This is a genomic window from Ottowia massiliensis, from assembly GCF_900240305.1.
Classification (GTDB): domain Bacteria; phylum Pseudomonadota; class Gammaproteobacteria; order Burkholderiales; family Burkholderiaceae_C; genus Ottowia; species Ottowia massiliensis.
Window position 1 is genome coordinate 1497688 of the sequence record NZ_LT964854.1, and the last position, 56120, is coordinate 1553807.

53 protein-coding genes and 2 tRNA genes are annotated in these 56120 nt (G+C 65.7%); 25 read left to right on the forward strand and 30 right to left on the reverse strand.

What is annotated here, in order from left to right; genetic code table 11:
* The first annotated feature begins 259 nt into the window (after positions 1-259).
* Both C1720_RS06810 and gspD read left to right on the forward strand, forming a co-directional pair.
* Positions 260-670 (forward strand): hypothetical protein, encoded by a 411-nt coding sequence (locus C1720_RS06810; protein ID WP_102283688.1) that lies wholly within the window; start codon positions 260-262, stop codon positions 668-670.
* 43 nt (positions 671-713) lie between these two features.
* The gene (gene gspD / locus C1720_RS06815) at positions 714-3185 is read left to right on the forward strand and encodes a type II secretion system secretin GspD (protein ID WP_102283689.1); all 2472 of its coding nucleotides are present in this window, start codon (positions 714-716) and stop codon (positions 3183-3185) included.
* A gap of 472 nt (positions 3186-3657) precedes the next feature.
* Here the strand turns inward: gspD and C1720_RS12915 are convergent, their stop codons facing one another.
* Positions 3658-3930, reverse strand: coding sequence for a hypothetical protein (locus C1720_RS12915; protein WP_146006900.1), 273 nt, complete (start codon positions 3928-3930; stop codon positions 3658-3660).
* Here C1720_RS12915 and C1720_RS06820 point away from each other — a divergent pair.
* The 7 genes from C1720_RS06820 (at position 3929) to C1720_RS06850 (ending at position 11747) form a co-directional block, all read left to right on the forward strand.
* Complete coding sequence (locus tag C1720_RS06820) at positions 3929-4342, forward strand: hypothetical protein (RefSeq protein ID WP_146006901.1); 414 nt, start codon at positions 3929-3931, stop codon at positions 4340-4342. The two genes, C1720_RS12915 and C1720_RS06820, sit on opposite strands and share 2 nt — an antisense overlap.
* Before the next feature lie 272 nt (positions 4343-4614).
* Positions 4615-6411, forward strand: coding sequence for a hypothetical protein (locus tag C1720_RS06825; protein WP_146006902.1), 1797 nt, complete (start codon positions 4615-4617; stop codon positions 6409-6411).
* Positions 6412-6571: 160 nt separating this feature from the next.
* Entirely contained in the window at positions 6572-7591 is a 1020-nt protein-coding gene (locus tag C1720_RS06830; protein WP_102283692.1) for a peptidylprolyl isomerase, read from the forward strand.
* A gap of 149 nt (positions 7592-7740) precedes the next feature.
* Positions 7741-8553, forward strand: a complete 813-nt coding sequence (locus C1720_RS06835) for an ABC transporter permease (protein ID WP_050715017.1) — start codon at positions 7741-7743, stop codon at positions 8551-8553.
* A gap of 11 nt (positions 8554-8564) precedes the next feature.
* Positions 8565-9842, forward strand: a complete 1278-nt coding sequence (locus C1720_RS06840; protein ID WP_102283693.1) for an ABC transporter ATP-binding protein — start codon at positions 8565-8567, stop codon at positions 9840-9842.
* Between the two features lie 229 nt (positions 9843-10071).
* Positions 10072-10950 carry a class I SAM-dependent methyltransferase gene (locus C1720_RS06845; RefSeq protein WP_102283694.1) on the forward strand — a complete coding sequence of 293 codons (879 nt, stop codon included), beginning with the start codon at positions 10072-10074 and terminating at the stop codon, positions 10948-10950.
* 224 nt (positions 10951-11174) lie between these two features.
* Positions 11175-11747 (forward strand): redoxin domain-containing protein, encoded by a 573-nt coding sequence (locus C1720_RS06850; RefSeq protein WP_102283695.1) that lies wholly within the window; start codon positions 11175-11177, stop codon positions 11745-11747.
* A 230-nt stretch (positions 11748-11977) separates the two neighbouring features.
* On the opposite strand, the gene lptC is transcribed toward C1720_RS06850, so the two are convergent.
* The 4 genes from lptC to C1720_RS06870 all read right to left on the reverse strand — a co-directional run bounded on the left by lptC (position 11978) and on the right by C1720_RS06870 (position 16060).
* A complete protein-coding gene (gene lptC, locus C1720_RS06855; protein WP_102283696.1) occupies positions 11978-12592 on the reverse strand; it encodes an LPS export ABC transporter periplasmic protein LptC in 615 nt (204 codons plus the stop codon).
* Positions 12589-13212: a KdsC family phosphatase gene (locus C1720_RS06860; protein WP_102283697.1), complete on the reverse strand. Its 624-nt coding sequence runs from the start codon at positions 13210-13212 to the stop codon at positions 12589-12591. The genes lptC and C1720_RS06860 overlap by 4 nt, the downstream gene beginning before the upstream one ends.
* A gap of 19 nt (positions 13213-13231) precedes the next feature.
* A complete protein-coding gene (locus C1720_RS06865; protein WP_102284551.1) occupies positions 13232-14212 on the reverse strand; it encodes a KpsF/GutQ family sugar-phosphate isomerase in 981 nt (326 codons plus the stop codon).
* Between the two features lie 144 nt (positions 14213-14356).
* On the reverse strand, positions 14357-16060 hold the full coding sequence (locus tag C1720_RS06870) for an AmpG family muropeptide MFS transporter (protein WP_439650745.1): 1704 nt from the start codon (positions 16058-16060) through the stop codon (positions 14357-14359).
* Positions 16061-16485: 425 nt separating this feature from the next.
* Between C1720_RS06870 and C1720_RS06875 the strand changes: the two genes are divergently transcribed.
* From C1720_RS06875 to C1720_RS06930, 11 genes are all read left to right on the forward strand, one after another.
* Positions 16486-17424, forward strand: coding sequence for a branched-chain amino acid transaminase (locus C1720_RS06875; RefSeq protein WP_102284553.1), 939 nt, complete (start codon positions 16486-16488; stop codon positions 17422-17424).
* A 24-nt stretch (positions 17425-17448) separates the two neighbouring features.
* Positions 17449-17667, forward strand: coding sequence for a zinc-finger domain-containing protein (locus C1720_RS06880; protein ID WP_050715012.1), 219 nt, complete (start codon positions 17449-17451; stop codon positions 17665-17667).
* A gap of 235 nt (positions 17668-17902) precedes the next feature.
* Positions 17903-19771, forward strand: coding sequence for a glycosyltransferase (locus tag C1720_RS14580; protein WP_369406063.1), 1869 nt, complete (start codon positions 17903-17905; stop codon positions 19769-19771).
* On the forward strand, positions 19771-21078 hold the full coding sequence (locus C1720_RS06895) for an O-antigen ligase family protein (protein ID WP_102284555.1): 1308 nt from the start codon (positions 19771-19773) through the stop codon (positions 21076-21078). Before C1720_RS14580 ends, C1720_RS06895 begins: the two co-directional genes overlap by 1 nt.
* Positions 21079-21641: 563 nt before the next feature.
* A complete protein-coding gene (locus C1720_RS06900; RefSeq protein ID WP_233199842.1) occupies positions 21642-22412 on the forward strand; it encodes an energy transducer TonB in 771 nt (256 codons plus the stop codon).
* 34 nt (positions 22413-22446) lie between these two features.
* The gene (locus tag C1720_RS06905) at positions 22447-23163 is read left to right on the forward strand and encodes a MotA/TolQ/ExbB proton channel family protein (protein WP_102283699.1); all 717 of its coding nucleotides are present in this window, start codon (positions 22447-22449) and stop codon (positions 23161-23163) included.
* Between the two features lie 11 nt (positions 23164-23174).
* A complete protein-coding gene (locus tag C1720_RS06910; protein WP_371256920.1) occupies positions 23175-23591 on the forward strand; it encodes an ExbD/TolR family protein in 417 nt (138 codons plus the stop codon).
* A 42-nt stretch (positions 23592-23633) separates the two neighbouring features.
* Positions 23634-23828 carry a hemin uptake protein HemP gene (hemP, locus tag C1720_RS06915; protein WP_050715009.1) on the forward strand — a complete coding sequence of 65 codons (195 nt, stop codon included), beginning with the start codon at positions 23634-23636 and terminating at the stop codon, positions 23826-23828.
* Positions 23829-24149: 321 nt separating this feature from the next.
* Positions 24150-24620 carry a MarR family winged helix-turn-helix transcriptional regulator gene (locus tag C1720_RS06920; protein ID WP_102283700.1) on the forward strand — a complete coding sequence of 157 codons (471 nt, stop codon included), beginning with the start codon at positions 24150-24152 and terminating at the stop codon, positions 24618-24620.
* Positions 24617-25033 (forward strand): organic hydroperoxide resistance protein, encoded by a 417-nt coding sequence (locus tag C1720_RS06925; RefSeq protein ID WP_102283701.1) that lies wholly within the window; start codon positions 24617-24619, stop codon positions 25031-25033. Before C1720_RS06920 ends, C1720_RS06925 begins: the two co-directional genes overlap by 4 nt.
* A 197-nt stretch (positions 25034-25230) precedes the next feature.
* Positions 25231-25321, forward strand: a tRNA-Ser gene (locus C1720_RS06930).
* 42 nt (positions 25322-25363) lie between these two features.
* Here the strand turns inward: C1720_RS06930 and C1720_RS06935 are convergent.
* The 10 genes from C1720_RS06935 to hisS all read right to left on the reverse strand — a co-directional run bounded on the left by C1720_RS06935 (position 25364) and on the right by hisS (position 35455).
* Positions 25364-25621: a hypothetical protein gene (locus tag C1720_RS06935; protein ID WP_050715006.1), complete on the reverse strand. Its 258-nt coding sequence runs from the start codon at positions 25619-25621 to the stop codon at positions 25364-25366.
* A gap of 266 nt (positions 25622-25887) precedes the next feature.
* Positions 25888-26316 (reverse strand): universal stress protein, encoded by a 429-nt coding sequence (locus C1720_RS06940; protein ID WP_102283702.1) that lies wholly within the window; start codon positions 26314-26316, stop codon positions 25888-25890.
* 137 nt (positions 26317-26453) lie between these two features.
* Positions 26454-27344 (reverse strand): protease modulator HflC, encoded by an 891-nt coding sequence (gene hflC, locus C1720_RS06945; protein WP_102283703.1) that lies wholly within the window; start codon positions 27342-27344, stop codon positions 26454-26456.
* Positions 27345-27365: 21 nt separating this feature from the next.
* Positions 27366-28790 carry an FtsH protease activity modulator HflK gene (gene hflK / locus C1720_RS06950; protein ID WP_102283704.1) on the reverse strand — a complete coding sequence of 475 codons (1425 nt, stop codon included), beginning with the start codon at positions 28788-28790 and terminating at the stop codon, positions 27366-27368.
* Positions 28787-30106 carry a GTPase HflX gene (gene hflX, locus C1720_RS06955; RefSeq protein WP_439650746.1) on the reverse strand — a complete coding sequence of 440 codons (1320 nt, stop codon included), beginning with the start codon at positions 30104-30106 and terminating at the stop codon, positions 28787-28789. Before hflX ends, hflK begins: the two co-directional genes overlap by 4 nt.
* 274 nt (positions 30107-30380) lie before the next feature.
* Entirely contained in the window at positions 30381-30632 is a 252-nt protein-coding gene (gene hfq, locus C1720_RS06960) for an RNA chaperone Hfq (protein ID WP_439650748.1), read from the reverse strand.
* 150 nt (positions 30633-30782) lie between these two features.
* Positions 30783-32129, reverse strand: coding sequence for a ribosome biogenesis GTPase Der (der, locus tag C1720_RS06965; RefSeq protein WP_050716410.1), 1347 nt, complete (start codon positions 32127-32129; stop codon positions 30783-30785).
* A gap of 26 nt (positions 32130-32155) precedes the next feature.
* Positions 32156-33283: an outer membrane protein assembly factor BamB gene (gene bamB / locus C1720_RS06970; protein ID WP_102283706.1), complete on the reverse strand. Its 1128-nt coding sequence runs from the start codon at positions 33281-33283 to the stop codon at positions 32156-32158.
* Entirely contained in the window at positions 33280-33960 is a 681-nt protein-coding gene (locus C1720_RS06975; protein ID WP_050715002.1) for a YfgM family protein, read from the reverse strand. The genes bamB and C1720_RS06975 overlap by 4 nt, the downstream gene beginning before the upstream one ends.
* Before the next feature lie 199 nt (positions 33961-34159).
* A complete protein-coding gene (gene hisS, locus C1720_RS06980; RefSeq protein WP_102283707.1) occupies positions 34160-35455 on the reverse strand; it encodes a histidine--tRNA ligase in 1296 nt (431 codons plus the stop codon).
* Positions 35456-35628: 173 nt separating this feature from the next.
* On the opposite strand from hisS, the gene C1720_RS06985 reads away from it, so the two are divergent.
* Positions 35629-40128, forward strand: coding sequence for an SdrD B-like domain-containing protein (locus C1720_RS06985; protein WP_102283708.1), 4500 nt, complete (start codon positions 35629-35631; stop codon positions 40126-40128).
* Positions 40129-40519: 391 nt separating this feature from the next.
* Here C1720_RS06985 and C1720_RS06990 read toward each other — a convergent pair whose 3' ends face one another.
* The 9 genes from C1720_RS06990 to C1720_RS07030 all read right to left on the reverse strand — a co-directional run bounded on the left by C1720_RS06990 (position 40520) and on the right by C1720_RS07030 (position 49208).
* The gene (locus tag C1720_RS06990; RefSeq protein ID WP_146006904.1) at positions 40520-41158 is read right to left on the reverse strand and encodes a class I SAM-dependent methyltransferase; all 639 of its coding nucleotides are present in this window, start codon (positions 41156-41158) and stop codon (positions 40520-40522) included.
* A gap of 159 nt (positions 41159-41317) precedes the next feature.
* Positions 41318-41908, reverse strand: coding sequence for a LemA family protein (locus C1720_RS06995; protein ID WP_102283710.1), 591 nt, complete (start codon positions 41906-41908; stop codon positions 41318-41320).
* 352 nt (positions 41909-42260) lie between these two features.
* Positions 42261-42336 (reverse strand) — tRNA-Phe (locus C1720_RS07000).
* 28 nt (positions 42337-42364) lie between these two features.
* A complete protein-coding gene (locus tag C1720_RS07005; RefSeq protein ID WP_050714997.1) occupies positions 42365-43069 on the reverse strand; it encodes a response regulator in 705 nt (234 codons plus the stop codon).
* A 23-nt stretch (positions 43070-43092) separates the two neighbouring features.
* Positions 43093-45366: a sensor histidine kinase gene (locus C1720_RS07010; protein WP_102283711.1), complete on the reverse strand. Its 2274-nt coding sequence runs from the start codon at positions 45364-45366 to the stop codon at positions 43093-43095.
* The gene (locus C1720_RS07015; RefSeq protein WP_199170969.1) at positions 45363-46238 is read right to left on the reverse strand and encodes a DUF4390 domain-containing protein; all 876 of its coding nucleotides are present in this window, start codon (positions 46236-46238) and stop codon (positions 45363-45365) included. The genes C1720_RS07010 and C1720_RS07015 overlap by 4 nt, the downstream gene beginning before the upstream one ends.
* Positions 46219-47577, reverse strand: a complete 1359-nt coding sequence (rsmB, locus tag C1720_RS07020; RefSeq protein ID WP_102283713.1) for a 16S rRNA (cytosine(967)-C(5))-methyltransferase RsmB — start codon at positions 47575-47577, stop codon at positions 46219-46221. The genes C1720_RS07015 and rsmB overlap by 20 nt, the downstream gene beginning before the upstream one ends.
* Positions 47578-47710: 133 nt before the next feature.
* The gene (locus tag C1720_RS07025) at positions 47711-48355 is read right to left on the reverse strand and encodes an MBL fold metallo-hydrolase (RefSeq protein WP_102283714.1); all 645 of its coding nucleotides are present in this window, start codon (positions 48353-48355) and stop codon (positions 47711-47713) included.
* Between the two features lie 58 nt (positions 48356-48413).
* Positions 48414-49208 (reverse strand): exodeoxyribonuclease III, encoded by a 795-nt coding sequence (locus C1720_RS07030; RefSeq protein ID WP_102283715.1) that lies wholly within the window; start codon positions 49206-49208, stop codon positions 48414-48416.
* A gap of 13 nt (positions 49209-49221) precedes the next feature.
* On the opposite strand from C1720_RS07030, the gene pyrE reads away from it, so the two are divergent.
* On the forward strand, positions 49222-49911 hold the full coding sequence (gene pyrE / locus C1720_RS07035; RefSeq protein ID WP_102283716.1) for an orotate phosphoribosyltransferase: 690 nt from the start codon (positions 49222-49224) through the stop codon (positions 49909-49911).
* A gap of 124 nt (positions 49912-50035) precedes the next feature.
* Positions 50036-50749, forward strand: a complete 714-nt coding sequence (locus C1720_RS07040) for a DUF4124 domain-containing protein (protein WP_102283717.1) — start codon at positions 50036-50038, stop codon at positions 50747-50749.
* 55 nt (positions 50750-50804) lie between these two features.
* Here C1720_RS07040 and C1720_RS13675 read toward each other — a convergent pair whose 3' ends face one another.
* Positions 50805-50945 carry a hypothetical protein gene (locus C1720_RS13675; RefSeq protein WP_158241658.1) on the reverse strand — a complete coding sequence of 47 codons (141 nt, stop codon included), beginning with the start codon at positions 50943-50945 and terminating at the stop codon, positions 50805-50807.
* Positions 50946-51065: 120 nt separating this feature from the next.
* Between C1720_RS13675 and C1720_RS07045 the strand changes: the two genes are divergently transcribed.
* On the forward strand, positions 51066-51368 hold the full coding sequence (locus C1720_RS07045) for a sulfurtransferase TusA family protein (protein ID WP_199170970.1): 303 nt from the start codon (positions 51066-51068) through the stop codon (positions 51366-51368).
* Positions 51369-51501: 133 nt separating this feature from the next.
* Entirely contained in the window at positions 51502-51903 is a 402-nt protein-coding gene (locus C1720_RS07050) for a pyrimidine dimer DNA glycosylase/endonuclease V (RefSeq protein WP_102283719.1), read from the forward strand.
* Positions 51904-51930: 27 nt separating this feature from the next.
* Here the strand turns inward: C1720_RS07050 and C1720_RS07055 are convergent, their stop codons facing one another.
* The 5 genes from C1720_RS07055 to holA all read right to left on the reverse strand — a co-directional run bounded on the left by C1720_RS07055 (position 51931) and on the right by holA (position 56022).
* Positions 51931-52242 (reverse strand): hypothetical protein, encoded by a 312-nt coding sequence (locus C1720_RS07055; protein WP_102283720.1) that lies wholly within the window; start codon positions 52240-52242, stop codon positions 51931-51933.
* Entirely contained in the window at positions 52223-53185 is a 963-nt protein-coding gene (locus tag C1720_RS07060; RefSeq protein WP_102283721.1) for an ABC transporter substrate-binding protein, read from the reverse strand. Before C1720_RS07060 ends, C1720_RS07055 begins: the two co-directional genes overlap by 20 nt.
* A 24-nt stretch (positions 53186-53209) precedes the next feature.
* A complete protein-coding gene (locus C1720_RS07065; RefSeq protein WP_199170971.1) occupies positions 53210-53986 on the reverse strand; it encodes an ABC transporter ATP-binding protein in 777 nt (258 codons plus the stop codon).
* On the reverse strand, positions 53983-54378 hold the full coding sequence (locus C1720_RS07070) for an ABC transporter permease (RefSeq protein ID WP_102283722.1): 396 nt from the start codon (positions 54376-54378) through the stop codon (positions 53983-53985). The genes C1720_RS07065 and C1720_RS07070 overlap by 4 nt, the downstream gene beginning before the upstream one ends.
* Before the next feature lie 552 nt (positions 54379-54930).
* Positions 54931-56022, reverse strand: a complete 1092-nt coding sequence (gene holA, locus C1720_RS07080) for a DNA polymerase III subunit delta (protein WP_102283724.1) — start codon at positions 56020-56022, stop codon at positions 54931-54933.
* Positions 56023-56120: the final 98 nt, after the last annotated feature.

Here is a 56120-nt window from a genome sequence, read left to right on the forward strand (position 1 = left end):
TTTTGTGTCGTGTCGGAGTCTGGTAGATGTTTGGTACTTACAGTCTACCATTGTTGAAGTCAGTGTAGATTTGTCGGAGCGAGGGAGACAGCACCTGCACGCGCCGCCAAAGGCGGTCGGCGGCGTCGGATGAGTACAAGAGACAGGGCTGGGCGCTGGCGCGCGCGCCTGGCAGCCGCCCCCGGCGCAGCCCCCGCAGTTCGACGGCCTGCTGGCCGCCGCGCCGCCGCTGGAGGCGCCTGCCCGCGCCGCGCCTGCCGTGCTGCTGGAGCGTCCCCCCTTTCACAGCAGCCGCCGCCCGCCGCCCGTGGCCGCCGCGCCAAGCCAGGCCAAGCCCGCCGTGGCGCTGGACAAGGTGCGCTTTTACGGCATCGTCACCAGCCCGGCGCTTACCACCGTGATGGCCGAGGTGGAGGAGCAGCCCCGCGCCCTGCGCGTGGGCGACCGCATCGGCGAATGGGAGCTGGCGGCAGTCAAAGGCCGCAGCATCACTTTCAGCAAAGGCGGCGAGCGCCATGTGATTGAACTTCCATACGTTCACACTGCGCCAGCTTCGCCCGCCGGAGCCGCTGACGCGCCGCCTCTGCCCGCTGGCATGCCCGCCCGCCCGCCGCAGGGCCGTCCGGCCCAGGGCATGCCGCCGCCTTCTTCTTTTAGACCGCAGTTTTGAGTTGCGACCGCGATTTCAATCCGCGCCACGAACCGTGTTTCCTATGCCGCATCACCTCACGCCCCGCACCGCTCTTTCCCTGATCGCCCTGGGGCTGCTTGCCGCAGGCTGCAACAACCATGCGCCCATCGCGCCGCAGGCTCCTGCCGCCCTGGAAACCGTGGAAGAGCAAGCCGCCGCCGCGCCCAAGCCCGCCAGCGCGCCCGCCGCGCAGGCCGCCTCCAGCGATGAAGCCAGCGAGGAGCGCAAGCCCGTCATCATGCGCGGCACCGACGAAGTCGTCCGTCCGCCGAAGCACGCCGCCCGCGTTTCCGGCCCTGTGAGCGCCTTCAAGTTTGAAGATGCGCCCGTGGGCGAAGTCGTGCACGTCATGCTGCGCGACCTGCTCAAGGTGGATTACGTCATTCACCCCCCGCTCAATGGCCGCGTCACCCTCGTCACGCGCGGCGAAGTCAGCGCCGACAGGGCCATGAACCTGCTCGAAAGCGCCTTGCAGCTCAACGGCATCGTCATGGCGCGCGACTCCAGCGGCACCTACCACGTGGGCGCGCCTGCCGCCCTGAAAGACATCGTGGCCGCTCCCCGCATTGCCGACGACGGCCCCATGCCTCCCGGCTACGGCGCCATCATCATCCCGCTGCAATACTTGGGCGCGGGCGAAATGGCCAACATCCTGCGCGCCATGGTGCCGCCCGAAGCCATCGTGCGGGTGGACACGCTGCGCAACATCATCATCATGCGCGGCACCCGCACCGAAGCGGAAGGCTGGATGGATGTCGTTAAAACCTTTGACGTGAACCTGCTGCGCGGCATGTCAGTAGGCGTCTTCCCCCTGCAATACACCTCGCCTGCGGAGGTGCAAAACGCCTTGGCCGTGCTCTCCGGCGCGACAGGCGCGGCCAGCGCTGGCGCAGCCCTGCCTGCCGCCGCGCCAGCCGCCGGAAAAGCCGCCGCGCCAGCCGCAGCCGGGGCCGGAGCCAGCGCCCTGGGCGAAAGCAACCCGCTCTTTGGCGCGTTGCGCATCCTGCCGCTGGAAAGCATCAACGCCGTGCTTGTCATCACCCCCCGCGCCGCGTACCTGGACGAAGTCCAGCACTGGATCAGCAAGTTCGACCGCCCCAACGCGGGCAGCGCCGAACCGCAACTCTTCGTCTACAAGGTCAGAAACGGCTCCGCTGACCACCTGGCCGAACTGCTCAACGGCATCTACGGCGGCAGCGCCGCCACCGTGCAAGGCGCCACGGGCGCCACCGGCGTGGCCCCCGGCCTGGGCAGCGTCTCCGGCAGCAGCGCCCGCAGCACATTCGGCGGCGCATTCGGCAACACGTTCGGCAACGCGTCAGGCGGCAGCGCCGTGGGCGGCTCGCTGGGCGGCGGCGCGTCTGGCAGCTCCTTGGGCGGCAATGCTTTCAGCGGCAATGCCTTCGGCAATTCAGCCAGCACGCTTCGCAACGCCTCCGGCGCCGCAGGAAGCGCCTTCGGCAGCAACCGCATGAGCGGCCAGCAAGGCGGCGGCGACCAGGGTGCCGCCAGCGTTACTGTCAATCTGGGGCCAGACGTGCGTGTCATGGCCGACCGCATCAACAACACTTTGCTCATCTACGCGCCGCCCGCTGAATTCACGCGCATTGAAACTACTCTCAAGCGGCTGGACATTCAGCGTGCGCAAGTTCTCATCGAAGCCAGCATCATCGAAGTCACCCTGCGCGACGGCCTGCAATACGGCCTGCAATGGGCCTTCAAGAACAGTGGCGACTTCGGCACGGGCCGCACCGGCCTGGGCGTGCTCAACAACAACCGCAGCAACTCAACAACCACCATCGCAGGCGCAAGCCGTGGCGGCACGATCACCAACGCAGCCCAGGGCTTCAGCTACACGCTCACCAGCTCCATCGGCAACCTCACCGCCGTGCTCAACACTCTGGCTTCCAAATCGCTCCTGAAGGTCATCTCCAGCCCCTCTCTCATGGTGCTTGACAACCACACCGCCGCCATCTCCGTAGGCGACCAGCAGCCCATCAACACCGGCACCACCATCAGCAGCAGCGGCACCATCGCCACCACCAACAACATCCAGTACAAAGACACGGGCGTCATGCTCAACGTCACCCCGTCCGTCAATGCAGGCGACTTGGTCACGCTCGAAATCGACCAGACCGTCACCGACGTGGGCGAGAAAGACGAAATTACCGGTCAGCGCAGCTTCCTTCAGCGCCAGATTGGCTCCAAGGTCGCCGTGCGCTCGGGCGAAACCATCGTGCTCGGCGGCCTGATCAAAAGCAAGCACACCCAAGGTTCCGCTGGTCTGCCCGTGCTGTCATCCATCCCGCTGCTGGGCGGCCTGTTCGGCAGCCAGTCCCGGGAAGACGTGCGCACCGAGCTGCTCGTCATCATCACCCCCCGCGTGCTGCGCTCCGACGAAGACGCCCGCGCCGTCAGCCGCGAACTGCGCGACCGCATGAAAGGCCTCTCGCTGAGCCAGCCCCTGGCAGGCGGCGCGCCAGCCGCTGACTGAAGGCGGCAAGGCAGCAAAGGCATGCCCGGCGCAAAGCGGCCATCTCCGCAAGAGCCGCCGGGCGAAAAAAACGCAAGCGCGCGATCTGCCCCTGCATCCTGGAAACCCGTTCAAAGCCTGCTCATGGGCAAAAGCCCGGCGCGGCTGAAGAGCGCGCAAGCCATCGGCCCTGCCTGCTCATCAGGCTACATCAGAAACAGGAGCAAATTCAAAGGGGTGAAAACGACGTTTTGCGCAATATCCACCGGACATCTTGCTACGAATAAAGAAGCTAAATAAAGTCTGCGCTTGCTCCTCATCGCCTTCAATCCCCCCTGCTTTCAGCCTGGGGCAGGCAGCCCAAACCGCGCCTGTGCGCCCATGAGCGGGCAGCGCGCAAACAGCCCCGTCAGGCAGCCAAACATCAAAACCAAGCCAACCATCATGCAGGCAAAGCCATCAGCGAACCCAGGCGAGGCGGCCGTTTGAGTGGTCATGGCTGCCTGCGTCGCGCCCTGCCATCCTGCCCCGCGCCTTCTGCTGCCGTCTCCCGGCCGGTTTTCAGCCGTTTCCCTGCTGCTTGCGGCGCGCATGCCAGAGCCGCCATACCATAAGCGCCCTGTGCGTTGCGCGCACCAACCAGCGCGCCGCCCTGTTCGCAGGCCATGCGCAGCCTTGAAACAAGCCTGCTGCCGCCTGTTTGCGCGCCCATGAATCCCTGGGCCTCATCTGTTTCCCTTTTCAATATTCTGGAGAAAACCGCCATGTCTTTTTCCCTCGCCACCCGCGCAGCCGCTCTGGCCGCTGCCCTTGCGCTGGCCGCCTGCGCCAGCAACAGCGCCAAAACCCCGGAGCAAATCGTGGCCGAGCGCGCCGAAGCGCGCTGGCAGCACTTGATCAAGCAAGACTTCGCAGGCGCCTACGCCTACCTCACCCCGGCCTATCGCGACGTAGTGCCCCAGGAGCAGTACCGCAGGCGCTTTGGCAGCGCCGGTGCCTGGACCAACGCCATCGTTCACGAAGTCAGCTGCGAGCCTGAGGCCTGCACCGTAAAAATGCGCATCACCACCCAGGTGCGCGTGCCCCTGTTTGCCACCCGCATCTCAGAAGTCACCACTTACATGGATGAACGCTGGGTGCGCGAAGACGGCCAGTGGTGGCTTTACCAAAGTCTTTAAGAGGCGGCGGCTCAGAGCCCGGCCGCAGGCGCAGCCAACACGCAGGCCCGGGCGGTTTGCGGCTGGCGCCTTGCAGACCATCGCGCCTTGTGGCCAACCCTGGACAGGCGCCAAAACAGGCGTCAAGGAAGGCGGCGGCCCGCAGTGTTGCAAAGTTGATGAAACGCTACACGCAAACTGCAAAGAAGATTCGCAAGGTTTGTTGCCGCATGCACGCTTGTGCTAGCATTCTGCTTGCACGTTCAGGCTTTGTGCGCAATGCCTTGTCCTGAATGTTTGCGTTTCTTTTCTCTTTTATTGGAGTCATAGCTATGATGAAGAAAAGCGTAATGGCAGTCGGCGTCGCTGCTTTGTTGGGTATGTCCGCTGCGCAGGCAGTGGTCGCTTTTGAAGACCAAGCGACTTTTGCTGCCCGCACTACTGACAAGGCCGGGGAAATGGGCCTCGTCCAGGCAGGCGGCATCGGCCACGTTCTGTTCACCCCTTACTACAGCACCGTAAACGGCAACACCACGCTGATCAGCTTGGTGAACACCGATGCAGAAATGGGCAAGGCCGTGAAGGTGCGCTTCCGTGGCGCAGCCAACTCTGACGACGTGCTGGACTTTACCGTTCTGCTCTCTCCTGGCGACGTGTGGACGGCCTCCATTCAGCCTTCCCTGACTGGCAACGCCCGCATCACCACTCCTGACAGCTCTTGCGTGCTGCCCAGCCAGATTGGCGAAGATGGCGTGGACTTCCGCACCTATCGCCTTGACCAGAAGCTGAGCGAGGCAGCCAGGGCGTTGCACACCCGCGAAGGCTACATCGAGTTCCTGAACATGGCCGACATTTCGCCGTGGAAGGGGCGCGCTAGCGGCGCTGGTGCAGCCGATGCTGTGCCTAGCACCAAGAGCACGGTTTACAGCAACATCAAGCACGTCAACAACGTGGCGCCTTGCAATGCAGACGTTGCGTCCTGGCTGGTATCCTCCGATGCGCTGGCCAACCCCGCAAATTACGGCATTCTGCCTCCGACGGGCGGCCTGTTTGGCAACTGGGCCGTCTTCAACAACGAAAACATCACTTCCTATGGCGGTGGTCACTACGCGTCGGCAGCGGTTAAAGGCACATCGGGGGCCGGTAACGCCGCGCGTTTGATCTTCTCTCCGCAATCTGAAGCTCCGGCAGGCGTGGTTGAAAGCGCCGATCCCTTGCTGAATGCAGACGCTCTATGGGGCGCCAGCCAAACGTACAGGGGTGCAGCTGTCGTCAATGGCAACGCCGTCGGAACAGCGCTGATCCCCGCTCTGTGGCTGGATTTGCCTGACCTGTCCACTCCCTACACGCTGGCTGACGTGGATGGCACAGCTTTCTCGCCCAAGAAGCGCGCCTATGACCTGAGCTTGGCGCTGTCGGCTACGAAGGTGATGAACGAATTTGTGGCAACGCCTGAGAGCGCCACGGTGCCGTTCCGCACCGACTGGGTGTTCTCGCAGCCCACCCGCCGCTACCAAGTGGCTATGGCTTACAGCCAGGACGGCTCCGGCGAGCGCAACATTCCGGTGAACGCGCAGCCTGCTGCTGGTTATGGCGTGAACTACTTCTTCGGCACGGTGACTGGTACAACCAACGCGATCACTGGCAACATGACGCTGGGTACGCGCAGCATTGGCGGCGTGTCCACGGGCGACTTCCTGTGCACGAAGTCTGCCATCAAGGGCAGCAACCGTGAAGAAGCTTCCTTCTCCGCAGTGGGCCAGTTCTCTCCGGCTCCGGTGGTTGGCGCCACTTTCTTCTGCGGCGAAACGGCTACGCTGAGCTTTAACAGCGACACCTCCAGGGTGCTGCATGCCGTTCTGGCGAACCAGCCGGTTGCCGTGCGTGTGGGTTCTGGCGGCGCTTCCACCGTTCAGGCTGGCTGGGCCACGCTGGAGCTGACGCCCGCAACGTCCACTACGACTGGCGGAACAGCAGTTACGAAACCTGCGAGGGGCCTGCCTGTCATCGGTTACGCAGCTACGTCCTTCTCCAATGGCGCGACCAACGGCAACTTTGGCGACGCCATTGAGCACCGCTACGCCCGTTGATAAGGCGGGCAGGAAAGAGGCCTGAGGCGAGCCGCCTTTGGCTCTCTTTCCGGCACAAGTGCAGTTGCGGCGCTTACGCAAGCGCCGCACACAAAAGAAAAAGGCGGAGAATTCCGCCTTTTTCTTTTGTGTGGTTTGCCATTTTCAGAAGGTGTTTCGCATGACAGACAAGCAAAAATACATAAGACAGAGTGCAGTGGGCGGTTTGAAAAATGCCGCCTGGGCGGCGGCTCTGGCAGCGCTGCTGTGGCAGGGCCATGCGCTGGCTGCGTCTCCAGCCCCTGCCGTCTCCCACAAACCCCTCGCGTTGGAGACCGTGCTGCTGCGCGGCCCGGCAGGGCAGATTACGCTGGCTGAGGTGCAGGCGCTGGCCGCCATTTCCGTGCCGCCCGAGCAGCGCGCCGCCGTGCTGGGCAGCCGCAACAGCCTGGAGCAGCTGGCGCTGGCCGCCTACACCCAAAAGGCGCTGGCCGCCCAGGCGCGCGCCGCAGGTTACGACAAGAACGAGCAGGCGCAGTATGCGGAACGCCTGGCCGCCACGCGCGCCCTCAGCGACAGCTGGATGGCCCACCAGTCCGAGCTGCAAAAGCCTGCCGACGCGCAGCTGGAAAAGCTGGCCCGCAGCATGTTTGCCAACGACAAGGCCAGCTTCGCCGAAGGCCCGCGCGTGCATGTGCGCCACTTGCTGGTGCGCCCCGGCGAGGGCCGCACGGAAGAACAGGCCCAGGCTCACGCCGAGGCCCTGTTGGCGCGCCTGAAAGCGGGCGAATCCATGGAAAAGCTGGCCCGCGAGGAATCTGCCGACAAGGGCAGCGCCGCGCGCGGCGGCGAGCTGCCGCCTTTTGGCCGGGGCCGCATGGCGCCTGAATTCGAGCAGGCCGCCTTTTTGCTGCAAAAGCCGGGTGAGCTGGCAGGCCCCATCAAAACCGATTTCGGCTACCACCTGATTGAGTTGATTGAGCGCCTGCCCGCTGCCGAGCCTGTATTCGAGGATTACCGCGACAGGCTGATTGAGGGCCTGCGGATCCGGCGTCAGCAGCAAATTCGCGAGGAGCTGTGGCGCGAAGCGCAGAAAGACGTGCAATACGAGCAGGCTGCCATTGATGCTGCAGTGGGAGGGCAGCCCGCCGTTCCGCTCAAGAGCGCGCCACCTGCTGCCCCTGCTCCTGCCGCCAAATAAAGGAAAGGAAGGAGGAAAGCAAGGAAAGGCGAGGAGGCGCAGGAACTCCTTGACGCGAGGCCGCGCCCGGCTCTCTCCTTTCATCCTTTCTCCTTTCTTTTTCTTGTTTTTTCTGCACCCGCCTGTTTCCCTGCAGCTTCTGCCCTGCCGTGCTTGCCGCCCTGCTATCTGATGCCCGCGCCCTGCTGCGCTTGCGCCGCCTGCTGGGGCAGCTGACGCTGCGCGAGCTGAAGGCGCGCTTTGCCGGTTCGGCGGGCGGGCTGCTGTGGGCCTGGGCGCAGCCCGCGCTGGGCATTGCGGCTTATTACCTGGTGTTTGACGTGGTGTTTGCCTTGCGCGCCGGGCAGGCCGAAGGCGGCGCGGCGGCGCCGAGGCTGGGTTCTTTTCTCATCGTGGGCATGCTGGCCTGGATGGCGTTCAGCGACGCCACGCAACGCGCCATGAACAGTCTGGTTGAAGCGGGCGGGCTGCTGCAGAAAAACCCCTTGCCGCCCGCGCTGTTTCCGGCCCGCGCCGTACTGGCCAGCGCTCTGGTTTTCGCGCCTTTGCAGCTGGCGCTGGCGCTGGCCTACTGGCCCATGCATCACGGCGCGTGGGCCGTGGCGGCGCTGCTGCCGCTGGTGCTGGCGCAGGCGGCGCTGGCCTGGCTGCTGGGCTATTTGCTGGCTGTGCTCACGGCAGCGTTGCGCGATGTGGCGCAGGTGGCGGGTTTTCTATTTTCCATTGGCGTGTTCGCTGCGCCTGTGCTGTTTCCCATGAGCATGTTTCCTGAGCGCTGGCGCGCGCTGCTGTGGCTCAATCCCATGACGGCCTGGGTGCTGTCCTATCAGGCCGTGCTTTTGCAGGGGCAATGGCCGCCTGCTCAGGCCTGGCTGGCTGTGCTGGCCTGGCTGGCTGTGCTGGCCTGGCTGCTGAATGCGGCCTTGCGCCGCGTGCGCGATCAACTGGTGGATTGGCTGTGAGTGGCTCAAGAATGAACGGCGGAGCTGGCGCGGCAGATGCCGTGGTGCTGCGCGCCTGCGGCCTTGGCAAGGAATACCGTTTGTACGATTCGCCGCGCCAGCGCCTGAAGGCGCTGCTGACCGGGCGGGCGCAGCACAGGAGCCACTGGGCCTTGCGCGATGTGTCATTCGAGCTGCGGCGCGGTCAATGCATAGGCGTGATCGGCGACAACGGCGCGGGCAAAAGTTCGCTGCTCAAGCTGCTAGCGGGCACTTTGCAGCCCACACGGGGCCGGATTGAGCGTCAGGGGCGCATCACGGCCATTCTGGAACTGGGCGCGGGTTTTCACCCTGATTTCAGCGGGCGCGACAACCTGTATTTCGGCGGCAGCATGATTGGCATCAGCCACGAGGAAATGGCGCGGCTGGAGCCTGAAATCGTTGCTTTTGCAGGCCTGGGCGAAGCCATGTCGCGCCCCGTCAAGACTTATTCCTCCGGCATGGCGGTGCGGCTGGCTTTCGCGCTGGTCACGGCGGTGCAGCCGGATGTGCTCATCATCGACGAAGCGCTGGCCGTGGGCGACCAGCATTTCCAGAAGAAATGCGTGGAGCGCATCACGGCCTTCAAGAAAAACGGCTGCACCATTTTGTTTTGCTCGCACAGCCCCTACCACATCCGCACGCTGTGCGACGTGGCCTTGTGGCTGGATGGCGGGCAGGTGAAGGAATTCGGCCCGACCGAGCCAGTGCTGGGCGCTTACGAGATGCACACGCGCCTGCGCAATGCCCCGCCTGAAGAAGCAGAGGCAGCAGAAGCGCCCGCAAAGGCGGTTGAAGGCAACGCGGCTGATGCCCCCGCCGCTGGCAGCGCGCCGCCCGCGTCGCCCTACCCGCCGCCGCAGCCAGACGCATCGGCGCGCATCATCTCGGTGGACATTGCCAATTTGGGCGAGGGGGAGCCACCCCTGCTGCAAGGGCGCGATCTTGTCGCCACCATCACCGTGCGCGGCCACGGCCAGGAGCGGCCCAACGTGGGTTTCATGATCGAGCAGTCGCGCGGCGTGGGCATTACTTCGCTGGCCACGCATGAGGAAGGCGCAGCCCCGCAGCCGCTGGGCGATGGCCTCTGGCGCAGCGTGCTCACCTTCCCCGACTTGCCCCTGCACAGCGGCGAATACGTGGTCAGCGCCTTTTTGTTTGACGCCAGCGGCCTGGTGGTGTACGAGCAGTGGTTCCAGTTTTTGCATTTCCGCTTCGTCACTCCCACGCTGATGCCCGGCCTGGTTCGCCTGCCGCACCGCTGGGAATGAGCGTTTTTCAAGTGCCTCTCAGAACCTGTTCAACGTCCGTCCGTGGGCGCGAAAAGCGCGAACGCGGGCGGTCTGCGGCGTTGCCAATCCTCGCCAGGCAGCAAGGGGGCATCAGGCCCGCCGGTGGTTACCGTTCATCCCAATCTGCGCCCTCTCACGACCAGACGCTGAACAAGGTTTTGAAGCACCTTTTGTGCGCCTTCGGGCGTCTTTCGCAAGGAACACAGCCATGACTTCATCTTCCCCCGCCGACTGGCTCGCCCAGGGCCAGGCCGCCTTGCAAACGGGCGACCGCGCCGCCGCCGCCCAGGCGCTGGAGCAGGCGCGCAAGCATGAGGCCACGCGGCTGGCCGCGCACAACCTGATCGAACGCCACGGCCTGCCGGGCGCGTTTGCCGAATGGATGGGCGTGAACTGCGAGATTTCGCCGCAAGACGACATCTACCGCTTCTTTGACGGCCACCCCACCTCCATCAACCCGCTGCGCGACTACCTGGCCGATGGCTGGCGCACGCTTGCCGAGCTGATGCTGCTGCTCGAAAGCGTGGACCGGCCCCTGCTGCGCGTGGCGAGCTTTCTGGAATTTGCCAGCGGCCACGGGCGCTTCACGCGGCATCTGGCCCAGGCGCTGGGCGCGGGCAAAGTCACCGTGTCCGACGTGGTGCCCGACGCCGTGCAATTCGCGCGCGATGTGCTGGGCGTGCAAGGCTTTGTCTCCACGCGCGAGTCGCAAGCGCTGGCCTGGCGCGGACGGCACGAAGTGGTGTTCGCGCTCTCGCTGTTCAGCCACTTGCCGCGCGCCAGCTGGGGGCCTTGGCTAGCAAAGCTGGGCGAGCTGGTCGCGCCCGGCGGCCTGCTCATCCTCACCACCCACGGCGCGGAAGCGGCGCGCCGCCAGCAGGTTGCGCTGGATGCCGAAGGCTTTTTCTTCGCGCCCTCCAGCGAATCCACCGCAATTGACGCGCAAGACTACGGCACCACCTTCACCAGCGAAGGTTTCGTGCGTGCCCGCGTGGCCGAGTGCCTGCCCGGCATGGCGCTGCTGCGCTTTGCGCCCACGTGGTTCTGGCATCACCAGGATGCCGTGGTCATTCACAAGCCGGCCTGAAAGCCTGTTCAAAGCCCGTCATGGCCCGCAGACACAGGCCGGGCGGCATCAGAAACAGGAGCGAATTTGAGGGGGTAAAAATGCCTCTTCGCGCAGTTTCCACTAGGACCTCATGCTATTGATAAAAGAGCGGAATTACGCCCTCCTGCTTTCTGCCAGCGCTTCGCCCTTCGTTCATGCCGTACCGCGATGACTTTCGCCGTGGCTTTTCTTCTTGCTCCTTGATGACCGATTCCGCTCAAGCTGCCGCCGCCCGCCCGCGCTGGCCCGCCCGTTTTTGCCAATGGATCAAACGCGGGTGGCGGCGGCGCCTGGTGTCGCTGGCCGTCTTCGCCGCCGCGCTGCTGGCCGTGGGCGCATGGCAGACGCGGCATGTGCCTGACGGCATGGCGCCCGCGCTGGCAGGCACGCTGCCCGACGGGCGCGCGCTCACGCTGGCGCAGTGGCGCGCCGCCCATCCGGGGCGGGCCGTGGCGGTGCACTTCTGGGCCGAGTGGTGCTCCATTTGCCGGCTGGAACAGGGCCACGTATCCAGCCTGATGCAAAACTGGCCCGTGCTGACGGTGGCCACCCGCTCCGGCGACGGGCAGGCCGTGGCCCGCACGCTGGCGCGCCGTGGCCTGGGCGGCTGGCCAACCATCGTGGACGAAGACGGCGCCATTGCCCGCGCCTGGGGCATCAGCGGCGTGCCCGCGTTCATCGTCATTGACCCGCAGGGCCAAATACGCGCGGCCAGCATGGGCTACACGCCCACGCTCACCATGCGCCTGCGGCTGTGGTGGGCGCAGCGTTTCTGAACGCCCGGGGCCGAGAGCCTGTTCAAAGTCTGCCCATCCCAATTCGCCTTCTACCTCCCACGGCCAGATTGCGGTCTGGCTCTGATACAGCCTTGTGGCGAAGCCGCTGGGCTGCGCGCTTGGGCGAATCAAACCAAAAACAGGAGCGAATCTGAAGGGGTTCAGATGCCGCGCCGCGCAATATCCACCAGGACCTATCGCTATGGATTAAGGAGCGAGAAAAGGCCCGGTCAGCGGCGCGGGGCGATGGCGCCGCGCACGCGGCCTTTGAGTTGCGCGATGCCGCTGGCGCGGTCGTATTCAAAAGCGTCGCCCGTGAAGCGGTCAGGCCCGCGCGTGATTTGCACAGGCTCATGCGAGATGACGCGCTCGTCGTTGATGAAGGCCAGCAGGCGTTCGCCTTCAAAGACGACGGCGGGCGCGCCCTGGCTGGCGGGCGCGGCCTGGCGTTCCACGCGGGCGTGGCCGATGAGTTCGACTTCGCTGCCGTCGTCTTTGGCGGTGGCGCTTTCGGCGGTGGCGGTGGCGAGTTCGCCGCCTTCTCCCCAGGCTTGCAGGCGGGGGGTGCGCACGTGCAGGGTTTGCGTGGCGGGGTAGTGCCGGCCTTGCGCGCCGGTGATGCGGGTGCGCAGCTGCCCGTCGGGCGCGAAGGTTTGCACGGTGAAGTCGCGCATGAAGTAGTCCGGCTCGTCAGCGGGCGCTTGCTGCGCGGCGGGCGGCACGATTTGCGGGGCGCTGCGCACCAGCCACCAGGTGCCCAGGGCGAATACGCCCATCATGAGGGCGGGCAGCCAGGCGAAGAAGTGGTCTCGGCTGCGGCGCAGCAGGCGGGCGCGGTTGATCATGCGGGGCGGCCGCTTTCAGCTTCGGTTCCGGTTCCGCTTGCGGCTGCGCTGATGCTTTCCGCGCCGCCTGCATCCAGCTGGGCTTGCAGCAGGCGGCGGTAGTGGCCGCTGGCGGTGAGCAGCAGGTCGCAAAACTCGCGGGCCGCGCCTGCGCCGCCCGCCGCGCGGGTGACGTAGTGCGCGCGCGCCAGCACTTCGGGGTGGGCGCCCGGCGGGGCGCAGGCGAAGGCGGCGCGCGTCAGCAGGGGCAAATCGGGCCAGTCGTCGCCGATCACGGCGGCTTCGCGCCAGCCGCAGCCCATTTCGTTCAGCAGGGCCTGGGCGGCGGGCAGCTTGTTTTCTGCGCCCAGGCGCTGGCGCGTCAGGCCCAGGCTGGCTAGGCGCGCGCGCAGCGCGGGCGAGTCGCGGCCTGAAATGACCACGGGCGCGATGCCCGCCTGTTGCAGCAGGCGGATGCCGTGGCCGTCCAGCGAGTGAAAGCGCTTGAGCGGCTCGCCGCCGGCGTCCAGATACAGGCCGCCGTCGGTGAGCACGCCGTCCACGTCAAAAATGGCCACGCGCATGCCTTGCGCGGGCAGCAGGGTTTCGGCAGGCCAGGTCAGAAAGGCGGTGGCGTTCATGCGGGCTTTCAGTGCGGGTTCAGATGACTTTGGCGCGCATCAGGTCGTGGCTGCTGACCACGCCTTGCAGCCGGCCTTCGCCGCCCTGCACCAGCAGCACGCTGATGCGGTGGCGCTCCATGAGCTTGGCCGCTTCGGCGGCCAGGGCGGCGGGGGCGATGTGGCGCGGGCTGGCGTGCATCACGTCGCGCGCGGTCAAGGGGCGCAAGTCGCGCCCGGTTTCGATCAGGCGGCGCAAATCGCCGTCGGTGAAGATGCCGATGGCGCGGCCTTGCGCGTCGGCAATGGCGGCCGCGCCCAGGCCCTTGGCGCTGATTTCGCGCATCAGCTCGCTGAAAGAGGCCTCGGGCGGCACGCACGGCACTTCGCTGCCCTGGCGCATCACGTCCGCCACGCGCGTGAGCAGCTTGCGGCCCAGCGCGCCGCCGGGGTGCGAGCGGGCGAAGTCTTCGGCCTTGAAGCCGCGCGCATCCAGCAGCGCCACGGCCAGCGCGTCGCCCAGCGCCAGCTGGGCCGTGGTGCTGGCGGTGGGGGCCAGGTTGAGCGGGCAGGCTTCCCGGGCCACGCCGCTGTCGAGCAGCACATCGGCGCAGCCGGCCAGCGTGGAATGCGGCTGGCCCGTCATGGCCACCAGCGGCGCGCCCATGCGCTTGATGAGCGGCAAGATGGCGTTCAGCTCGGCGCTTTCGCCGCTGTTGGAAATGGCCAGCGCCACGTCTTGCGGCTGAATCATCCCCAGATCGCCGTGGCTGGCCTCGGCCGGGTGCACGAACAGCGCGGGCGTGCCGGTGGAAGCGAGCGTGGCGGCCACCTTGCGCCCCACGTGCCCGCTTTTGCCCATGCCCATGACCACCACGCGCCCCTGGCAGGCCAGCATCAGCTCCACGGCGCGCGCAAAGCCTTGCGGCGTCAGGCGGCTTTTGAGGCCGAGAATGGCCGCCGATTCAATGTCCAGCGTCTCGCGCGCCAGCCGCAGCGCTTGTTCAGGAGAAAAATGCATGGGCGCGGATTCTAGGCAGCGGCGCTGCAAGAGCCGCCCGCCAGAGCGCCGGAAAGCGATGCGCGCGGGCAGGAAAAGAGCGGCATGTTTTCGCTCCTCTATTCATAGCATGAGGTCCTAGTGGAAATTGCGCGAAACGGCATTTCAGCCTGCCTGAATTTGCTCCTGTTTCCTTGAACTCTCCGCCCGCTGCGCCAGCCAGACGAGCGCCAGCACCGGCAGCCCCAGCAGGGCGGTGGCGGTGAAGAAGTTCGCGTAGCCAAAGGCATTGACGTAGTGCCCCGAAAACCCCGCCAGCAGCTTCGGCCCCAGCAGCATGAGCGAGGAAAACAGCGCGTACTGCGTGGCCGAGTAGCCCAGGCTGGTCAGGCTGCTCAGGTAGCCCACGAAGGCGGCCGAGGCCAGGCCCGAGGCCAGGTTGTCCGCCGACACCACCGCCGCCAGCGCCGCCACGCTGTGGCCGTAGCCTGCCAGCCAGGCGAAAAGCAGATTGCTCAGCGACGACAGCAGCGCCCCCAGCATGAGGATGCGCATCACGCCAAAGCGCAGCGCCAGGCCGCCGCCCACGAAAGCGCCCAGCAGCGTCATCACCAGCCCCCAGGTCTTGCTGACGGCGGCCACTTCATCCTTGGTGTAGGCCATGTCCACGTAAAAAGGATTGGCCATGATGCCCATCACCGTGTCGCTGATGCGGTAAGTGCCGATGAGCGCCAGCAGCAGCAGCGCCTGCCGGCCGTGGCGGCCAAAGAAATCGGCGAACGGGGCCACAAAGCTCGCCTGCCCCCAGGCCAGCGCCAGCGCCGCGCGGCTGCGTGCGGCAGGCCGCCAGCGCGGGCCGCGCCCCTTCGCGCCCGCCCAGGTGAGGGCCGCTGCCAGCGCCGCCACGGCCATTTGCGGCCAGACAGAGGCCCGGGCGGCCCAGGCCGTCCCGGTCAAGGGCAGCAGCGCCGCTGCCTGCGCCTGCCCCCAGCCTTGCACGGCTGCCACCCAGCCCGCGCCTGTGGCCGCGCCCGCCAGGCTGGCCAGCAGCAGCGCCCACAGCGAAGCCGCCGCCAGCGCCGCCAGCGGCACGCCCCGCGCGGCCACACGGCGCACGGCGCGCAGCCACTGGGCGCGATCGGCCATGCCGCGCTGCGTGGTGGCCGCCGGCTCGGGCGCGAGCAGCAGCGTGCCCACGCCCACCAGCATGGAGGCGGCCATGACCAGATAGGCGCGGCGCCAGCCCGCGTTGTCATACCCGCTGGCGGAGGCGCTGGCGGAAGCGAGCGCGGACGTGTCTTGCGCCGCGCCCGCCAGCCACAGCGCGCCGGCGCCCGCCCAGATCATGGCCAGGCGGTAGCCTGTCTGGTAGCTGGCGGCCAGCAGCGGCTGCTGCTGCGCCGGGGCCGATTCGATGCGCCAGGCATCCAGCGCAATGTCTTGCGTGGCCGAAGCAAAAGCCACCGCCAGCGCGCACCAGGCCACCATGTGCAGGCCGTTTTGCGGATGGGCCAGCGCCATGCCCGCCAGCCCCGCCATCACGCCCAGCTGCCCCAGCAGCAGCCAGCCGCGCCGCTGCCCCAGGCGGCGCGTGAGCAGCGGCACGGGCAGGCGGTCCACCAGCGGCGCCCACACCCACTTGAAGCCGTAGGCCAGCCCCACCCAGCTCAGGTAGCTGATGGTGGCCCGGTCCACTCCCGCCTCGCGCAGGCGGAACGAGAGCGTGCCCATCACCAGCAGCAGCGGCAGCCCGGCCGCAAAGCCCAGCGCCAGCATGCGCAGGCTCATGGGCTGCATCATGGTGCGCAAACGGGCGCGCAGGCGGCTGGCCCATGATCGGGGGAACAAGAAAGGCGGGAAGGCGGGCATCAGGGCAGGCCGCAAACGCGGGAGAGGCCGTAGAAAGGGCGTGGAGAAAAAGTGGCGGGCAATTATCCGGAGCCATGCTGGCATGCCGCCGCGCCGCGCTGGCCCTGGCAAACATGCCGCCTGAAAGCCTGTGTCAAGCCTGCCTGCGGGTGCCTGCGAGTGCGAAAGGCGCGGCTTTGGACGCTCTTGGGCCTTGCAGTCCACCCCGATCCGCTCTTTCGTCCCTCACGGCCAGACTCTGTGCAGGTTCAGGAAAGATGCGAAAAACAGCGCGTAGAAAACCTGAAGGCCGGAAAGCGCGCGGGATGGCGCTTTTTCTGCGGCGCGGTTTGAGGCTCGCCTTTGCCTGCCTTGCGGAGCCTGCCGCCGCAGGGCGCGCCTACAATTTGCAGTTTTGTTACGACACCTGCAAAAAGGACACTCCCATGAGCACACCCGTCCCTTCCCTGGACGACCACGACGGCAAGATCTGGCTGGACGGCCAGCTGGTGGACTGGCGTGAAGCCAAGGTCCACGTGCTCACCCACACCCTGCACTATGGCTGTGGCGTGTTTGAAGGCGTGCGCGCCTATGAAACCGCCAGCGGCACGGCCATCTTCCGCCTGCCGGAGCACACCCGCCGGCTGTTCAACAGCGCCAAGGTGCTGCGCATACAAATGCCTTTCACCGAAGAGCAAGTCAATGAGGCGCAAAAGCAGGTCATCCGCGCCAATGGCCTGAAAAGCGGCTACATCCGCCCGCTGGTGTGGCTGGGTTCCGAAAAACTGGGCGTCAGCCCCAGGGGCAACAAGGTGCATGTGATGGTGGCGGCCTGGCCCTGGGGCGCCTACCTGGGCGCTGATGGCCTGGCGCGCGGCATCCGCGTCAAGACCAGCAGCTACGCGCGCCACCATGTGAACATCACCATGACGCAGGCCAAGGCGGTGAGCAACTACACCAATTCCATCCTCGCCAACATGGAGGCCACGGACGATGGCTATGACGAGGCGCTGCTGCTGGACACGGCGGGCTTCGTGAGCGAAGGCTCGGGCGAGAACGTCTTCATCGTCAAGGATGGCGTGATTTACACGCCCGATTTGTCCGCCGGGGCGCTCAACGGCATCACGCGCAACACGGTGTTCCATATCGCCAAAGACCTGGGGCTGGAAGTAGTGCAAAAGCGCATCACGCGCGATGAGGTGTATATCGCCGACGAAGCCTTTTTCACGGGCACGGCGGCGGAAGTCACGCCCATCCGCGAGCTGGACCGCGTGACGCTGGGCGCAGGCCAGCGCGGGCCGGTGACGGAAAAAATCCAGAGCGCCTTCTTCGACATCGTGGGCGGCAAAAACGCCCGTTACGCCCACTGGCTGAGCGCCGTCTGACCCCCTTGCCGGAGCGCCCAAGCCATGAGCCAGATCGCCACGCCCGAAGTCGTCGAGCTGTCCGTTGCCGACCTCAGCCACGAAGGCAGCACCTGCTGCCCCAACCCCAAGGCCAACATGCAGCTGTGGAACATGCACCCGCGCGTGTACCTGGACCTCTCGCACCAGCGCGAGGCGCACTGCGCTTATTGCGGGCGCATCTACCGCCTCAAGGAGGGAGAGGTTTTCAAAAGCGGGCACTGAAAGCTCCCGGCATGCGGCATCGCGCCTCAGAAATAGGAGCAAATTCAGGCTATAAAAAACGGCTCTTGCGCACATTTGGCGGGGACTTCCAGCTATGAATCAAGGAGCAAAAATCCCCTGCCATGGCGCGGTTTCTGCGGCCCGGTTTCCGGGCCGTTTTCAAAAGCGCCCCAACCTCATCCGCCCGTCACCCCGCCGCCGCAGCGCCCCTGCGGCGGCATTTTTGTGAAATCAATTGCAAGCAAGCCAGGCTCCTGCCCCCGCACCTGCCGACGCAGACGCTGCCGCGCTTTCTGCCGCGCTGGCGCAAGTCACCATCGTCATGGTCAGCTACAACAGCGCGCACTGCTTTGCGCGGCAGGGCGCGCTGCTGCGTGCGTGCCCGCATGTCATCGTGGTGGACAACGGCAGCGACGACGGCTCGGCGCAGCAAGTCAGCCGCCACCTACCGCAGGCGCGCGTGCTGGCGCTGCCGCGCAACCTGGGCTTTGGCGCGGCCAACAACCGGGGGCTGGCGCAGGTGGCCACGCCCTTTGCCTTGCTGCTCAATCCCGACTGCGACATGCAGCCGCAGGCCATTGCCGCCCTGCTGGAAGCCGCCCGCCGTTGGCCGGACGCCGCCATCGTCGCCCCCCAGCTGGTGGAAGCGGGCGGCGGCGCGGAGGTGAACTACCGCTTTGCCCTGACCGACTGGCCTGCCAGGGGCGCGGGCGCCGTGGGCGAGTGCTGCGTGGGCTTTGTTTGCGGCGCGGCCATGCTCTGGCGCATGGAGCGTTTTACCGACGTGGGCTGGTTTGACGAGCGCTTTTTTCTCTACTACGAAGACGATGACTTGTGCCTGCGCCTGAAGCAGGCCCGGCGGCCCATGATCATTGCGCCGCAGGTGCGGGCGCGCCACCGCTCGCGCGGCTCGGTGCGGGGCCAGCGCCCCTGGCGGGCCGAATATCTGCGCGGTTACCACCACGCACAGTCGAAACTCATTTTTTCGGGCCGCCACATGGGGCAGGCACAAGCTCTGCGCCTGCGCTGGCGGCTGCTGCTGGGCACGGCCCTTTCGCTGCCAGTGCGCCTGCTGCTGCCCAAGCCGGGCCTGGTGGCCCGCATGTGGGGCCGCCTGCGCGGCGCCTGGGACTGGCGCTGGCAGTGCGGCCTGCTGTCGCTTGCTGCTCCGGCGCAGCCTTCCAACCACGATCACGAATCCGACATGCCACAAGCCCTCACGCTGCATCGCAACCTGGCGCCAGACCAGGCCTTCGTTCCGCAGGCGGGTCACGTTCCCGATCGCGCAGCCTCCGCCTTTGACGCGCCGCGCTGGAGCGAGCCGCCGCTGGGCAAGGGCACGCTGTGCATTGCCGTGCTCACGCTCAATGAAGAGCGCCATATCGAAAACTGCCTGCGCAGCGCCGCCTTTGCCGACCAGGTGGTGGTGGTGGACAGCGGCTCTACCGACCAGACTTGCGCCATTGCCGAGCGCATGGGCGCGCAAATCGTGCACCGGCCCGACTGGCGCGGCTTTGGCCCCCAGCGCAACCACCAGATTGCCGCCTGCCAGGCCGAATACATCTTCTTTCTGGATGCCGACGAAGAAATCGGCCCCGATCTGCGCGCTGAAATCCAGGCCGTGGCCGCCAGCGGCGACGACGCCATTTGGGAAGTGCTGTGGGAGCAGGTGGCCTATGGGCGGCCGCTGACGCTGATGAAATCCACCGGCGGCGTGGTGCGCCTGTTCAAAACCGCCTCGCTGCTGCGCTATGAAGGCGCGGTGCATGAGCACGCCGTCACGCGCGCCGGCCTGCCGCACCGCCTGCTCAAGGCCAAGCTGCTGCACCACTCGCGCGAAACCGTGCGCGGCAGTCTGGAAAAGCTCACGCAATACGCCATGCTAGGCGCGGCCAAGCGTGCGCGCCAGGGCAAAAAGGGCGGCGTGCTGCGCGGGTTGGGATCGGCCTTGTCCATTTTCTTGCGCCTTTACGTGCTGCGGCGCGGCTTTCTGTGCGGCGGCGAAGGCTTTCTCTTTTGCTACATCGTGGCGCAGGAGTCGTTCTTCCGCTATGCCGCGCTCAAATACGATGCCGCGCACCTGACCGAGTGCGTGCGCCGCTGATGCCGCCCCTGCGCCGCGCCCTGGAAAAAAGCATTCCCGCCGGCATCCGGCTGGGCGCTTTCATGGTGCCGGGGCTGGCTTTGTGGCTGCCTTCGGGCTATTCGTGGGGCGCGGCATGGCTGCTGCTGCTGGCCTTGCTCACCTGGCCGCAGTGGCGGCGCGCCCGCGTGGCGGCCAGCACCTGGGCGCTGGCGGCGGCCATGTGCGGCATGGCCTGCTACTTTCTGGCTGAAACCGGCCTGCAAGGCAGCGCGGCGCTGGACCGCCCGGCCAAATACATCGCCGCGCTGCCGTGCCTGTTCATGCTGGCCTGGCGCGGCCCCAGCGTGGCGGCGCTGTGGGGCGGCATGGCCGCCGGGGCCTGGGGCGCGGGCGGCATTGCCCTGTGGCAAACCTTTGTTCAGCGCCTGCCCCGCGCCACGGGCTACACCAACGCCATCCAGTATGGCGACCTCAGCCTGCTGCTGGGCCTGTTGTGTCTGCTGGGCCTGGCCGCGCTTTGGCAGACGTGGCCGCGCTGGCAGCGCGCCGCGCTGGCAGGCGGCGCTTTCATGGGGCTGCTGGCCTCGCTGCTGTCGCAAACGCGCGGCGGCTGGCTGGCGCTGGCGCTGCTGCTGCCCGTGCTGGCCGCACTGATGGCGCGCCACCTGCCCGCGCGCGCGCTCAAGGCCAGCGCCGCTGCTTTGCTCGCGGGGCTGGCCGCCCTCGCGCTCACCCTGCAAACGCCTTTGCTGGAGCGTATGGAAACCGCTGCGCAGGAAACGCAGCAATTCATGGAAACCGAGCAGGCCGATACCTCCGTGGGCCATCGCTTTGCGCACTGGCAAATGGCCTGGCGCATGGGTCTGCAAAAACCCCTGTGGGGCTGGGGCCGCGCGGGTTATGAACGGGAAAAGCAGGCCCTCGTCGAACGCGGCCAGGCACCGCCCTCGGTGCTGCGCTTCAGCCATGCCCACAATGAAGTGCTGGATGCTTTCGTGCGCCGGGGGTTGGCGGGCGCGCTCGCCGTGCTGGTTTTCTACGCCGTGCCGCTGGCCGTGTTCTGGCCCACCCGCGCGCGGCAGCAGGCCGCTCCTGCCGCCGCTCGCCGCCGCGTCTTTACCCTGCGGCTGGCGGGCGTCGCCCTCGTCATGGCTTACATGGGCTTTGGCCTGACACAGGTCTTTTTTTCGCATAACAGCGGCAATCTGTTCTATCTGTTCATGCTGGCCTTGCTGCACGGCGCGCTGCTGGAGCTGGCGCGGGCATCCAATCAGGTGCAGTCCAATGGTTGCCAGTGGCGCATGCAGCGCGCTTTGCCTGCTTGAGTCAGCCGCTCTGGCTGGATAGGGGCGCCCCAGCTTTGACAGAGAGGCATGCGCCAAGCGTGCCTGCTCAAGGCGCTGGTTTGAGCGTCAAGGCAGATGGTCTCTTGATGGAATCAGCGCCGCAAATCGCTTTTCAGAAGCCAGAACGATCCGTCTGTTGTCATGAGGCTATTCGGAATACACGCGTATTGAAACAGCAGGCTCCGTGCTAGACTTGCGCAAATGCAATTCATTTGCATTAAATGTCTTCTCTTCCTGATGGAGCCTGCGGCATGACTTCCACTCTTTTCGCTCTGACTGGCGGCCTGGCGTTTGTGCTGGGATCGCTGGTGTGGGTGTTCAAGCGCTGAAAAGCCGTTTTTTTGGGGCAGAAGGCGCGCCTGCTGGCGGAACGAAATCAATATAATTTCTCGTTTACGTTTCAAAATCCACGCTTTAGCCTGCTGCCGTTCTTGAAGCGATGAGCGGCGCGTCAAAGTGTGTTCAAGAGTGCGCAGCCGCACTCTTTTTTGTAGCTGCGCTTTTCCCTTTCTATGAGTGATTCCAATCCATTCGCACAGCCAATGGAGCTTGGCCGCGATTTGCTGGTGGCTGGCATTGTGGTGCTGGCGCACGGCGGTGCGCTTTGGGCCGTGCAGCGCGGCCGGGAGCGCCCGCCGCTGGAGCCGCCCAGGGTGCCGGTCATTGCCGCTGAGCTGATCACGGCGGCGGTGCCCATCATTGAGGAGGTGCCGCCTTCTCTGCCGGATCCGCCCGCGCCAACGCCGCCCAAGCCGCCGCCGCCTGCTCCCCCGCCGCCCGAGCCGCCGCCGCCGAAACCACCCAAGCCCAACCCCAAACCGCCGAAAAAACAGCCCGCGCCGCCCAAGCCAGCGCCTGTGCCTGCGCCGTTGCCAGTGGCGGATGCCTCGCCCACGGCCATGTCAGTGCCGCCTGCGCCTGCGGAAAACGTCCAGCCCGATCCGGAGCCAGCGCCGCCCGTTGCATATTCCGGGCCGCCGGGGCCGCCTGGGCCGCCCTCTGGCACATCCGGCTCTGGAGAGCCGCATGTGACGCTGCCTTCCAGCAAGGCTTCCTACCTGAATAACCCGAGACCGCAATACCCTCCCATGAGCAAGCGGTTGGGCGAAACGGGAACGGTCATGCTCAAAGTGCTGGTCGGCGCCGATGGCACCGCCAAGGACGTCCTCATTCACAAATCCAGCGGCTTCGAGCGGCTGGATGTGGCAGCCCTGGAAGCCGTCCGCAAATGGCGTTTCGTGCCCGGCACCCGCTTGGGCGTGCCGGAAGACATGTGGTTCAACGTCCCGGTGAAATGGGTGCTGAACGATTGATCAATCTGAACAGTTTTATCTGGAGCAACAAGAAATGAATTCCGAATTTGGCCTGATGCACCTCTGGGCGCAGGGCGACATCGTCACCCGCATCGTGTTCGTCATTCTGGCATCCATGTCCGTGCTGTCATGGTGCGTCATCATCATCAAGGGGCTGGGCATTCTGCGCGTGCAAGGGCAGGCCAGGAAGGTGCCTGGTTTCTGGCACAACGCTGACCTGGATGCCGCCCTGGGCAGCCTGGGAAGCGGCGCGGGCAACCCGTTCAAGCTTGTGGCGGAAGAAGGCCGAGAAGCCGCAGCCCACTATCGCGCCACCACGCCTCAGCTGCATGATTCGCTCGACATCAATGACTGGATACGCAGCGCGCTCAACCACAGCATCGACAACATCACGGCCCGCCTGCAATCGGGCCTGGTCGTCCTGGCCTCGGTCGGTTCCACCGCGCCATTCGTGGGGCTGTTTGGCACGGTTTGGGGCATTTATCACGCGCTCATGAGCATCGGCCAGGCGGGTCAGGCCAGCATTGACAAGGTGGCCGGCCCCATTGGCGAGGCGCTCATCATGACCGGCTTTGGCCTAGCCGTGGCCATTCCTGCCGTGCTGGGCTACAACGTGCTGGTGCGCGGAAACAAGGCCATCCTGGGCCGCCTGCATCGCTTCGCGCATGACCTGCACGCCTTCTACATCACTGGCGCCCGGGTCACGGCCGCTTCGGTCGAAGGCAACATCATCCGCATGAAGAAAGCCTGAAGGAGAGCGCCGTGGCCGGACAAGTCAGCGACAACACCGATGAAGTCATGGGCGAGATCAACATGATCCCGTTCATTGATGTCATGCTGGTGCTGCTCATCGTCTTCATCATCACCGTTCCGGTGATGAAGCACTCCGTCACCATCGAGCTGCCCAAGGCCAGCAACGAGCCGGAAGACACCAAACCACAGACGCTCAGCCTGGCCGTGCAGGCAGATGGCGCGTATTTCATAGATGACGCTCCCGTGCCGGACGGCGAGCTTTCCAGCCTCTTTGCCAAGGCAGCCGCCAGAAATCCTCAGCCTGACTTGCACATTCGCGGCGATAAAGACGTGCGCTACGAACGCGTGGCGAAAGCCATGGCTGCCGCCCAGCAGGCTGGCCTGAAAAAGATAGGTTTCATCACCGAGCCAGAGAAGCAGCCCTGAGGGTGCTGCCTGCCTTTCCCATCAGCCAAGGAGTCTTCAGCCATGTCCTCGCCTCATGCCAGCGCCGCCGCTGTTGCAGGCAAGCCAGCCTCCCAGCCATCTGCGCCCGCCGCCGCCTTGGCTGCCATCCGCAGCGAGCAGCTTCTCCAGGGCCGCAAGCAGGTCGAAATCATCCATAACGGCGCGGTGTACCGCCTCCAGGCCACCCGGCAGGGAAAGCTCATCCTGACCAAGTAGGGCGAGGTTTCCGCCTTTCACTGAAAACGCCTCCTGCGGGAGGCGTTTTTCATATGAAGCGGGAATTCCTGTCCTGCCAGATTTCTGACGTCAAGAAGCGCGCCAGCCCTGAAAATGATAGGACGGGCCGTCTTGCAGTGATTGACTTCGTTCAAAGCGCAGCGCGGCATGGCATGGATCGTCTTCTTGACCGCAGCCGTTCTGGACGATGAGCCATTCCGTTTTGTGTTCCGGCGCGCTGGCCGGCCATAGACCTTGCCAACAACATTGTTTTATGCAATTCAATTGACAGCAATTTGATTGCCAAAAATAATCCCCCTCATGACTTCCGTCCCCTCCGACGAAACACAGCTGCTGGATCAGCAGCTGTGTTTTGCCGTTTATGCCGCCTCGCTGGCGCTCACGCGCCGCTACCAGCCGTTGCTCGGTGAGCTGGGGCTGACGTATCCGCAGTACATCACTCTCATGGCGCTGTGGGAGGAAGACGGTATCAGTGTCTCTGCTTTGGGTGAGCGCGTGGCGCTGGATTCAGGCACCCTCACGCCGCTGCTCAAGCGCATGCAGGCCGCAGGCTGGTTGCAACGCCAGCGTGATGCGCAGGATGAGCGCCGCGTGCGCATTGTTTTGACCCCCGCAGGCCGGGCGCTGCGCGAGCGTGCGGCCCACGTGCCCGCCTGCATGCTGGCCGCCACCGGCCTGGCTCCATCCGAGGCGAGGGCGCTTGCTTCGCAATTGCACGCCCTGCGCCAGCAACTCGTTTCTTCAACCCCTGTCGAAAGGAAAACACCATGACCACTACCCTTGACAAAGTGCTCTACACCGCCCGCACGCACACCACCGGCGGCCGCGACGGCCAGGCACGCAGCGATGATGGCCGCCTGCAAGTCACCCTCAGCTCGCCTGGACAAGGCACGGGAACCAACCCCGAGCAAATGTTTGCAGCGGGCTATTCGGCCTGCTTCATTGGCGCCATCAAGGTCGTGGCGGGCAAGCAGAACGTCACTCTGCCCGCCGATCTGGCGGTGGATGCCGAAGTCGATCTCGGCCCTACCGTTCATGGCTTTGGCATTGCCGTGCGCCTGACGGTCAGCCTGCCCGGCATCGACCGCGCCGCTGCGCAGACCCTGGTGGATGGCGCGCACCAGGTTTGCCCTTATTCCAATGCCACGCGCGGCAATATCCCCGTGGAAATCAAGCTGGCCTGATGCTTTTAGGAGCAAGTCGGAGCGGGTTCATTTTGCTCTTTTACCAATAGCATGATTCCCAGATTCGACTAGGACATCAAGGGATTTTGGCTCCTCAAATTTGCTCCTGTTTCAAAAGCGGTCTTCCGATTGTTCCGGTTTGGCGCTTCCTGCGGCGCCATTGCCGTGTCCGCTAGAATCCGCCGCTTGCCCTTTGCGGAGAGATGGCAGAGTGGTCGAATGCGCCGGACTCGAAATCCGGTATACGGTTCTCCCGTATCGAGGGTTCGAATCCCTCTCTCTCCGCCACTTGCCGCGCTCATGCGCCGAAACGCCCGCAAGGGCGTTTTTTTATGGCTGCGCGCCTGGCGTTGGGTCCGGCCCGTCTTCCGCCGCTGTCTGTCTGCGCTTGCTGCGGCGCAGCCAGCCGAACCACACGCATGCCAGCACGGGCGCGGCCAGGCAGGCAGAGGCGAGCCAGTCGCCAAAGCCGCCTTCGCTGAACAGGGCCGCCGTCAGGCCCGTGAGAGTGACAAAGGCCAGCGCCAGAGGCCATCCCCATAGACGCCAGAAGCCCTGACGGGCCGAAGCCTGTTTTTCGTGCGTCATGCCGCCTCCTGGATGTTTTTGCTATGGGCCGCCTTGCCGCTCTTTTTCTGCCACGAATCAGTCCGCTGCCTGGCACGATGGGAGAGCGCGTTGAACAAGGCCCGTGGCGCTTGCATGGGCCAGCCGCCGTCGTTGCCGAAGTGCTTGGGCGTCAGGACTGTTGGGCAGACAAAAACGCCGCCAGCGCCCGTGGATAGGGCGCTGACAGCTATCGAAATTGCAGCGAACTGGCGGAAAGGCTGCCACGGGGCACACGGGGCAGATGATCAGCGAATGAGCAGCACGGGCGTGCTGCAACTGGCCAGCACCTTGGTGCTGACAGAACCCATGACGAGCTTGCTCAAAGGGCTGTGGCCGCGCGCGCCCATGACGATGAGGTCGAATTGGCCCTGCTCGGCGTATTTGGCGATTTCTTCGCCCGCGCTGCCAATGGCGGCCACGGTGGCGGGCGTTGCGCCATGCTGGGCCATGAATTTGGCAACGGGGTCAAGCACCTTGGCGGCCTCTTCGGCGTAGTAGCCGTCCACCATTTCCTTGCTCAGGGCGGCGCGGGCGCGCGGGGGCAGGGTGGCCTGCACGGTGATGACGGTGTAGGCATGCCGGGCGCCGTTGCCCAGCAGCTCATCGTGCGCGGCCAGGTAGGCCAGCATTTTCTTGGTGTAGGGGCTGCCATCGACGGCGAGAAGGATTTTCATCATGTCGTGCTCTCCTGTCTGGATTTCAGAATCTGTTCGCGGCCTGGCCATTCAAAAAAAGGGCAAAAACGGCTCCAGTCCTTTGAATACGGGCGCGGGCAGCTATCAAAACAACAGCATCTTTCCGGGACTGGCCTTCAAGGTCTGGCGGCAGGGCCAGCCTGCATGCCCTTGAAAAAGTCAGAGGCCGCAGGGTCGATGACCAGAACGTCGCCCTGTTGGCCGACGCTGGCGCGCCAGGCGTCCAGGCTGCGCCAGAACTGGGCAAATTGCGGATCTTTGCCAAAGGCCTCGGCGTAGGCGGCGTTGGCGGCGCTGTCGCCTTCGCCCTTGATTTTCTGGGCTTCGCGGTAGGCGTCGGCCAGGATGACTTCGCGCTGGCGATCGGCTTCGGCGCGAATTTGCTCGCCTTCGGCGGCGCCCGTGGCGCGCAGCTCCTTGGCCACGCGCTCGCGTTCGGCTTCCATGCGGCGGTAGACGTCGCTGGTGATGGATTCGGCGTAGTCGATGCGGGTGATGCGCACGTCGGTGACGTCGATGCCCCAGGGCTTGCTGCCCCGCACGGCGCCGAGCACTTCTTTTTTGACGTCGGCCATCATTTCGTCGCGCCGGGAAGAAAGCAGCTCGCGCACGTTGCGGCGGTTGATTTCTTCCTGGAAGGCGTTGCGCACCACGCGGTTGAGCTGCTGCGCGCCCGCGCCTTCGCTGGTGCTGCCGAAGTTGCGCACGTAGGCTTGCGGGTCGGTGATGCGCCAGCGCGCGTACCAGTCGATGACGATGCGCTGTTTTTCCTTGGTGAGCAGCGGTTGCAGGTCCTGGCTGTCGAGGGTGAGCAGGCGCTTGTCGATGTAGGCGACGGTCTGGATGAGGGGAATCTTGCCGTACAGGCCCGGTTCGTTGATGACGCGCTGGATTTGGCCGAACTGGTAGACCACGCCGAACTGGCGCTGGTCCACCACGAACAGGCTGGAGGCCAGCGCGGCCAATGCGAGCAAGAAGCTGGCGCCGATGAATCCGGTTTTGTTCATGGAAGGCGGGTGGTCGGTGGGTTAGCGGTAGTCGCGGCTGCGGGCGTTGTCGCGCGCGCGGGTGTCGGGGGCGTAGGTTGCTGCGGCAGGCGCTTGCGCGGGCTGGGCGGCTTGGGCGTTCGCGGAGCTTGCGGCCTGGCTTGCGGCGGCGCTGCCGGCTTCGCCGGGTGCGCTGGTTTGCTGCATGAGCTTGTCCAGCGGCAGGTAAAGCAGGTTGCCGCCGGCGCGGCTGTCCACCAGCACTTTGCGGGCGCGGGCGTAGATGTCCTGCATGGCGTCCAGATACATGCGCTCGCGCGTGACTTGCGGCGCTTTCTGGTACTGGGCCAGCACGGCGGCAAAGCGCTGGGCGTCGCCTTCGGCCTGGGCGGTGATGCGGGCCTTGTAGCCTTCGGCTTCTTGCGTGAGGCGGGCGGCGGCGCCTTTGGCGCGGGGCACCACGTCGTTGGCGTAGGCCTGCGCCAGGTTTTTGGCGCGCTCGCGTTCCTGGTTGGCCTTGTTCACGTCGTCAAACGCGGCTTTCACCTGCTCGGGCGGCTGCGCGCCGCCTTGCTGCATGTTCACGGCGATGACTTCAATGCCGATGCGGTAGCGGTCCAGGATTTTCTGGGTCAGCTCGCGCACGCGGGGGGCGATCTGGTCGCGCTCTTCCGACAGGGCAGCGTCCATCTTCATGTTGCCCAGCACTTCGCGCACGGCGCTTTCGCTGGCCTGGCGAAGGGCGTCGTCGGGGAGCTTGCTTTCAAACAGGTAGGCGCGCGCGTCGCTCAAGCGGTATTGCACGGCGAACTTGACTTCGACGATGTTTTCGTCGGACGTGAGCATGGCCGAGGTGCGCAGGCCAGTGGCGGGGATGATGATGTCGCCGCCCACATCGACCGAGCGGATTTGCGTGACATTGACGGTTTCCTGCCGCTGAATGGGCCAGGGCAGCCGCCAGTGCAGGCCCGCGTCCATCACGGTGGAGTGGTATCGGCCGAACTGGGTGATGACGGCGTTTTGCCCTTCTTGCACGATGAAAAAGCCCGTGCCCAGCCACACGAGCGCGGCTGCGCCTGCCAGCAGGGCCAGGCCCGCGCCCGCGCTGCCGGGCGAAACCGGTGAAGAAGGCGAAGAGCGGCCACGGCGGCCAGGCGGCGGGCCGCCGCCGAAAAGGCCGCCGAGCTTGCGGCTGAAGTCGTTCCACAGCTCATCCAGATCAGGCGGCTGCTGGCCGCCGCCAGACGAATGCGGGCGGGGCAGCTCTGGCGGCTGCGGGCGCTGGGGGTCTTGCGGCTGGCCGCCTTCAGCGCCTTCGGGAGGCGGGCTGGCGTTGGACTCGTCAGGGCGGTCTTCATGGCCCCGGCCCCAGCGCGGGTCATTCAGGTTGAGCGTGGCGGCGGGGCGGCGGCCCGGGAGGCGGCCCGAGAAGCGGGCCAAAAGGGAAGAAAACAGGCTGGATGTCATGCGTCTGGCAAAAACCGGGGATCGCCGGGCGTGCAAGCGGAAGGGAAATGGGGCGGATTGTGCCCAAGCGTTTCAGATGCAGATTCAGACGCAGGCTGGGCTTGCGGCAGCCGCGCCGTCTGGCCGTGCGGCCTGGCCCATTCGGACAAAGCCGCGCGCAACCCGGGCAGGCCCTCGCCGCTGCGGGCGCTGACGAACAGGCGCGGCAGGCGGCGGCCTTCCATTTCCATGCTGCCCGCCAGTTGTGCGGGGCGCTGGCTTTCGGGCAGCGCGTCGAGCTTGTTGAAGATGAGCCACTGCGGCACGTCAGCCGCGCCAATTTCGCCCAGCACGCGGCGCACTTCATCCATTTGCTCGAGGTGGCCGGGGTTGGAAGCATCCACCACATGCAGCAGCAAATCGGCATCGGCCGCCTCCTGCAAAGTGGCCTCGAAGGCTTCAATCAGGCCGTGCGGCAAATCGCGGATGAAGCCCACGGTGTCAGACAGGGAAACGACGCGCCCGGCCGCCCAGCCTGTTTCTGTGCCGGCTCCGTCTGCTCCGCTGGCTTCGTCCGCGCCCGCCAGATAGAGCTGGCGCGTGGTGGTGTCCAGCGTGGCGAAAAGCTGGTCGGCAGCGTAGGCGCGCGCCTTGGTCAGCGCATTGAACAAGGTGGACTTGCCCGCGTTGGTGTAGCCCACGAACGAGACGGAAAGCGTCTCGCGCCGCTGGCGCTGGCGGCGCTGCGTCTGGCGCTGGCGTTTGACTTTGGCCAGGCGCTCCTTGGTGCGCTTGATGGCCTCGCCAATCATGCGGCGGTCCAGCTCGATCTGCGTTTCGCCGGGGCCGCCGCGCGTGCCTATGCCGCCTTGCTGGCGCTCCAGGTGGCTCCAGCGGCGCACCAGGCGCGTGGCCAGGTATTGCAGGCGGGCCAGCTCCACTTGCAGCTTGCCCTCGTGGCTGCGGGCGCGCTGCGCGAAGATGTCCAGAATGATCAGCGTGCGGTCATTGACGGGCAGCCCGATGGCCTGTTCCAGATTGCGCTGCTGCACGGGCGAGAGCGCCTGATCGAACAGCACCTCCTTTGCGCCATGCTCAATGGCCAGCATGCGGATTTCCTCGGCCTTGCCGCTGCCCACGAACAAGGCGGCATCGGGCGCGCGCCGCTTGCAGGTGATGCGCGCCACGGGGTTCAGGCCCGCCGTGGCGGCCAGCAGGCCCAGCTCCTGCAAACCGGCATCGAAATGAGGCTCGCCAAAGTCCACGCCTACCAGCACGGCGGCTGGCGGCGCTTCAGCGGCGCGGGAGGAAGTGAAGGAAGAGGCGTTTGAAGTCAAGGTATCTGAAGAAAGAGTCCGGGGCCGCTGTGCGCAGGCTTTGTCATGAGACGGATTGCTACTGAAAGGGAAGCTGATTTAGGGGCCTTAAAAAGCCGCTTGTCGCGTGTATAGCGTGAAAGCTTGCTACAAATGAAGGAGCTAATTGAAGGTGCGCCTTCGCCTGTTTGCCTGAGCCGTGCGGAGCGGGCAGGCGAATGAGCCGCCAGAAACGGCAAACGCTCCTGGATCAGGAGCGTTTGAGGCGGTCATGCCGGGCGCGGGAGGGCGGTTTTCACGGCGCTTCGGCGGCGGGCGTTTCGGCTGCCATGGAGAAGCTGACGGCGCGGCCCGGCACGATGGTGGAAATGGCGTGCTTGTAAACCATTTGCGTGACGGTGTTGCGCAGCAGCACGACGTATTGGTCAAACGACTCAATCTGCCCTTGCAGCTTGATGCCATTGACCAGGTAGATGGACACCGGCACGTGCTCGCGGCGCAGGGTGTTGAGGAAGGGGTCTTGGAGGAGTTGTCCTTTGTTGCTCACGATATTCTCCGTGTTCAAAAGTAGTGGAAAGGAAGCTACACCATAGCACGGGGTTTCAGAGCCTGTCTGGCTCCGCGCGTGAAGCCCGCGCCAACGCGGCAGCCGCTGGCATCTGGGGATGCGGGCCGCCGCTTCAAGAGGGGCCGTGCGTCAGGGCGCCTTGTCCGCATAGGGGTTGCGGGCGCTTTTCAGCTCGATGCGCAGCGGCGTGCCTGTCAGATCGAACGCCTTGCGAAAGCGTCCTTCCAGGTAGCGCTTGTAGGCGTCGGTCACGCCTTCGAGCGAGTTGCCGTGAATGACGACGACGGGCGGGTTCATGCCGCCCTGGTGCGCGTAGCGCAGCTTGGGGCGGTACATGCCGCTGCGCTTGGGGGCCTGGAACTGCACGGCTTCATGCAGCAGGCGCGTGAGCTGCGGCGTGGGCAGCTTGCGCATGGCGGCCTGGCGGGCGCGGGCAATGGCGCCCCACAGCGGGGCCAGGCCCTGGCGCTTTTGGGCAGAGATGAAATGCAGCTCGGCGAACTTCATGAAGGCCAGCCGCGCCTCGATGCTGCGCTGCACGAGCTGGCGCTGGTAGGCGTCCACCGCGTCCCATTTGTTCACGGCCAGCACCACGGCGCGGCCCGTTTCGTGGATGAAGCCGGCAATGTGCGCGTCCTGGTCGGTCACGCCTTGCGTGGCGTCCAGCAGCAAAAGAACGACGTTGGCCGATTCAATGGCCTGCAAGGTTTTGACGACGGAGAACTTTTCCACGGCCTCGAACACGCGGCCCTTGCGGCGCAGGCCCGCCGTGTCGATCAGCTCGAACATCTGGCCGCCGCGCTCGAAGGGCACGGTGATGGCGTCGCGCGTGGTGCCGGGCAGGTCAAAAGCCACCAGGCGCTCTTCGCCCAGCCAGGTGTTGATGAGCGTGGATTTGCCCACGTTGGGGCGGCCCGCCACGGCCAGGCGGATGGGGCTGTGATCGTCTTGCGCCGGCTGTTCGTCATCAGGCTCGGGCAGGCCCAGCGCGTCCAGCGCGCGGTCGAGCATGGAGCGCACGCCCTGCCCGTGGGCGGCGGAGACGGCGATGACTTCGCCCAGCCCCAGTTCGTAGAACTCGGCCAGCTGCGCGCCTTCGCGCATGCCTTCGGCCTTGTTGGCCACCAGCAGGCAGGGCTTGCCCAGGCGGCGCAGTTCATTGGCGATGTCGTGGTCTTGCCCGGCCAGGCCCGCGCGCGCGTCCACCACGAAGATGACGGCATCGGCCTCGGCAATGGCCTGCCGCGTCTGGCGGGCCATTTCGCGAAAGATGCTGCCTTCGCCCGCTTCCGGCTCGAAGCCACCGGTGTCGATCACGATGTATTCGCGCTGCCCCATGCGGCCCGTGCCGTAGTGGCGGTCGCGCGTGAGGCCCGCAAAGTCGGCCACGATGGCGTCGCGGCTTTTGGTCAGGCGGTTGAACAGCGTGGATTTGCCCACATTGGGCCGTCCCACAAGGGCCAGAACGGGTTTCATCGCGCGCGCAGCCTGCAATCAGTCCATCAGTCGGGGCGGAAGGCGAACACGCCGCCGGAGCGGGTGACAGCCACCAGCGCGCCGCCTGCCGCCACGGGCGCGGCGGCAATGGGCGAGCCGTCGGTTTTCAGCCGGTTGACGGGGCTGCCGTCTTCGCGCGAGAGCATGTGCAGCCAGCCTTCTTCATCGCCCACGATGACCGAGCGGCCCAGCGCCAGCGGCGCTGTCAGGCGCCGCCAGAGCAGCTCTTTGGTGCTCCAGATGCGCTCGCCAGTGGCGGCCTTCCAGGCCACCAGCTGGCCGTCGGACTCCGCGCCGAACAGGCTTTGCTCGTTGCCGCGCACGCCTGCATCGCCCTTGGCGGGCTTGTTCCACAGCAGCTTGCCGCTGGCTACGTCCACGCAGCCCACGGCGGCCTGAAAGGCGCGGGCGCAAATGACGCTGCCTTGCCGGCTCACGGGGCCGACCAGATCGACGAGTTTTTCCACATCGTTCACGCCGCGCGCAGCGGCCAGCGGCACTTCCCAGCGGGAAGCGCCCGTGTCCGGATCCACGCCCGCCAGGCGGCCCGACAGGCCCGCCACCAGCGTGTTGCCCACGGCCAGCAGCACGCCCGACTGGCGCAGCACCAGCGGCTCGGCCTGGCGGTCGGCGTGCCACAGGCGCGCGCCCGTGCGGCCATCCAGCGCCGTGAGCGAGCGGTCAGCGCCCAGCACGAACACGCGCCCGCCCGCCACCAGCGGCGCGGTGTAGCTTTGCGTGCCCAGCTTGTGTTTCCAGAGCACGCGGCCCTCGGCCAGCGCTACCACTTGGTTGCTGCGGGTGACCACGGCGCTGGTGTGGCCGTCGCTGCCCACGCCGGCGGTGAGCGCGTCGCCTGCGTTCGCGCTCCACAGGCGCTGGCCGTTGGCGGCGTCAAACTCGGCCACCGTGCCGTCATCGGCGGCCAGCACCACGCGATTGCCCAGCACTTGCGGCTGCAAGGGGAAATTGACCGTGCTGCCGAGCTTGGCCGCCCATGCCTGGCTGACGTCAATCACGGGATCAATGGCTTGCAGCTTGGCCGGTTCAGGCCGGGGCGAGCCAGACGAGCACGCCGCCAGCAGCGCGGCGGCCAGCGCGGCGGCGCAGAGGGAAAAACGCGGGGCTTTCATTTCGCTTCTCCAGACTTTGCCGCCCCCGCTTCGGGGTCGATGCCCAGCGCCGTCAGTTTGACGCCCACCAGGCGGCCATATTCGCTGCGTGCTTGCGTCAGGCCCTGGTAGGCCTTGCCGTATTCGGCAATGGCCAGGTCTTTTTTGCCTTGCGCCAGCAGCACGTCGCCACGGCGGTCGGCCGCCAGCGGCGCGAAAGCGGGGTCGAAGCGGGCCGAGAGCTGTTGCAGCGCCTCGTCATACGCCTTGTCGGCGTACAGAAGGGAGGCCAGGCGCAGACGGGCTGTGGCTTGCAGCCCGCTGTCGGCCGCCTTCTCGGCCACCCAGGCCAGCGCCGCCTTGGCTTCGGCGGTTTTTTCTTTTTCCACCAGCGTTTTGGCGGCCAGCAGCGCGGCTTGCGCGGCGTATTCGGCGCCGGGGTAGCTGGCCTGCATGTCAGCGAGCACGCGCGTGGTGCGCTCCACATCGCCGGCTTGCGTGGCCGCTTCCATCTGGTCATACAGGGCGGCGGCCTGCACGGCTTGCCGCTGCTGCCAGAAGTTCCAGCCGTTCCAGGCGGCGAACGCGCCAAGCACGGCAATGAGCGCCCAGGTAATGAGGTTGCCCCAGCGGTTCCAGAAGTGTTTGAGCTGGGCGAGCTGTTCCTGCTCTTCAAGGTCCAAGTGCTGTGTTGCCATGATGCGGTGTCTTGCGCGTGGCGCGGGGGGTGGTCAAATGAAGCGGCGCATTCTAGGGCGAGCCGCCACCGCCGCGCTCAGCGGGAAGCAGCTCAAAAAGAGGAGCGAATTAAAGAGGCAGAAAACGGCTTCAGCGCACTTTCTACTAGGACATCATGCTCTTAATAAAGGAGCAAATAGAGCCTTCTTCTTGCCAAGCTCACGCCAGCAGCGCGCGGCTCCAGGCGGCCACGCCGTCCAGCGGCTGGCGCGTTTGCTCGCCTGCGCCGTCGCGCAGGGCTTTGAGCGTGACCTGGCCGGCGGCCAGCTCGTCGGCGCCGAAGATGAGGGCAAAGCGCGCGCCGCTGGCGTCGGCCCGTTTGAACTGGCTTTTCATGCTGCCCGGCGCTTCTTCGGCGCTGGCGTGCATTTGCACGGCCACGCCTTGTGCGCGCAGCGCGTGCAGACAGCGCATGGCCTGCGGCAGCGCGGCGGCGTCGGGGATGATGGCGTAGGCATCCGGCACGCTTTGCGGCGCGGCCACGCCTTCTTCTTTCAGCAGCTCCAGCACGCGCTCCGCGCCGATGGCCCAGCCCACGGCGGGGGCGGGCTTGCCGCCCATTTGGCCAATCAGATAGTCATAGCGGCCGCCGCCGCAGATGGTGCCTTGCGCGCCCAGGCTGTCGGTGATGAATTCAAAAACAGTGAGGTTGTAGTAATCCAGCCCGCGCACCAGGCGCGGGTTCACGCTCCAGGGCACGCCGGCCGCATCCAGCATGGCCTGCACGGCGTGAAAGTGAGCCAGCGAAGCCTCGCCCAGATAGTCCATGAGCCGTGGCGCGCCTTCTACCAGCGTCTGCATGGCGGGGTTTTTGGTGTCCAGAATGCGCAGCGGATTGGCATGCAGGCGGCGGCGGGCGTCTTCGTCCAGCTCGCTGGCGTGCGCTTCAAAGTAGGCGATGAGGGCGGCGCGGTGCTCGCGGCGCTCTTCGGGCTGGCCCAGGCTGTTGAGTTCCAGCCGCCAGCGGTTGATGCCCAGCTCGCGCCACAAAGCCACGGCCAGCAAAATCATTTCGGCATCCACCTGCGCGCCCGCAAAGCCCAGTGCTTCCGCGCCAATCTGGTGAAACTGCCGGTAGCGCCCGCGCTGGGGCCGCTCGCGCCGGAACATGGGGCCCATGTAATACAGACGCTGGCCGCCGCCATACAGCAAGTTGTGCTCAATGGCGGCGCGCACCACGCCAGCGGTGTTTTCAGGACGCAAGGTGAGGTGGTCGGCGTCGCCGTATTTGTCGTTGCGGTCCTGAAAGGAATACATCTCCTTTTCCACTACATCGGTGTTTTCGCCCAGCCCGCGCGCAAACAGCGCCGTGTGCTCCACGATGGGCGTGCGGATGTTGGCAAAGGCAAAGCGCCGCATGGTGCGCCGCACCACCTCTTCCAGCCACTCCCAGCGGGCGGAGTCGGGCGGCAGGATGTCGTTCATGCCTTTGATGGCGGCCAGGGAAGAGAGCATTTCAAAAATCCATCCAGTCAAAATGTGTCGCAGAAAAATTTATTGAAACAAGATATTTGTTTCAATGCACGAATAATTTGGCGATTATTGCCGTTTGGCATAGATCGCTTGAAACAAATGTGAACTGCCGATAGGATGCGCTTCTTTTCATTTTCTTTATGCGGAATATTGATATGAAACAAACATGTGCGGATGCCGCGCGCTGCGCAAGGCTGCGCCTGGCTGCTGGCCTGTCTGTGCTGGCAGTGGCTTGCATGGCTTCGTCAGCCCATGCGGCCGTGAGCGACTTTGCGATGGGCATGGCCGCGTCTGGTTCACTGCCGTTCGACGGCTCGGCAGGCGCGGGGCTGGACAACTCCCCTTCTGATGCCATCGTGCGCACCAATGACCAGGTGATGTACCGCGTGAGCTACACGCTCGCTCCCGAAGCGGCCAACAGCCTGGTTACGCTGGAGATGGGCGCCACCACGCTGCCTGCCGGCTACACCGGCCCGGCCAATCCGCGCATTGCGTATTTCCGCGCGACCGACATTCCTTCCGGCGCGGACGGCTGCCGGAACATTTCGGCCACGCCCGTGAGCGATCCGCCGCCTGCGGGCGTATCGGGCGTCACGGCCGACGGCCTCAAGCTCTTTTGCGCCCAGCCGCAGCCGCTCAGCGGCAGCAACCTGTCTTTCAGCTACCACGTCAGCGGCGGCGCGCCCAACGGCGCCACCATCGCCGCCCCCACCGTCACGTATCAGTCCGACGGCAACCCGGCGCGCTCCAATCCCCGCACGCTCAATGAACCCTCGCACCCCAGCACGCCCACCTACGGCGCGCCCGTGGTCACGGTTTCCGCCGCGCCGCGCTGGAAGGTGAAGAAAACCCGTTCTTCAGGCGGCGGCGTGTTCATACCCCGCTCCGGCCCCAATGGCGAAGATGGCTACGTGATGGGCTACAACATCGGGATTTATGCCGAGGGCGCGCGCCGGGGACTGGAGGCGCTCAAGCCCGATTTCACGCTGGAAGACAACTTCGACAACGGCGCCAAGTTTCCGGGCCTGCGCCTGGTCGATTGGAACATTGACGTGCCTGGCTTTGCCCGCGCGCTCATGGGCACAGGCAAGCACGACGGTTGCGGCAACTGGGATTACTCCCTGACCCGCCTGGGCAACGGGTTTGACAACACCTATTTCGAAGTCAATGACACCGGTGCGGCTTCCACCGACAACACCACTGTGGCCAACGGCGGCGACTGCAAGGCCACCAGCGTGAATGTGGGCGCGAAGACGGCCACGCTGACGGTATCTGGCGTGGACTTCTCGCTTAAGCACTACCCCACGCGCAAGGGCACCGGCCCGGGCACCGTGGTCAATACGAGCAACTTGCTGGATTCGGCCAACCAGTGGTGGGTGGCCAGCAAGTCCGTGCTGCTGTGGGCTCCGGTGACTGATTTCACGCCCAATGTTTACGAAGAAGTCATCAACAAGGTCTCGCTCAGCGGCACATCCGTTACCGGGCAGGCCAATCCGCCTTCCAGCGGCGAGGACAAGGCGCTTGTGCGCCGCACCACGGGCGGCTCGCTCAGCAAGCTGTATTCGCTGCGCCCCGGCGGCTCGCGCAAGACGGGCGTGACCTACGCCATCGCAGACCCTTCCCTTTCGGACGATAACTACGTGCGGCAGGCCGGCCCCGGCCAGCACTTTGACGCGCGGCTGCACGTCATCAACGCCGGCACTGACGACATGCCTGCCGGCTACATCTGCGAGCGCATCGACAACACGCGCCTGAGCTTTGCCAACGCCTTGCCGTCCAGCGATTCCCGGGTGGACGTGAAGACGGGCATCCTGACCTTGCCGCAAGCAGGCTCGGCCACTGTGACCTGGGAGCTGGGCGTGGGCGGCAACGGCATCTCCGCCAGCGGCACCTGGAACAGCTACAACACCACCGCCACGGAATATCCCGACACGTGGCCTAGCGTGGCCCAGAGCGGATCAGCCCAGTCCGACAGCACTTGCGGCGACTCGGACGGCGTGACTTGGTACGACTCCATCGCCTCGCTGCAAGCCGCAGGCAAGAGCCTGAAAGACATCACCCGCGTGCGCGGCTCCTACAGCACCTACGGCAAGGCGGTCAATACCCTCTACTACATCCCGTTGCAGGCCAATGCCACCTATGCCTTCTCCGGCACGGACAACGCGCCGGGCCGCGCCTTCGCGCAGGGCGACTCCACGCTGGGCGCCATCGCGCCCAACCAGGCCATGTGGCAAATAGCGCCAGGCAACATCAGGCAGGGCAGCGACGTGATGCGCATCCGCGAAACGGAATACATCGCCGTCAGCAAATCGGAAAACGACGCTTCACTGCTGGATGGCCGCGCCGTGGCCCCCGGCAGCCTGCTGGACTACAAGATCACCGTCAACGCCGCCAGCTCCACGGCTGACCACACCACCACCGTCACCGTGTGGGACGTACTGCCGCAACACATGAGCTACATGCCCGGCACCAGCACGCTGGGCGGCACGGCCATTGCCGATCCCGACTGCTCCGCCGCTGGCACAACGCCTTCCGGCGGCCCCTTTGACGCCAACTCGGTGCCCACAGGCTACACGGCGTGCAAGTGGACGCTGCCCAACCAGCCCGTCAAGCACACCGAGCTGGGCAGCGCGGCAGCCAATCTGCCGCCCCTGCGCTATCAGGCGCAGGTCAGCCTCTCGGCGCCCAATGGCGTGCAGCTGCTCAACTCCACCTTCGCCGACTCCACGGCCAATGGCCGCCTGAAGGCCATCTACCGTGGCGCCAACGGCTTTGTCTGCAAAAGCGGCCAGAGCTGCAGCTTCAGCAACTGGAAAGTGCGCACGCGCGCCGAAACCACCGTGCTGCTCAAAAAGAGCGTGAGCCACGCTGAAGTGCCGCTCAACACGGGCTTCACCTACACGCTGTACTACGCCGCCACCGGCACCCACCTGGACCAGCTGCGCATTCTTGACGTGCTGCCCTACGCCAGCGATGGCCGCAGCAGCAGCTACGCGGGCGCGCTCAAGCTCGCAGCGCCCATTGCCGCCCCCGTGGCCGGGCATGCGCTCACAGCCGACCCCGCGATGGTGGTGCTCTACACCAGCAACGCCCCGGCCCACATCAACCGCAACAGCCCCAACGACGCCAGCCACAACGTGCAGGGCACCGGCAGCAACAGCGCCAGCAGCACCAACTGGTGCACGGTGGCGCAATTCGGCTCGGCCAACTGCCCGGCCGCCATTGGCGAGGCCACAGCCTTCATGGCCCTGGCCTATGGCCGCACCGGCACCGTGCCCATCAACACGGCGTATGAACTCATCGTCCCGGTCGTCGCCAGCGGCAACAGCGACGGCAACCAGTACGTGAACGACTACCGCGCCGACTCCGCCACCCTGCTGGCGCGCAACCCTGGCTCTAACCGCGTGCTCACCAAAGTGAAGGACACGAGCACCTTCATCGCCGGCCGCGTCTACCGCGAAGCCAGCTCGCCCGCCAATACCACCGATGACGGCAACGCCACCGACCCTGGCATCAGCGGCGTGACCCTGACGCTGGCCTGCACCAACCCCGTGCACACCGCCACAACCACAACGGGCGCTGACGGCTCCTACCGCTTTGGCGGCCTGACCGCAGGCGCGCAATGTACCGTGGTGGAAACCCAGCCCACGGGCTACGCCAACGCCTACAACACGCGCGGCACGGCCGCCACGGGCGACACCGGCAGCAGCGGCACAGGCAACAGCACCATCACCATCGCCAACCTGCCTGCCACAGGCTCGACCGGCAACAACTTTGCTGAAACCCAGATCGGAGGCGGCTCCGGCGTGACGGTCTCCGGCCGCGTCTATCGCGAAGCCAGCTCGCCCGCCAACACCACCGACAACGGCAATGGCACCGACCCTGGCATCAGCGGCGTCACCGTGGCGCTGGCCTGCACCAGCCCGGCGCACAGCGCCACCACGACAACAGGCGCTGACGGCAGCTACAGCTTCGCCAACGTGCCCGCAGGTGCGAACTGCACCATCACCGAAACGCAGCCATCGGGCTACACCAACGCCTACAACACGCGCGGCGCGGGCGGCACGGCTGACACCGGCGGCAGCGGCACGGGCAACAGCACCATCACGCTCACGGTGCCCGCCACAGGCTCGACCGGCAACAACTTTGCTGAAACCCAGATCGGAGGCGGCTCCGGCGTGACGGTCTCCGGCCGCGTCTATCGCGAAGCCAGCTCGCCCGCCAACACCACCGATGACGGCAATGGCACCGACCCTGGCATCAGCGGCGTCACCGTGGCGCTGGCCTGCACCAGCCCGGCGCACAGCGCCACCACGACAACAGGCGCTGACGGCAGCTACAGCTTCGCCAACGTGCCCACAGGCGCGAGTTGCACCATCACCGAAACACAGCCATCGGGCTACACCAACGCCTACAACACGCGCGGCGCGGGCGGCACGGCTGACACCGGCGGCAGCGGCACGGGCAACAGCACCATCACGCTCGCGGTGCCTGCCACAGGCTCGACCGGCAACAACTTTGCTGAAACCCAAAGCGGCCCGCCAACTCCGGGCGCTCCGGTTTCCGTGCCCACGCTGGGCTGGCCCATGCTGGCGGCGTTGTCAGCGCTGATGGCAGGCGTGGGCGGCTGGCGCCGCCGCCGCGCAGGCGCCTGACGCAGCTGTTTGCGTCCATGCCGAAAGGGCCGGTTTGTACCGGCCCTTGTTCATGATTGAGGGCCGATTGCGTTGGGAGCGGAACATGCGCCTGCCCCCGGTTTTGCCTGACGGAAGGCGGAAAAAGCAAGGCTCCTCAAAGCCTGCTCACAGTTTGGCCGTGAGGCGAAAGAGCAGGGCGGGGCGCAGGTCAGGCATGCGCGAGGAATGGATGGCAATATTTAGCTCCCTTATCCATAGCATGAGGTCCTAGTGGACAAAGCGCAGATAGGCATTTCAGGCCCCTTGAATTTGCTCCTGTTTCTGGGGGCATCTGGTCAGCGAAGGGCCATGCTGAAGGCGCTGATCCACTCATTGGCCGCTCGCCCGGGGGCCTGTTTGCGGGCGGGTCTCAAGCGGCTTTCCAGCGCGAGCCTTGCACGGGATGCGCCAGCACATCCACCCGGGCGGGGGGCAGATTGAACACAACGCGCTCTCTTGACAGCAATTGCAGCCCCGCCTGCTGCCAGGGCGAAGGCGCGCGCAGGGCGTAGGTGAACTGGATGAGCCGCCCCTGCGCGGGCAGCGCCTGCATGCCTGCGGCAAGAATGCGGCGGCGCGCGGGCAAAGGAATGGACAGCAGGGGCAGGCCGGAGACGATTTGCGCGATGGGCAGGGGCCGCCCCGCTTCGTCAGCGGGCCAGTCGCCGCCGCGCAGCATGCGGGGCAGGTCTGCGGCGTCACCGTGGATGACGCACACGCCTTCAAAGCGCTGGCGCAGGTGTTGTGCCAGGCTGGCTGAATGCTCAATGACGACCAGGCGGCTGGCGGGCAGCCCGCTGGCGCGCAAAGCGGCGGTGATGGCGCCCGTGCCGCCGCCCAGCTCGACGACGACGGAAGGGGCGTCCGGATGCGGGTCAATGTGCGAAGCCATGCAGGCGGCCAGTCGGCGGGAGCTGGCGCAGATGGCCCCCACGGAGCCGGGCCGCCGCACCAGTTCGCGCCACAGCAGGGCGTTTTGCTGTTGCTGGGCGCGGAAAACGGATGCCAAGTGTTTCATCAGGGGAAATAAGGAAGGCTGTTCGCCGGAAGCGGCGGATTGCATCACAAAAGCCCAGAGCTGATGCCGCACGCATTTCGAGACCCAAGAAAAGCAGCGTTCGCGCCCTTTCCATCAAGACATCTCGCTATGCCTTTTGAAGAGGTTGGCCTATGCCGAAGACAGCGGCAGCGCACGCAAGATGGCGGCCGGGCGGAAACCGCATAGCCGGGCCAGCAGGCTGGCCGGAAACTGACCGATGGCGCGGTTGTAGGTCAGCACGGAGGCGTTGAAAGACTCGCGCAGGGGCAGACTTTGGTGCAGCAGGTGGGTGCGGCGGTTGGCCAGGCGCGTGGCGTCAACGCTGGGCGTATCTGCTGCCAGGTATTCAAGCGCCCGCTGCCAGGCAGCGCCCAAAGTGTCATGAGCGGTGGCCAGTCCTTCTATCAGCTCAGGGGTATAGGGGTTGTGGCGGGTTTCAGCCAGCGCGGCAGCCAGTTGCTCGCAGGCTGCCCACAGGCGCACCAAGGCGGCATGGCTTTCATCTTGGAGTGTCAGCGGCGCAGGCATTGTGCCGCCGCGCATGGTATCGGGCAGGCAGCCTTGCACCCATACCAGTTCGCGCAGCATGAACGCATCCAACGCGGCAAACTGCTTTTTGACCTTGGCGCGCAGCCGCATGAGCCGGTTGTAGGCGCCAACGGCCCAGAAAAGCAGCACGGCACAGGCTATGCCGACCAGCAGGGGATGAGTCCAGGTCATGTCAAGAAGGAGTGAAGCAAGCAGGCAGCCGCAGGGCCTGCATTGTCCTGCCTCCGGCGAGCCGGGTGAAAGGGATCTGGTTCGCCGCTTTAAGACGTCAAGAGCCTGTCAACGGTCTGACGTGCAGCAGGCGTATCGGCATGAAGCTGGGCTGAAAGCATGGGTTGTTCACTCCTGTATTCATAGCATGATGTCTTGGTGGAGACAGCGCGAAACAGTATTTCCGTTTCCTATATGTGCTCCTGTTTTTGATTGGGAAGCGAGCTTTCGAAACGCTTTTCTGTGTGTCGCAGGATTTTGAACAGGCTTAAAAGAAAACGCCCCGCCGGAGAACCGGCAGGGCGTTTGCATTTGGTGGCCTGGGGCGGGATCGAACCACCGACACAAGGATTTTCAGTCCTCTGCTCTACCAACTGAGCTACCGGGCCATAAAGAAGGCGAATTCTAACACGGCTTTCAGGCGGCCTGGCTGTGCTTGCGGTTGCGGGAAAGGTCGATACCCAGCTGCTTGAGCTTGCGGTACAGGTGTGTGCGCTCCAGGCCGGTTTTTTCGGCCACCCGGGTCATGGAGCCGTTTTCCATGGCCAGATGGTATTCAAAATAGGTTTTTTCAAAGTGATCGCGGGCCTCGCGCAGGGGGCGGTCCAGATCGAAGCTCTGGCGGCTTTGAGGGCCTGTGGGCGCAGGGTCGGGCTGAACAGCGGGCGCTTGCGGGTGCCCTGCCAAGGGCATGGTGACGGCGGTCAGCGCGGGCGTGACCGGACGCGGGGCGCTGGCGAGCTTGGGCGCAGGGGGCGGATCACGGTGTAGGGCCTGCTGCACGGCTTTGAGCAGTTTTTGCAGGGTGATGGGTTTTTCCAGGAAATCCTGTGCGCCGATGCGAGTGGCTTCGCTGGCAGTGTTCAGGGTGGCATGGCCGCTCATCATGATGACGGGCATGGTGAGCAGGCCGGCGGCGCGCCACTCTTTGAGCAGGGTCACGCCGTCGGTGTCAGGCATCCAGATGTCAAGCAGCACCAGGTCAGGCTGGGATTCCAGGCGGGCGGCGCGGGCGCTGGCGGCGTTTTCGGCCAGCTGCACGGTGTGGCCTTCGTCATTGAGGATTTCGGAGAGGAGATCCCGGATGCCCAGCTCGTCATCAACCACCAGAATATTTGCCATGGTTATTCGTGTTTTCTCAGATATCAAACGTCGCTTTTGAATGATAACGACACCAGTGCGCCGCACGCCGCGCCGTTTTCGCAGCGGTTGGACAGGTCGATGCGCGCGCCGTGTTCGTCGGCGATTTTCTTGACGACAGCCAGCCCCAGCCCGGTGCCTTTGGCCTTGGTGGTGACGTAAGGCTCGAAGGCGCGCTGAAGAATGGCGTCGGCAAAGCCGTGGCCGCTGTCGGCGATGGTCATGCGCACGCGGTGCAGGCCGTCTTCGGCTTGCAGGGTTTGGGTGCGGATGATGACGGGGGCGCTGCGTCCGGCCGCTTCCGTGGCGTCCTGCGCGTTTTGCAGCAGGTTGTGGATGACCTGGCGCAGCTGCTGCGCGTCGCCCAGGATGCGGGGGCTGGCCGCGTCCAGCTCGGCGCGCACGGGCACGCTGCGCGCGCCTTCGCCGGATTCGTAAAGCGCCAGCACGTCGGTGATGAGCGCGTTCAGATCCAGCGGCTTCAAATCGGCGCGGGGCAGGCGGGCGTAGTCGCGGAATTCATTGACCAGCCGCTTCATGGCTTGCACCTGATCGACGATGGTGGCCACGGCTTTGTCCAGCATCTGGCTTTCGGCCTCGGGCAGCTTGCCGGCCAGCTTGTGCGCCAGCCGCTCGGCCGAGAGCTGAATGGGCGTGAGCGGGTTTTTGATTTCGTGCGCCAGCCGCCGCGCCACTTCGCCCCAGGCGCGGGCGCGCTGGGCGGAGACGACTTCGGAGATGTCGTCAAACACCAGCAGCCGCAGCCCGCCGGGCAGGAGCGCGCCGCGCGCCACCAGGGTGATGGCGTTATCCGCCACGTCGCCTTCGGCGGCGTGCAGCTCGAAGGTGTGCTGCCAGTGCTTGAGGCTGCTGTGCTCGGCGCGGGCGGCCTCGAATTCGGCGAACTGCGCCTGCACGCCTTGCGCCAGCTCTTGCAGCGCGGGCAGCGTGGAAAGAGGCTTGCCCAGGCAGTAGTCGGCCAGCGGCAGGCCGAGGATGCGGTCGGCGCCGGGGTTGCCCGACTGCACGGCGCCAGCGGCGTCCAGCACGATGACGCCGGCGGTGAGGTTGTCCAGAATGGTTTGCAGGCGCGTGCGGTGCTGGTCGGCAGCGCGGCGGGCGTCGGCCAGCTGCTGCGTCATGTCTGAAAAAGAGCGGGTCAGGCCCACCAGTTCATCTTTGCCCGCCAGCACCAGCTTGGGCGTGAGATCGCCTGCTGCCACCTGGCGCATGCCCTTGGCCAGCATCAGCAGCGGCGTGGCCAGCTGCTTACCCAGCAGCACGGCCAGCAGCACCGCGCCGAACACGGCCAGAAACAGGCTGAGCGTGAGCGTGCCGATGTACATGCGGCGCAGCGCCCCCTGGCCGAGCGCGCGCTCCTGATATTCGCGGTTGGCTTCCTGCACGGCCAGCGCGTCGGCCACCAGCGCGCTGGGCAGCGGCTGCACGGCCTGCACGAAGCGCTGCTCGTCCACCAGGCTCACGCCGGGCGCGCTCACCAGCACCAGCGCCTTGATGCGGGCGCTGCCGCCAGGCTCGTCCAGCCCCTCCACTTGCGTGGCCACGCCTTGCGCGCGGGCCGTGCGCAGCTGCTGGGCGGCGGGGCGTTCAGGGTTGATTTCAAAGTGCGCGCCGCCTGCGCTGCCCACCATGCGCAGCGGGCTGCCGCCCCACAGGGAGATGTCGGTCGCGCCGGTCTGCTCCTGAATGCGCTCCAGCGGCAGGGCCGTCAGCCCGTCTGGCGTTTGCGCCAGTTGCGTGGCGGCGGCGCGCAGCTGGTTGCCAAAATCACGCGCCTGCGTGTCCAGCGAGGTGCGGGCCAGGTTCAGCCCGGCTTCCAGCGCGCCTTCCACCTTCACGTCAAACCACGATTCGATAGAGCGCGAGACGAACTGATACGACACCACGTAAATCAGCAGCCCCGGCAGCACGCCTACCAGCGCGAAGATGGCCGCCAGCTTGGTCAGCAGCCGGCTGCCAAAGCGCCCGCGCCGCCACTGCCGCCACAGCCAGCTCACGCCCCAGCCAATGCCCAGCGCCAGCATGAGCGCTACCAGTGCATTCATGGCCACCAGCGGCGCGTAGTAGTTCTGATAGAGCAGCAGATTGTTGGCGGCCTGCGCCAGCAGAAACAGCAGCATCAGCCCAACGGACAGCATGACGGCGGCGGCGGCCAGCAGCGCGCGGCGCTGCACGCGGTTCCACAGCCGGGCAAAGCGCGTGGCTGAGGGAGTGTTCAATGGCGTGGCGGGCGAAGAAGCGTCTGGCCTGCCGTTCATGCCGCGCCCTCCGGCGTCAGATCCATGTCGCGCTGCACCTCGATGCGCTCGGCCGCTTGCAGCGGGCGCGGCAGGCCCTCGTCTTGCAGCAGGTAGTGAAAGCGCAGCGTGTGGCGGCGGCCCGGCTCGAAGTGCGCGGCATTCATGATGCGCCAGTGGCTCACGCGCTGCACGGCATCCAGCGCCTCATCCAGCGTGTCAAACAGGCGGGCCGTGGTGGTCTCGGATCTGGGCGCTTCCACGCCCGCCAGCGGCTGGCTGCTGATCAGCACGCGCCAGCGGCGCATCAGGGGCAGATAGGCCAGCCGCCAGTAGCACTGGCGCGCGGCCAGGCGGCGGTCGCGCCAGTACCAGCGGCTGCGCAGCACCACGGCTTCGGCCATGAAGTGCAGGGGCACGCCTTTGAGCAGCGCCTGCTCCAGCGCGGGCGCCAGCGCAAAGCGCACGCGCGCCGTCAAAAGCAGGCTGCCATCGGCTTCGCGCCGGGTGCGCAGCTCGGCCAGCGTGGCGGTGCTGGCAGGCTGCGCCGGGCTTTCGGGCAAGGCGCTTTCGGCTTCCTGGCTTTCGGATTGCCTGGGATCAGAGGGCCTGTTTTCCGTGCTCTCTGGGGCTGAAGCGCCAGCTTCCGCCCGCCCGGCCATTTCTGCGGCAGGCGCGGCGGGCGGGCGATCCGGCCCCGTCTCCACGCTCATCTCCGCTTCCATTCCTGCCCCCGTCTCAACGCCCATCTCCGGGCTTGTTTCCGGCTGCGCTTCATCCGCCTGCGCCCAAGCGGGCAGCGCAGACAGGCAGGCCAGGGCCGCGCCCGTGCGCAGCAAGGCGCGGCGGCGCGCGGCGGCAAGGCCCGTGAATTCAGGCAGCGCTTTTTTCAAACAGGGCATAGAAAAAGCCATCTTCCGTGCAAGGTTCGTGTGCGTCCGTATCTTCACCGCATTTTTCTGCCGGATTCCCGCTGGGCGCCAGCGCGGGCAGCAAGTGGCCCGGCGCGGGCAGCGCCAGCGCGTCAGGGTGGGCGGCGCGAAAGTGATCGGCCTGCTCCTGCCCCTCGGCGCGGAACACCGAGCAGGTGGCATACAGCAGCCGCCCGCCCGGGCGCAGCAGCGGCCACAGCGCCGCCAGCAGCCGGCGCTGCGTGGCCGCCAGCGCGGCAAGGTCGGATTCGCGCCGCAGCCAGCGCGCGTCCGGATGGCGGCGGCTGATGCCCGAGGCGCTGCACGGCGCATCCAGCAAGATGGCATCAAACGGCCGCCCGTCCCACCACTGCGCGGGCCGGGCGGCATCGGCGGCGCGCACCTCGGCGGCCAGACCCAGGCGCGCCAGATTGCCGCGAATGCGCTCGCAGCGCGCGGCGTCCACATCCAGCGCCAGCACTTCAGCGCCGGGCCGCAGCTCCAGCAAATGCGCCGTCTTGCCGCCAGGCGCAGCGCAAGCGTCCAGCACGCGCAAAGCGGGCGCGCCGCCAGCGGGGGCCAGCCCCTGGAGCAACAGCGGCGCGGCCCGCTGCGCCGCGCCGTCCTGCACGGAAACGCGGCCCTGTGCGAAGCCCGGCAGCGCCTGCACCGGCGCGGGGCGCGCCAGCACGATGCCCGCCGGATGCGCAGGCCCCAGCGCGCGCGCCGCCATCTGCGCCTGCGCCAGTTGCTGCAAATACGCCTCGCGGCTGCCCTGGCGCAGATTCACGCGCAGCGCCATCGGCGGCATCTCTTGCGCCTGCTCCAGCAGCGCCTGCCAGTGCGCCGGGTGATCGCGCTGCAAGCGCTGCACCCACCACAGCGGGTGATTCCAGCGCGCCACAGGGTCAGCCTGCACGGCGGCCAGCAGCGCCGCCCGCTCGCGGCCAAAGCGGCGCAGGCAGGCATTGAGAAAACCGGCTTGCGCCCGCAAACCGCGCTGGCGGCGCGCGGCTTCCACGGCCTGATCGGCCAGCGTGAAATCGCTATACGGCGGCGGCTCGCAGCAGGCCAGCGCCAGCGCGCAGCACAGCAGCGCATCCAGCGGCGGCGGCGGCGCGCGGCGCGCCAGCTGCTGGCGCAGCGCCTGCGCCCGCCCCCACTGCCGCAGCGCCTGCGAAGCCAGCGCCTGCACGCCCGGGCGCTGCGCGGCAGGCAGCGCCGCCAGCCAGGCCGTCAGCGACTGGCCCTGCCGCACCGCCTGCAAGGCGGCGGCCGTGGCCTGCAACTGCTGCCAAAGCGGCGTTTTCGGTTCATTCATGGCAATGACTTGGGGCAGAATTCATCAATAAAAGGAGCAAATTGAAGGGGGTGAAAATGCCGCCTTGCGCAATTTTCACTAGGACATCTTGCTATTGAACGAGGAGCGAAATCTTTGCCCTGCTCATAGCCTTTCATGTGCCCCGCACGAAGGGGTTGTGCCGCCGCTCATGGCCGAAAGTGCTGCCGGGGCCGTGGCCGGGCACAAAGGCGGTGTCATCGCCCAGGGGCCAGAGCTGGCGGGTGATGCTGTCTATCAGCTGCGCGTGGCTGCCTTGCGGAAAGTCCGTGCGGCCCACGCTGCCCGCAAACAGCACGTCGCCCACAAAAGCCAGCCGGGCTTCGGGCGAGTGAAAGATGACGTGGCCTGGCGTGTGCCCTGGGCAGTGCCGCACCGCCAGCTCGCAGCGGCCCAGCTGCACGGTGTCGCCGTCATGCAGCCAGCGCGTGGGCGTGAAGGCGCGCGCGGGCGGCAGGCCGAACAGGCGGCTTTGCTCGGCCAGCGCGTCGATCCAGAACTGGTCGGCCGGATGCGGGCCGATGATGGGAATTTGCCAGCGCTCGGCCAGCTCCGCCGCGCCGCCCGCGTGGTCGATGTGGCCGTGCGTGAGCCAGATTTGCCCGGGCTTCAAGCCCAGCGCCTGCGCGGCCTGCTCGATGCGCGGCAAATCGCCGCCGGGGTCAATCACGGCCGCCTCGCGCGTTGCATCGCACCACAGCAGCGAACAGTTTTGCGCAAAAGCCGTTACGGGAATGATTTGATAATGCAAAACGGACATGGCAATGGGCCTTGTTTCAGAATATCGCACGCCAAAAAATCAAGCCTGCATGGGAATATCACAGCGCCATTTCATATTCAATCGTCAGCGGCGCGTGGTCGGAAAAGCGCTGCTCCTTGTAAATGGCGCTGCGGCGGGCCAGCTGGCCGGTGGCCTCGGTGGCCAGGTGGTAATCAATGCGCCAGCCCACGTTGTTGGCCCAGGCCTGGCCCCGGTTGCTCCACCAGGTGTAGGCCTCGCCAGTGGCCTGCGGGTGCAGGCGGCGGTACACGTCTGTCAAGGGCACTTCGGCCAGCGCGCGGCTCATCCAGGCGCGCTCTTCGGGCAGAAAACCGCTGTTTTTCTGGTTGCCTTTCCAGTTTTTCAGGTCGATTTCCTGGTGCGCGATATTCAAATCGCCGCACAAAATGAATTCGCGCCCGCTCTTGAGCCGCTTCAAAAAAGGCAGGAAACCGTCCAGAAAACGGAATTTGGCCGCCTGCCGCTCTTCACCGGAAGAGCCGCTGGGAAAATAGCTGCTGATAATGGAGAATTTGCGCGCGGGCGTATCAAACCGCAATTCCACATAACGGCCTTCCGCATCGAATTCCTCGCTGCCGTAGCCTGCCAATACCTCGCTGGGTTCGTGGCGCGTATAGATGCCCACGCCGGAATAGCCCTTTTTCACGCTGGCCAGATGGAAATACCCGCGCATGCCCGCCAGCGTTTCAAAGCGGCCCGCCACGTCGGGCATTTGCGCCTTGACTTCCTGCACGCAAATACAATCGGGCCTTTGCGCCAGCAGCCATTCGCCCAGCCCCTTGCCGGCGGCCGAGCGTATGCCATTGAGATTGAGGCTGGTGAGTTTGAACAAAGTGAATCACTCCATGAATGCCCTGTTGAACAAGACTGAATGCGAAGAAAATGCGCTGGCGCAGGAATTCGTGCAATTTGCCATTGATTGCGGCGTGCTGCGTTTTGGCGAATTCAAAACCAAGGCCGGGCGGATTTCGCCTTATTTTTTCAATGCCGGGCTGTTTGATGATGGCGCGCGCCTGGGGCGGCTGGCGCAATTTTACGCACGGGCCATTTTGGCCAGCGGCATTGAATTCGACATGATTTTCGGCCCCGCCTACAAGGGCATTCCGCTGGGCAGCGCCGTGGCCGTGGCGCTGGCCGCCGCCGGGCACAACAAGCCTTTTGCCTACAACCGCAAGGAGGCCAAGGACCACGGCGAGGGCGGCTCGCTGGTGGGCGCGCCGCTCAAGGGGCGCGTGCTCATCGTGGATGACGTGATGTCGGCCGGCACCGCCGTGCGCGAATCCATCGCCCTCATCCGCAGCGCGGGGGCCACGCCGCATGCGGTGGCCATTGCGCTGGACCGGCAGGAAAAAGCCACGGAAAACGGGCAGGACGCCCCCTGGAGCGCCGTGCAATATGTGCGCGAGAAACTGGGGCTGAAGGTGTGCGCCATCGCCAGCCTGGCACAGCTTTTGCAGTATCTGGAGCAGGACCCGCAGTCCCTGCCATACTTCAAGGCCGTGGCGGCCTACCGCGAACGCTATGGCGCGGCCTGAGCCGCTGTTCTGAGAGCCGCCCCAAGGGAGAAGCCGTATTTTTGCTCCTGTCTTCATAGCTTGAAGTCCTAGTGGAATGTGCGCAGAACGGAATTTCATCTCCTTGAATTTGCTCCTTTTTCCGATGCCAAAACCTGCCGCCTTGCGCGATTGCCTGATGCCTGAACCCGCGTTTTCCATCTTCCGCCTGGGCCGCGCCGCTGGCGCGATTGCTGCCGCGTGGCTGGCTACGGGCCTGGCTGGGACGGCGCTGGCCGCCGATCCGGGCAAGAGCGCTGGCGGCATCTATACCTGTGTGGATGCCTATGGCCGCCGCATCACTTCCGACCGGCCCATTCCCGAGTGCATGGACCGCGAGCAGCGCCAGCTGTCTTCCAGCGGCGTGACGCGCCGCGTGCTGCGCCCGGAGCCGACGGTGAGCCAGCTCAAGGAGCAAAAGGCCAAGGCCGAGCAGGCCAAGCAGCGGCTTCAGGAGCAGGAAAACCAGCGCCAGCGCGATATCGCCCTGGCCATCCGCTATCCCAATCTGGAAGCGCACGCCAAGGCGCGGCGCGACGCGCTTGAGCCTTCCCAGCTGCGCATGGGCCTGATAGAAAAGCGCCTGCAAGCCTTGCAGCAAGAGCGCGACGAGCTGCAAAAGCGTCTGGACAGCTTTGCCGACCCGCAGAAGATTCCGGCCTATATCAAGCGCAACGCGGAAACCAACCAGAAGAATCTGGAGGCGCAGGAGCGCGCGATGGCCAACGAGCAGGAGGAGCGCAGGCTGCTCAACGCCCGCTTTGATGACGAGCTGGCGCGGCTGAAAAACATCTGGCAGGCGCAGGAAGACGCGCCTTGACGGCGCTGCGCGCGGCAGGGGCCGGGCAAAAGGGAGCTTGCACGCTCCCTTTTTTTCATGCCTGCTGGCTGGGCAGCATCACGGCGCGCAACAGCTTTTCTTCAGGCAGACCCAATATCTGCGCCACCTTGCGGGCTTTCCAGGCCAGGTAGGCCTGGCGGCCGGGGCTGTCGGGCGCGTCTTGCCAGGCGCGCACTTGCTGGCGAATTCGTCGTCGAACACCTGCGGGCTGGGCCAGATTTGCACGGCGCGGCCCCGGTAGCTGATTTCAAAGACGAACTGCCCGCCCAGCGAAAACGGCGCGTGCGGGTGGCAGGTGACGGGCTGGCACAGGCAGCGGTTTTCGCGCACGGCGCGCGAGAGCAGCGTTAAATTACCTGCATTGGGGCTTGTTTGCCCCTTTCCTTTAGTTGAAGCGAAAGAAACTATGGCAAAACTAAATAAAGGAGATTGCTTAGAAATTGAGTTTGATTGTACTCAAGCTACAGAAGCTATCCCTGCATGGGCTGCCGAGGAAGGCTATGAAGTGACAAATTATGAACAAATTGATGACGCCAAATGGACGATTACCGTGATGAAACAGACCTCAAAGTGCGGTCAAGAAACAAAATTTATGTAGCCGTAGCACAACGCTGAAATGACGACCTCTGAGCTTGTTGGCGTGTAAGTAAGGTTAGCGCCACACAAATAAGCTGGACGGCATCCTGTATTTCTTCTGGTATTACGCCTCTCTATTGATTTCGTGATGATTTATGACCCGAATTAATCTTGTCCCGCCGAGTGAATTGTGCGATCAACATTTGCTTGCCGAACACCGCGAACTTACCCGTATTCCCAACGCTGTTGCCAAAGGGAAATTTCACCTAAAAGGCCAACCGACGGAATATAAACTGGGTGAGGGCCATGTGCGGTTTTTCTTTAATAAAATGGCCTTCTTGAAGAAACGTTATGATGCGCTTCATGCCGAATGCAGAGCGCGTGGTTTCAACGTGACATATATTTGGCCGCAAGAACTCAGCACCGATGCCGCATTATGGCTGGATTATACCCCCACTGAACAAGCCCTGGCCACCAATCGCCAACGGATTGAGGAAAGAATGCCGGCAAAGGCCAGATTTACAGACAGGAAGATTCTCTTGGAAAATGATTCGTAAATCACTGACTGTGATTTATTCCTCTAATCAAACGTGGAAATAATGCGGAGTACGAATGGTATAAGCAGAGGTGCTTTCCACTTCCACGCAATCCACCAGCTCGAGGCCAGGAAAGCACAGCCGCCAGTACAGCTCGCGCCGCTGCACGGGTTCTTCGGGCGAGAGCAGGCGCAGGCCAGCCACGCGCGCCATGAGCGCGGCGGCAATGGCGTTGGCGTGGGAGGCGTACTTGATGAAATCGGCAGGGCCGATTTCGATCACGCCGTCTTGATCGGCCACCCGCACGATGTGCGAGCCGGCGGGGATGGGGCGGGCGGGTTCATTGGGCGCTGGCGCCATCCAGCGCGGCGGGGGCGACGAGGGCGCGCACATCCACGCGGTTGCGCATCATGCCGTTGTCCAGCATGAACTGCATGTCGGCTTCCAGGGCGCGGAAGTCGCTTTCGCTCAGGCGCTGGGTGAAGTGCGTCCAGTCGTAGAGCTGGCGGGCTTCTTGCTCGCTTACGTTTTGCAAGCGCGCGCCCAAGGCAATGGCCTCTTCGCGGTGCGCCTGAATCCACTGCCAGGCTTCGTCATGCGCGGCCACCACGGCCTGTACGCGGTCGGGGTGCGCTTTCAGGAATTTTTCGCTGGCGGTCATGGTCAGCAAGGGCGTGAGCAAACCGGTGGCGCGCGCCAGCACATGGGCGCCGTCTTTTTGCGCGTTGAGCACGAAATTGGCCGCCAGCAGCGCCGCGTCGGCCTTGCCGCTTTGCACGGCGGCAAAGGCCTGCGGCAGGTCCATTTGCACGAAATTGACTTGCTGCACGCTCATGCCCTCGCGCGCCAGCGCGGCGGCCAGCAACTGGTGCAGCACGGTGCCCTTGGGGCCGGCGACGGTCTTGCCCTTCAGATCAGCCACCGCGCGTGGGCCACCCTTGGCGGCCACGATGGCGAAAACGTCCGTCGGGCGCGCAACGCCCGCGATGATGCGCACAGGGTTGCCTTCGCCATTGGCCATCAGCACGGAGGCGGTGTTCATCACGCCGCCTATGTCCAGATCGCCGCTGGCCAGCGCCTGCGCTTGCTTGGCGCCGGAGGTGATTTCAGGCCACTGCGCCTGCAGGCCCAGCGGCTCCAGGCGTTTTTGCAAGATGCCCTTTTCCTTCATCACCATCAATTGCAGATTGAAGGGCGCGCGCACGTAGCTGATGCGCAGCGGCTTGGGTTCCTGCCGGGCATGAGCCGCCGGGGCGGCCAGCGCCGAAAGCAGGCACAGGGTGAAAAAGAAACGTCTTTTCATGAAATACAGCTCCTTTGTGAAAGCTCAGGGGAAAGAAACAGGAGAAACCGGAGCGGCCGCAGAGACGGAAAGGGCAGAAGATGCGTCAGCGGCGCACAGGGCCTGCACGATCTGGCTTCTGGCCTCGTCCGTGCGCCAGGGCGCGTTCCACTGCCGCGCCACGCGCCCGGCCTGCATCACGAACAGGCGGCGGCCCAGCGCAAGGGCCTCGTCCACGTCATGCGTGACGAACAGGCAGGTGGTTTGCCGCGTGGCGATGAGCTGGCGCAGGGCCGCCTGCAAGCTGCGCCGCGTGATGGCGTCCAGCGCGGCAAACGGCTCGTCCATCAGCAGCAGGCGCGGCTCGCGCAGCAGGGCGCGCGCAATGCCCACCCGCTGGGCCATGCCGCCCGAAAGCTCATGCGGAAACAGCGCCTGCGCGCCCGCCAGCTGCACCACTTCCAGCGCCTGGCCGATGCGCTGCGCCTTCTGTGCCCGCTTCATGCCCCTGCGATGGGCCAGCGCCAGCCCCAGGTTCTCGCCCACCGTCAGCCAGCGCAACAGGCGCGGGGCCTGAAACACCATCGCGCAATCCTGCGGCCGCGCCAGCACCTGGCCTGCATCCGGCGGCAGCAGACCGGCCGCCACGCGCAGCAGCGTGGACTTGCCGCAGCCCGAAGCCCCCAGCAGGCAATTGATGGCGCCAGCTTCCAGCGCCAGCGAGGCATCGCGCAGCACCGGCCGCCCGCCCAGGCGCAGGCTCACGCCCTCAAGCACGGCCTCAAGTGCGGCCCCGAGTGCGGCAACAGGCGCTTCGCTCACGCAGCCACCTCCGGAAAGCGCCGCCCCAGCAAAGCGGCGGCCGCGCGCTGAAAGGCCCAATCCATCGCCCAGCCCAGCAGGCCGATGACCAGAATGCCCGCCATCACCACGTCCGTGCGCTGCAACTCCTGCGCATCAAGAATCAGATAACCCAGCCCGCTGCCCGCCGCAATCAGCGCCCGCCAGCTGTAGCCAAAACCCAGGCGCACTCCCGTCACCAGCGAAGGCACGGCCGCCGGCGCCGCAATGCAAGCCACATACGCCCAGCGCGGCAAATCCAGGCTGCGCGCCAGCTCGTCGTCTTGCGCCGTCACGCAGCGAAAGCCGCCCAGCGCATTCAGAAACACCGGAAAAAAACGAAGCCAGCACGATGATGCTGATTTGCGTGGCATTGCCTATGCCCAGCCACAACACCAGCAGCGGCGTCAGCGCCAGCGGCGGAATCATGCGCAGCAGCGGCAGCGCCACGCGCAGATTGCGGCGCATGGAAGAAAAACGCCGCGTCATGCCCGCCCCCGAACCGGCTCATCAGCACGCGGCAGGCGCGCGATGGACATTTGCCAGAGCCTGCTCACGGCCAGGCCGCGAAAAGCCAAGAAGCGCATTGGATCAGGAAAGGCATGAACAGGGAACGCACAGCGCCATTTCGCCCCGTGATTCATGGCAAGTTATCCAAAAGCCTGTCGTTACAAACTGCCGGATGATATGGCTTCGCATTCAGCTGCACGCTGCGTTTGAGGTCATGGCGCAGCATCGCCGTGCGCTGCCGCGCTGCAAGCCCAAGACGAGCGCGGGCGCCTTTGAGCGAGCTTTGTCCATCTGGTTGAATCAATAAGAGGAGCAAATTTGAGTGGCAAGAAATGCCATTCAGCGCAGATTCCACTAGGACATATTGCTATATATAAAGGAGCAAATAGGACTGGGCGGGCTGGGAGCGCGGGCTTTTAGCGCCTGCAGGCGGCGGCGCAGGCGGCCGTCAGGCCTTGGGCCAGGCGGTGCAGCGCGGGCCAGGGGGCGGCTGGCCAGCCGGGGGCTGGCAGGCCCTTGCAGATGCCGTCCACGAAGTGCGCGGCTTGCAGCAGGCTGGCCAGTTGCGCGGCGGGCAGGCCGGGCAGGGCGCGTTCGATGAGGCGCTCGCGCTGGCCCCACACGCGCGCTTCGCGCAGGGCCAGGGGCAGGGGGCGGCCAGCGGCGGTGGCGTCTTTCACGCGCTTGAGGGTGCGGATGTCTTCGGCAATGGCGTAGTGCACCAGCACTTCGGCTTCGCCTTCGGCTCGCAGGCCGTCGAGCATTTTTTGCGTGCGGGCGCGCTGGCCGGCCAGCATGGCTTCGGAGAGTTTGAAGACGTCGTAGCGGGCCACGTTGAGCACGGCGGCTTCAATTTGCGCGCGGCTGACTTCGCCTGGCGGGTAGAGCAGGGCGAGCTTGCTGATTTCCTGATGCGCGGCCAGCAGGTTGCCTTCCACGCGGTCAGCGAAAAAGCGCAGGGCCTGCTGGCCTTCTTCGCCTGCGGGCACGCGCTGGCTCTGGCGCGCCATGCGTTCGGCTATCCACGCGGGCAGGCGGGCGCGGTCGATGGAGTCGGTCTGCACGCACACGCCCGCCGCTTCCAGCGCCGTGAACCACGGGCTGGTTTTGGCGGCTTTGTCCAGCCGGGGCAGGGTGATGAGGGTAAGCACGCCCGGGCCTGGCGCGTTGGGAGTGGCTTGTGCGGCCTGCCCGGCAATCTGCGCGGCCAGTTGCTGCAAGGCCGCGCTGCCTTCCTTGCCGGGCTTGCCCGACGGGATGCGGATTTCCACGATCTGCTTTTGCGCAAAGAGGCTGAGCGACTGCCCGGCGGCCAGCGGAGCGCTCCAGTCGAAGTGCGCGCCCATCACGGTGTGCACGCTGCGCTCGGCATGCCCGGCGGCGCGTGCGGCGGCGCGGATGGCGTCTTGCGCTTCCTGCGCCAGCAGCGGTTCATCGCCGTGCAGCACATACAGCGGGCGCAGCCCTTGGGTCAGGTGGGCGGGCAGTTGCGTGAGGGGCAGTTGCATGGGCGGCAAGGGGATGGAAGAAGCGGGTGATTGTCTTTGTCTGGGCGCGGGCAGGCATTGGAGCGGCCAGCCGCACAGGCGTTGATTTGCTCTTGTAT

Bases quoted from the DNA above. Each gene is read 5' to 3' on its own strand.
- C1720_RS06870 (WP_439650745.1), bottom strand. From the start codon at position 16,060: ATGCCCGCCTTCCCGCCTTTCTTGTTCCCCCGATCATGGGCCAGCCGC.
- C1720_RS07050 (WP_102283719.1), top strand. From the start codon at position 51,502: ATGACCCGAATTAATCTTGTCCCGCCGAGTGAATTGTGCGATCAACAT.
- C1720_RS07025 (WP_102283714.1), bottom strand. From the start codon at position 48,355: ATGTCCGTTTTGCATTATCAAATCATTCCCGTAACGGCTTTTGCGCAA.
- C1720_RS06995 (WP_102283710.1), bottom strand. From the start codon at position 41,908: ATGACCTGGACTCATCCCCTGCTGGTCGGCATAGCCTGTGCCGTGCTG.
- lptC (WP_102283696.1), bottom strand. From the start codon at position 12,592: ATGATCAACCGCGCCCGCCTGCTGCGCCGCAGCCGAGACCACTTCTTC.
- C1720_RS06865 (WP_102284551.1), bottom strand. From the start codon at position 14,212: ATGCATTTTTCTCCTGAACAAGCGCTGCGGCTGGCGCGCGAGACGCTG.
- C1720_RS06900 (WP_233199842.1), top strand. From the start codon at position 21,642: ATGGAGCTTGGCCGCGATTTGCTGGTGGCTGGCATTGTGGTGCTGGCG.
- C1720_RS06920 (WP_102283700.1), top strand. From the start codon at position 24,150: ATGACTTCCGTCCCCTCCGACGAAACACAGCTGCTGGATCAGCAGCTG.
- C1720_RS07040 (WP_102283717.1), top strand. From the start codon at position 50,036: ATGCCAAAACCTGCCGCCTTGCGCGATTGCCTGATGCCTGAACCCGCG.
- C1720_RS07055 (WP_102283720.1), bottom strand. From the start codon at position 52,242: ATGGCGCCAGCGCCCAATGAACCCGCCCGCCCCATCCCCGCCGGCTCG.
- hisS (WP_102283707.1), bottom strand. From the start codon at position 35,455: ATGCTCTCTTCCCTGGCCGCCATCAAAGGCATGAACGACATCCTGCCG.
- C1720_RS06845 (WP_102283694.1), top strand. From the start codon at position 10,072: ATGACTTCATCTTCCCCCGCCGACTGGCTCGCCCAGGGCCAGGCCGCC.
- C1720_RS06830 (WP_102283692.1), top strand. From the start codon at position 6,572: ATGACAGACAAGCAAAAATACATAAGACAGAGTGCAGTGGGCGGTTTG.
- C1720_RS06875 (WP_102284553.1), top strand. From the start codon at position 16,486: ATGAGCACACCCGTCCCTTCCCTGGACGACCACGACGGCAAGATCTGG.
- pyrE (WP_102283716.1), top strand. From the start codon at position 49,222: ATGAATGCCCTGTTGAACAAGACTGAATGCGAAGAAAATGCGCTGGCG.
- C1720_RS06985 (WP_102283708.1), top strand. From the start codon at position 35,629: ATGAAACAAACATGTGCGGATGCCGCGCGCTGCGCAAGGCTGCGCCTG.
- C1720_RS06880 (WP_050715012.1), top strand. From the start codon at position 17,449: ATGAGCCAGATCGCCACGCCCGAAGTCGTCGAGCTGTCCGTTGCCGAC.
- C1720_RS06905 (WP_102283699.1), top strand. From the start codon at position 22,447: ATGAATTCCGAATTTGGCCTGATGCACCTCTGGGCGCAGGGCGACATC.
- hflK (WP_102283704.1), bottom strand. From the start codon at position 28,790: ATGACATCCAGCCTGTTTTCTTCCCTTTTGGCCCGCTTCTCGGGCCGC.
- C1720_RS06825 (WP_146006902.1), top strand. From the start codon at position 4,615: ATGTTTGCGTTTCTTTTCTCTTTTATTGGAGTCATAGCTATGATGAAG.
- C1720_RS06820 (WP_146006901.1), top strand. From the start codon at position 3,929: ATGTCTTTTTCCCTCGCCACCCGCGCAGCCGCTCTGGCCGCTGCCCTT.
- C1720_RS06935 (WP_050715006.1), bottom strand. From the start codon at position 25,621: ATGACGCACGAAAAACAGGCTTCGGCCCGTCAGGGCTTCTGGCGTCTA.
- C1720_RS06925 (WP_102283701.1), top strand. From the start codon at position 24,617: ATGACCACTACCCTTGACAAAGTGCTCTACACCGCCCGCACGCACACC.
- C1720_RS07060 (WP_102283721.1), bottom strand. From the start codon at position 53,185: ATGAAAAGACGTTTCTTTTTCACCCTGTGCCTGCTTTCGGCGCTGGCC.
- hemP (WP_050715009.1), top strand. From the start codon at position 23,634: ATGTCCTCGCCTCATGCCAGCGCCGCCGCTGTTGCAGGCAAGCCAGCC.
- C1720_RS06840 (WP_102283693.1), top strand. From the start codon at position 8,565: ATGAACGGCGGAGCTGGCGCGGCAGATGCCGTGGTGCTGCGCGCCTGC.
- C1720_RS06860 (WP_102283697.1), bottom strand. From the start codon at position 13,212: ATGAACGCCACCGCCTTTCTGACCTGGCCTGCCGAAACCCTGCTGCCC.
- der (WP_050716410.1), bottom strand. From the start codon at position 32,129: ATGAAACCCGTTCTGGCCCTTGTGGGACGGCCCAATGTGGGCAAATCC.
- C1720_RS07070 (WP_102283722.1), bottom strand. From the start codon at position 54,378: ATGCCACGCAAATCAGCATCATCGTGCTGGCTTCGTTTTTTTCCGGTG.
- C1720_RS12915 (WP_146006900.1), bottom strand. From the start codon at position 3,930: ATGGCGGTTTTCTCCAGAATATTGAAAAGGGAAACAGATGAGGCCCAG.
- C1720_RS07010 (WP_102283711.1), bottom strand. From the start codon at position 45,366: ATGAACGGCAGGCCAGACGCTTCTTCGCCCGCCACGCCATTGAACACT.
- holA (WP_102283724.1), bottom strand. From the start codon at position 56,022: ATGCAACTGCCCCTCACGCAACTGCCCGCCCACCTGACCCAAGGGCTG.
- C1720_RS06940 (WP_102283702.1), bottom strand. From the start codon at position 26,316: ATGAAAATCCTTCTCGCCGTCGATGGCAGCCCCTACACCAAGAAAATG.
- gspD (WP_102283689.1), top strand. From the start codon at position 714: ATGCCGCATCACCTCACGCCCCGCACCGCTCTTTCCCTGATCGCCCTG.
- hflC (WP_102283703.1), bottom strand. From the start codon at position 27,344: ATGAACAAAACCGGATTCATCGGCGCCAGCTTCTTGCTCGCATTGGCC.
- C1720_RS06895 (WP_102284555.1), top strand. From the start codon at position 19,771: ATGCCGCCCCTGCGCCGCGCCCTGGAAAAAAGCATTCCCGCCGGCATC.
- C1720_RS06975 (WP_050715002.1), bottom strand. From the start codon at position 33,960: ATGGCAACACAGCACTTGGACCTTGAAGAGCAGGAACAGCTCGCCCAG.
- C1720_RS06850 (WP_102283695.1), top strand. From the start codon at position 11,175: ATGACCGATTCCGCTCAAGCTGCCGCCGCCCGCCCGCGCTGGCCCGCC.
- C1720_RS07005 (WP_050714997.1), bottom strand. From the start codon at position 43,069: ATGGCAAATATTCTGGTGGTTGATGACGAGCTGGGCATCCGGGATCTC.
- rsmB (WP_102283713.1), bottom strand. From the start codon at position 47,577: ATGAATGAACCGAAAACGCCGCTTTGGCAGCAGTTGCAGGCCACGGCC.
- bamB (WP_102283706.1), bottom strand. From the start codon at position 33,283: ATGAAAGCCCCGCGTTTTTCCCTCTGCGCCGCCGCGCTGGCCGCCGCG.